Below are 56194 nucleotides of genomic sequence, written 5' to 3' on the forward strand. Positions count from 1 at the left end.
GCTCATCGTGGAGCGTCAGCCATAACAGTGCCAGGACCGCGTCATCGATTTTGTCCTCGTCGATCTCCATTCTGCTATGCTACCACGCGCGAGATCCCAAGTCCCGCGGCCCACCTCGGATGGATACGAAATAAGAGTTCGCACTGCTGAAAATGTTGACATGACGTCAACATAGCTGACCTCAACCGACATCCAGATCGGGCGGTATGTTGACATAAACGGCGACGATCTTGACGTGATGTAAAGATCAATCACCGCAATCTTCCCGTCCAAGGCGGTAAATGGTCGAACCGTCCTGTCAGCGATAGAGGTGGATTGGATATCCTGTTTGCGCGGCAACCCTACGCATCCCCATCAATGTAGCTTGATTTTTCTAGGACATCACTCCGGCGCGTCTGCTGGACTGAGTTCAGTCCAGACGCGACACTAGGTCCTCTGCGCGTAGGTGCGAGTAACGCTGGAGCATTCTTAGCTCTTTGTGTCCGGATACGGTCGCGACTTCGATCACGTTCCAACCCCGCTCAAGCAGTCGAGTGACGGCTTCATGTCTCAGATCGTGAAAGCGAAGGTCAGGGGAGCCAGCTCTGTCCCTGAGATGCTGCCAAGCTTGCTCGACAGCGCTCTTGGTGGTGTTGAAGACCCGATCACTGGTCGCAGTCTCCTTCAGCCCCTGAAGAACTGCAACAGCACGTGTCGACAATGGGATGTCCCTACTGTCACCGTTCTTGGTCAACGGCAGATGCGCAAGGCGTCGCTCCAGGTCGACGTTGTCCCACGTCAAACCCAGAAGCTCGCCCTGGCGCATGGCGGTCTCGAGCGCAAGAATGATCAGCGGGCCCATGAGAGGGTTACGTCCGGCGTCAGCAGCTTGCAGCAAGCGCTCTTCTTCTCCGGGCTGCAGTCTGCGATCGCGACCACGCGGTGGCTTCGGACGGCGGATCATCCGGCAGGGGTTCTCGGACAGGTGAACGCCCCACTCCTTGCGTGCGATGTCGATCGCATGCCCGAGAGAGTTGAGTTCGCGAATGACTGTTGCAGGTGAGGCAACGGCCAACCGCTCATCCCGATAGGTGGCGATGTGCTGTGGCGTCAGCGCGGCCAGCGTCCGGTGCGCAATGTCGCGCTTGAGCATCGCTTTGAGCCGATAGACCTCTGTTGAGGCCGAGCGCTTGTGTGGCGTGATCTCTTTAAGGTAGCGCTCGAACAAGTCTCGCACAGTCATCTGCTCAGCCAGGCGTGTGTCTGGCAGCGAGCCGCAGCGATCTAACTCAGCCTCCAGATTACGTGCCCACTTCTCGGCGTCGATTTTCGTGTCGAAGCTCTTGGCACGCGGGGGAATTCCTTTACGTCTGACCTGTGCCTGCCACCGCCCTCTGAGCCGTCTGATCGTTGCCATGAAGCGCCTCCTTGTTCTGTGCCTCATGATGCGTAGGACGCCCCCAGGAGGGTGCCAAGGAGCTTTCCCGGTCCGATGTGACCGGATTGTGCCGTGGCACTGAAAGGCGCTGTAGGGTGCCTTCCTGAGTCGCTGTGGAGCTTTGCAGGATCAACAGGTTAGATCACGCGAAACGAGCCCGACACGGCAGTCACATTGCCGGCTTCACGGGGCCAGCTTTTGTCGCTAGTCTGCTCCAGGGCGCGATTATTGGGGACGGGACATGGGTTTTGAAGTATCAGCAGACCTTATAGTTGCCAAAGCAAGTGACGCTGCCTTCGGGAGGCCGCTCGTAACCAACGTTCTTCGATCGCTGCTAGTTGAAGCAATTGTCGACACGGCTCTTTGCGGAGGTTGGCGCTGGTGTGCGTCAGACTATGCATCCTGCGATTTTGTGCATGACGACGGCACCAGGCTTGAGGTGAAGCAATCCGCGGCGCGTCAAAGCTGGACTGGAACGTCGATGAAGGGGAGCAAATCCGTTTTCGATATCGCGCCTAGGACGGGCTATTGGGAGGATGGCTCTCGATGGATCCCGCAGCCCGGTCGAAATGCTGACATCTATGTGCTGGCGTATCACCCAGTTGATGACGAACGCGCAGATCACCGCGATCCGGCGCAGTGGCTTTTCTACGTTATAGCGACTACCGCGCTGCCGGATCAGAAAACGGTATCATTAGGCCGCGTAGTCTCGCTTGCTGAACCACGTCGTTTTGACGGACTTGCGCAATCTGTTGAGGCGCTAAGAGAGAATTTTCGATCCGATGCCGGCGATAACGGATTTGCTCAGTTTTCGATCTACTGAAGCGACATCCATCGGACTCTGAACCGCAACAGGTTTGCCCGAGGCTTTTTCGTTTAAGTTATGCGGCCATGGCTGATGCGCGCTGTGTTCGTCGATGAACGAGATCATCGCTTGAATAGGCGGTCGAGCCGCAGCGTTCGAGTTCTGCTGCCAGATTGCGACCCCACGTAACCGCCCGGTTGCTACCGCCTGCCCGCCATCGTCGTGATGATCTATGACACGTGTTTAACGACGTCGTTTGGGACGTGTTTTAGACGGAGTTTGCGATGCGCGTCGAGATTCTTGGTGAGGAACGGCGGCGACGGTGGGGTGACGAAAAGAAGCTCGAAGTCGTCATGTCGGTTGGCCTGGATGGGTCGACGGTAACCGAGGTTGCGCAGCGGCACGATGTGACGCGGCAGCAGATTTATACTTGGCGGCGCGAGCTGAGGAAGAAGGGGCTTCTGTTGCCATCGGCAGGCCCTGTGTTTCTTCCCTTGGACATGTCCGTCGCGCAGGGCACGCCCGATACGAGCAAGGACGCCGAACGTCCTTCCAGGATGATCGAACTGCAACTATGCCGGGGGCGAAGCCTTCGCTTTGACAAAGACATCAATGCGGCCATCCTGACGCGTCTTATCCGGGCGGTGGAAGCGGCATGATCGGACCAGGCACGGGCGTTCGGGTGTACCTGGCTTGCGGGGTCACCGACATGAGGAAGGGGATAGAAGGCCTGGCTGCGCTTGCGCAGGATGTTTTGCGCCAGAAGCCGACAGGGGGTGCGGTCTTCGCCTTTCGTGGACGGCGTGGCGACCGTATGAAGCTTCTTTATTTTGATGGTCAGGGCTTCTGCCTGTACTACAAAATCTTGCAGAAGGGACGGTTTCCCTGGCCTTCGGCGGCCGAGGGGACGGCCCGATTGACGTCAGCGCAAATGGCGATGTTATGGGAGGGCATCGATTGGCGGCGCCCGACATGGGGCGCTCCTCCGGCACGTGTTGGTTGACTTTATCATACTGATTCCGCTTGTTTTTATGGATATTTGCCGTGACCTATGGTAATCAGGTTCATGGCAACCGCGACCCACAATCTTCCCGATGATCCGGCCTTCCTGAAGGCAATGATCGCCGCCTTGCAGGCGGAAAATGCGAAGATGTCAGCGACGTTGCAGGCCCATGACCAGTTGATCCAGTCACTGCGGTTGCGTATCGCCAGGTTGAAGAAACAGGTCTTCGGCAAGTCCTCAGAAAAGATTGAGCGCGAAATCCAGCAGCTGGAACTGGCGTTGGAGGATCTTTTGATCGCTGCAGCCGAGAGCAATGCCGGACCGATCAATGAGGCTGATCAGGCAGCGCCAGTCGCGGCTGTAGCAGACAGTTCTCAAAGAATAATGCGTCGCCGGCCGCGTGTATCGGAAAAGGCAACGCGCGAGCGCAGGGAACTCGACCCCGGCACCTGCTGCCCTGCGTGTGGCGGCGAATTGCGTCTCGTCGGCGAGGACGTCAGCGAAATCCTCGACATGATCGCCGCGCAGATGAAGGTTATCGAGGTCGCACGATTGAAGAAGTCCTGCCGTTGCTGCGAGAAGATGGTGCAGTTACCCGCGCCCAGCCGCCCGATCCCGGGCAGCATGGCGGGGGCCAGCATTCTGGCTTATATCCTGGTCTCGAAGTTTGACGACCATCTGCCTCTCTATCGTCTGAACGAGATCTTCGCCCGCATGGGTGCCGACATCCCCGACAGCACGCTGGTCGATTGGTGCGGTCGCGCCATGAAGGTGCTTCAGCCTTTGATCGAGCGCATCGAGCGCGCGATCATGACGAGTGACCTTCTCCATGCCGACGACACCCCGATCCGGGTGCTGGATCGCTCCATGCGGGACAAGGGTCTGGGCAAGGGCGTGAAAAAAGGCCGGATCTGGACGTATGTCCGTGATCAACGTCCCTGGGCGGGCGCTGCTCCACCGGGGGCGGTCTACTACTTCGCTCCCGACTGGAAGGAAGAACACGTCCACCGCCACCTCAGGCAGGCAAGTGGCATCCTTCAAGCTGACGGCTACAAAGGCTATGGCAAGCTATATGAGCCTGGAGCGGATGGAACGTCCCGCTTCCAGGAGGCGGCCTGCTGGGCGCATTGGCGACGTGACTTCCATGATATCTGGAGCTCGAACAAATCCGAGATCGCGCGTGAGGCCCTCGACCGTATCGGTGCGCTTTACGACATCGAACGCGACCTTACAGGCCAGCCTGCCGATGTCCGCCTTGCTACGCGTCAGAAGCACAGCAAATCAAAGGTCGAGGCATTCCGTGTCTGGGCTGAAGCGCAACTGACCCGCATTCCGGGCAAGAGCGATCTGGCGAAAGCCTTCCGATATGGCCTGAGCCGTTGGCCCTCATTCTGCTTGTTCCTGAAAGACGGCCGCGTCGCCATGGACAACAACGCCGCTGAGCGTGCCCTGCGCCCGATTGGAATCGGAAGAAAGAACTGGTTATTTGCCGGTGCCGACACCGGCGCCGAAACGATCGCCCGCGCCATGACGATCATTGAGACGGCCAAAATGAACGGCATTGATCCGCAGGCCTATCTGGCTGACGTGCTCGACCGCATCCATGATCACAAGATCAATCGCATCGACGAACTGCTTCCCTGGAATTGGTCCCCTATCACCGCTGCCGCCGAGGCCGCTTGATGGCTACCGTGACTCATGTGTTCAGTATCGACTACGTTGCCAACTTGCTTGATGAAGATAGGGAACTCCTTCTGGCGATCATCAGCAACGATGACAATCTGAGCTATGGAAGCATCATCAGCATCTATACCGGGCCCGATGAGGCATTAACTGCCTTAACCGACGATGGAATGGATGAACTAAGGCAAATGCTTGCCGATGCTCGTCGTACCGCCGACACATGGAGCGACTTCCTTCATGCCTTCATCGACGACGAGGAACTCATCGCTCGCATCAAAGCGAAATCTCCGCGGTAGCAACCGGGGCGTTACGACCCCACTTCTCAGCGTCGTTTTTCGTATCGAAGCTCTTGGCATGCGGGCGAACTCATTTACAACGCACTGGGCCGCCTCCCACCGCCTTCTGAGCCGTCTGACGTTGCCATGATGAAGCACCTCCTGTTTATGTGCCTCATGATGCGTAGGACGCCCCCGGGATGGCGCCAAGGAGCTTTCCCGGTCCGGTGTGACCAGATTGCGCCGCGGCGCTAAATAGCGCTCTAGGGTGCCATCCTGAGTCGCTGTGGCGCCTTACAGGATCAAAGGGTTAGACCAGAGGATACGTGCCGGAGAGTGCTGCCTTAGATAGGCAGCATTTCTAAAACGCCTTTGCCCTGCGGGGATGTGGAACAACTACTGGAGTAGCCTCCGCTTCTGTGACTCATATTCGTCTGCGGTGATAGCGCCATCTTCCTTGAGCTTCGATAGGCGCTCGAGCATCTCGACAGCGTCCCGAGTTAGTGAATTATGTGTCCGCGCCACCGAGGAATGGATCTCTTTTGTGCTGTAGGCAAATGCATCCTGACGTCGGAAACCATGCATCTCCTCCGGGGAGTGAGTTGTGTCAGTCCCTGCCTTGCAATACCAAATGAGGACACCGATCGCTCCCACCGGGAACATATAAGATAAAATCTGATGCCAGCCGCTTCGGTTTAAGTCGTGAAGCCGACGGCATGATAGTGCTATGGACGGAAGTAAAATACCCAGCGAGAAGATGCCTGACAACACTGCGGCATCAGCACCAAATGCGGCAGAGTCAATAATGGAGAGAACAATGTTTATCAAGAAGACGGCCAATATTGCGAACCAGAACTCGGATCTCGTCGCTCTACCTGAAAAATTCACATAGTTACTAAAGAACCTTGCAAAAGCCTCGGTAAAGCTCGCAGCAGTAGAAGGCGGTCCAAATCTGTTAGGGCCAATGGGAGCCGGCCTCAGGATGAAAAGCAACGGCAGTCCAAGCCAGACGATAACGATTAGCCAATGCCAAATTGAAAAGGATCCCATTTACTTCCCCCTTAGATATGCCCCTGACTCTATAGCTCGTCGTTATACTTCCTTAAAGTGCATTCTGCGGCGTGCTGTTGCGTCATATTTTTATCCGCTCCCACATGTAAGAATGCTCTTAAAGACGCAAGCGGGGAGCCGATGGGTAAGCAGCACTAAATACGTGCCTGAAGGTTCTTGATTACGTCTGCGCCTAGTTGCCGGGTGTTCTTGGGCTGCGAGTTCGAGTTCAAGAGGTCCACGCCGACCTCGGCAGCGATCTCGCGCAGCAGCGGTTTAGCCATTGGCTGAACCACCTCATCCATCAAGACGGTAATGGTTCCGTTCTCGTATTGCCGGACAAGCAGGTTCTTGTAGTGCGCCTCACTGATCACAGAGAGACTTTCAACTGGTCGAACCTCCCGGGGTTTGGAGGCAATCCTGTAGCGGAGGACATTTGGATTGTCCCCATAGTCCTTCAGATACTGTTCTGCTGAACAGTCGAGCAAGGTTTCCACGGATAGCCCGGCCTCATCGTCCACATTTACTCGCAGCACCATGATCCGATCAACGAGTGAAAAGGTTGAGGGATTGAAGGAGACATGATTGCTGGACGTGATCGTTTTCACGGAGATGCGCTCGTTCTCGGCACTGATCACGTCATAGCCTCGTTGCTTCGACTCGAGGGCCATTTGGCCGCGCGTGATCATAGCCGCATACAGTTCGCCAATTCGGCCCGTCAGATGGTTCAGCTCAGCCGGGGCCACACCCCAACTCAGTTCCTTTTCAAACCAAGACAGAGCTTCTGCCAGCGACTGGATGATCTGCGTCTGTGTCAGCGCCAAGGGTCGTCTCCCCGTCTTCCGCAGCCGAGCGTCATTGAGAAACGTATCCCAGCAGCGCCTCGCGGGGAAGTGGCGGGGTTGTGCCGCGTCAGCGTGTGCCTGATCACACGGGCGTCACAAGTCCTTGCCCCGTAAGTCATTGTAATATTGGATAAATTTATGGGAATCCGTGTTCGGAGGGCAGCACTCTATCCAGCTGAGCTACGGGTGCCTGTTCCAGCGCATCGCCGGAAGCCGAACTGCCGCCTTCATAGCCTAAGCCTCCCCATGCATCAATGGAGAATGTGCGTTTCTCCCAAGGCAGCGGTCACAGGTTCGAAGCCTGTCAGGTGCGCGCCGGGAATGTGCCGGGAGGGGCGGGGGTGTGGCTGCGATTTGCCGTTTCGGCTAGGTTAAACCTCAAAACGTCTAACGTCCTTGCCAATCTTTCGAAATGATATTCAGATGATCATCGGAGATTCGGAGGGGCAAATGGACGGTTTTTATGCCATCTACTATACTGGTGTAGCTGGCTTTGGTCACGCAGTTCTGGTGTTGAACAGTGGCGCCATCGCCGGAGCTGACGTAACGGGCAGCACCTATGATGGCCAGTATTCGGTGAATAATGGCGGTAGCGTTCATGCTGAAATTGTCTTAACGATTCCAGCTGGAACGACCCTTGTAACTGGACAAACGCTACCGAGCCCTTTCAGTCAGACAATCAAGGTAGATCTTTCTCCAGGATTTGCAAACGGCGAACCAGTGCCTATCCAAACTCCCCTTGGACCTGTGAACGGTATCTTCAAGAAGCTACGCGATCTGCCATGAATGAAGGAATCGATTGGTTCGCACTAGCTACAGCAGCGGCAGCGCTGGCGGGTCCTGTAGTTGCTGTTTGGATCACACGCATGTCGGACTCCCGTAAAGAAGTTCAAGCGCGCCGAATGGACATATTTCGAACACTGATGCGGACGCGCAAGATGCCTATTCACCAGGATCATGTTGGTGCGCTGAATTTGATCGAAGTTGAGTTTGCTGCGGATGACTCTGTAATCAAGGCCTGGAAGGAATATTTGCGCAACCTTAGTGACCGGCCCCCGGTGCAGGCCAATGAGTTAGTGCAAGCTGACTTTTTCAAGAGGCGCGAAACTTTGCTGACGAAGCTGATCTCAGAAATGGCCAAAGTCCTAAAGTTCAAAGTGGAACAGATGGACATTTTTGAAGGTAATTATATTCCCCAGGGTTGGCACGACGAAGACTGGGAACAGAAAATTGCAAGGAAGGGATTGATCGACGTCCTCAGTGGCAAACGACCTATTGTCATTCAGCCTTACTGTCCCTCGCAGGGTCAGGGCCCATACCCTCCAGCGCCGCGAGTGGACAACCCTTCGATCAACGCAGAAAGTAGCTAAGAAGATTATTTCACGCATGTTGTCACGGGAACCGGGCGGTCGCCCGCCCAAAAGATCTATGAAGCCTGTCGGGTGCGCGGGGATAGGCGTGCCGCGGCGTCTGTGTAACGCGCCAGATGCCAAGGAGCTCATGGCAGATGGGCAGCCGCCGCTGGGCGCCTCCAGTTCCATGTTCCAATCTTTCGGGCTCCCTCTGGTGCTGGTCGTGCAAAGGCTTTAGCGTCGGAGCTTCTCTTATCTTTCCATTGCCCAGAGACGATCATGACCGAGACTTCCCCATTCGCTCAATTCATTGCCCTTGTCGGCAAAGGCATCGTAGCCATTCGTCACTCTGGAGACGGTGCGCGAGCACCGGTCTACGGCACGGAGCCCCTCATTCCCGAGGCCAAGCCGCAGGGAAAAATCCCAACGTTGAAGATGCCGACAGCCAAGGGCTGGGAGGGCGAGCACAAGCCAACGGCGGCTGCAGGGCTAAAGGTGAATGCCTTCGCGCGTGGGCTGGCGCATCCACGCAATATGTATGTGCTGCCCAATGGAGATGTCCTTGTGGCTGAATCGATGGGGGAACGGGGAAGTCCGCGCACGTTCTTCGACCATGCCATGACGGCAACGATGCGGCGGGCCGGAGCTTCGGGGAACAGCCCTAATCGTGTGACGCTCCTGCGCGATGCAGATGGCGACGGGGTGGCCGAGGAACGTCACGCCTATATCGAGAATGTGCGCCAACCCTTCGGCATCGCGCTGGTCGGGGATACGCTATACGTCGGAGCCAGTGACGCGCTTCTGGCCTATCCCTACGAGCCGGGAGCAACCAGGATCACAAAGGCGCCCAGGAAACTGATGGATCTGAAGCCTGGCGGGCATTGGACGCGCAATCTCATCGCCAGCAAGGATGGCACCAAGCTTTACGTGGCGGTCGGGTCGCTGACCAATATTGCCGACCAGGGCATGGCCGTGGAAGAAAACCGCGCATGCATTCACGAATATGACCTCAGTTCGGGGCAGTCCCGCATTTTCGCCGGTGGCCTGCGTAATCCCGTGGGCATGGCCTGGGAGCCGGAGGACGGAAAACTCTGGACCGTCGTCAATGAGCGGGACGGACTGGGCGATGAGACACCACCTGACTATCTGACCTCGGTTGTTGATGGTGGTTTCTATGGCTGGCCCTATTGCTACTGGGATCGGGTGGTCGACGATCGGGTGCCGCAGGATTTCTCAAAAGTGGCCTCAGCGTTGCAGCCTGACTATGCGCTGGGTGGGCATACGGCCTCGCTTGGTCTTTGCTGGTTGCCTGAAGGCACGTTGCCCGGATTTCCAGCCGGCATGGCGATCGGCCAGCATGGGTCGTGGAACCGCTCCAAGCTCTCGGGTTACAAGCTGGTCTTCGTCGCCTTCGAGCAGGGTAAGCCCGTGGGTATGCCACGGGACATGCTCACTGATTTTCTGTCGCCGGACGAGAAGTATTCCTATGGCCGACCCGTCGGCGTGGCACTGGCTGCCGACGGCGCGGTGCTGTTGGCAGACGATGTGGGTGACATCATCTGGCGCGTTACCGGCGCCTGATTGCCCCAGTGGGATGTGGCAGAGGAAACTCTGCCGCTTCTCATTCAGGAGCCAGCTGGCGGTGTCCCGTCATCGGCTCTGCCTCCCATGCCCATACCCATGCCCATCCCCATACCGCCGCCACCGGCACCGCCTCCACCCGCGCCGCCCTGGCGGCCGCCACCGCCCTGCTGACCACCACCTCTGCCTCGTCCGCCAGAGCTGCCCGGTCGGGTCGGACCTTGCATGGGGATCTCGAGGTCAGCCGGAATGGGCGTGAGATCCAGGGCCTCGCGGATGAAATTGCGCAACGACACCACGAGCTCATGGGTATGGATATGATTGCCTGCCACGAGGTCCCGCGCGGCTTTCTCGGCCAGCCGGACCTGCTCGTCAGTTCCGAGCAGGATGATGTCGGAGAGCGCTGCTTCCACCGCGTCGCGCACCTGGCGAACGCGCTCGAACATCTCGTCGCTCATGGTACGCGGCGCGACCGCCTCCCCACCCTGCTCGGCCGCCAGCTTTTCCGCCGCCCGAATGTCGCGCAGATGGCGCGGGTCAACCGACAGTCTTCCGGTAAACGAGCCGCCCAGCACTTTATAGGCTGCTATCAAGGTCTTAAGACGTTCGTTGATCTGCCGGTTCTGCCGCTGCTGACGCTGCTGGATCGTGGTCATCATGACCAGGCGGATCCCGATGCCCACCAGTGCAAAAAGGGCGATGCCGACCAGGGTGGACAGGACACTCTCCCAGGAACTGAAATCGAAACCGCGCACATTGCCCTCCTGTGAATGGCTTTAGACTGCCACGTGAGGCAGGGCTGCGCAAAGCAAGATCGGGATCGTTCATCCTGCAATTCCGGGGATGGATCAGCTTCCCTCAGCAAAGCCGCGATGTGATGCGCACCAAGGCGGCCTCAGGTGCAGGAATTTGATCGCCGCATTGAACTTTCGCTACCATGTGTTCGTTTCCCTCAATATTAAACGGACGAGAGATGATGACGCTATTATCCGCGCATAAGGCGGGGAAAATTCTATGAGCGGCCTGCTTGCCCTCCTGGACGATGTCGCGGCGATCGCCAAGATTGCATCAGCTTCAATCGATGACATATCCGCAAATGCCGTCAAGGCAGGCAGCAAGACTCTCGGTGTTCTGATCGATGATGCCGCGGTTACACCCAACTACGTGGTCGGGATAACCGCTGCACGCGAGCTGCCGATGATCGGCAAGATCGCGTTGGGCAGTCTCAGGAACAAGGCGATCCTTATCCCTGTGTTGCTCGCGCTCGACTACTTCTTTCCGGTGGCAATTACCGTGCTTCTGATGATTGGCGGCGCCTATCTCTGTTTCGAAGGCGCGGAGAAGATCTGGCACAAGCTTCTGCCCGGAGGGGAGCATCACGAAGACAATCCGCATGCCGAGAAGGAGCCAACCTCCCTCGAAGAGGCGCGTGTTGCAGGGGCAATCAAGACAGATCTGATCCTGTCGGCCGAGATCATGACGCTCGCCCTTTCGATGATTGAATCCAGTTCCATCTGGACCGAGCTTGCCACGCTGATCCTGGTCGGCATCATGATCACGTTTCTGGTTTATGGCGTCGTCGGGATCATCGTGAAACTGGATGACATTGGCGTGCTCATGGCGCGCAAGGGGCGACTGCAGACAACACGGTTTCTTGGCCGACTGGTGGTTCGCGGGGTGCCGAAGCTTCTCCTCGCGCTGACCGTCATCGGGACCGCAGCAATGCTGTGGGTGGGTGGCAACATCTTCATACATGGCCTCCATGAACTCGGCGTGCACCAGCCATCGGAGTGGATCTCCGAGACCGCTTCACACATCGCGCAAAGCGTGTCGGCAAGTTTCGAGGCGGCACTCAACTGGTCTGCAGTGGCCTTTGCTGACGGCATATTCGGGTTTGTACTTGGGTCATTCATCATGGTTTGCATGACCAGGATTGCACAACCACTCTGGAATGCTGCCAGAGGCGAAACAGGAGCAAAAGCCTGAGCTTCCCATGCATCAGGTTATGGCGGAGATTGCATCGTGCTGTTAGAAGCCCGCGAGCAACATCTTGAGAAAGGGCCGCAAATGATCATCCAGCCAACCGCTTCTTTTAAAGAAAACCTGAGCCGGCTCCCGTCGATTGAAGATGTAGCCCGCATCGAGCTTATCGATGCTGACGGTACGGTTGTCGGTTCGATCGAGAACCAGCCCGGCAAGCAGGGCTCGCTGGCGATTTATCAGTATCTCCATCAGGTTTTTGGGACATTGGATGCCGAGGCAGCCGAGCACGGGCTTGCCGTCTTTGCTGAGCTTACGGAAGAAGCAAGGAACCATTCGGGATCGCATCCGAACATCGACCGCCTGCTTGAGATCGCCGGCGGTGCGGCGCCTCTCAGTATTCAAGTTATTGCTGTTTGATCACTTCGCTCAAGAAGTGAGTATTGTTGTCAATTTGCTACGATGTTCAGTAATCCTGTCGAGCTTCTGTTCGACAGGATTGCATTGACACTACCGTTCATGGATTAACTAGCTGCATGAGATGCAGCATGGCGGGGCGAATTGATCCAATCAGATTGGCCACTCGGATCGGGCCGGAAGCTGTGCGTCCATAGCCAACGGAGAGCATAGCCTGAAGGACCGGTCGGAATAATGTTCAGAAAACTGCGTGACAAGACACGGCCTCTGCGCCGTCGGCTTAAACTTGGCGTTGCCACGTATCGGGCCAGAAACAAGCGTAGCTCTCTGATTTGCCCCGTCATCGGTGTGACGGGCAGTTCAGGCAAGTCAACGACGACCAATCTGCTGCGGCATGTACTTGCCGGTCAGGGGAAGGTAGAGGCGCTCTGCATCGAAAATACCCTTACTCCTCTTGCGCGATTTATGGCTGCGCTGCCGCTCCGCAGCGATTTCGTCCTTGCCGAGCTGGGCGCTTCTCAGTCAGGTGACATCCTGTCGATGTCAACGCTCCTTCGACCTACTGTGGCTGTCATCACGAAGGTCGGGATTGAACACTATTCTTCCTTCCGCTCGAGAGAGGGCGTCGCCGAAGAAAAGGGCAGTCTGGTGTCCGTTCTTCCAGAGAACGGTCTCGCAATATTGAATGCCGATGATCCCTATGTGGCCGCAATGTCCGAGCGGACAAAGGCGCGCGCTGTCACGTTTGGGTGGTCAGAGGGCGCAGATTACCAGGTTCTGGAGACGCGGGACGGTTTCCCGAAGCAGCTGGAAGTCACCATCCGCTGCAAACAGGGTGTGTTTGAGGTTGCCACACCATTTCTTGACAGCACGTTCTGGCTTGCGACGGCTGCCGCCTTCGCCTGTGCCGTGGAGCTTGGGATGGAGCCCGCTCGTGTGGCAGAGCTCATCGGCAGCGCACAGCCCATATGGAACCGTCTGCAGACTTTGAAGATCCCGAAGGGGCCGATCTTCTTGCTGGACACGGTCAAGGCTCCGGCGGAAAGCATCGAAGGCGCATTGGCTGCATTGGGCAAGGCTTCCGCCAAGCGCAAAACCGTGATCCTTGGCACCATCTCGGACTATAAGGGTGACTCACGCAAGCCATACCGTGCGGCATACCGCTTGAGCCGGGAGCTGGCGGATCGCGTCATCTTTGTTGGCGATCATTCGCACAGATCAGGAGCAACGGAAGAAGATATAGAGCGGGGAATTTTCGCAAGTTTTGTGGAGCCACGGGCTGCGACGGAATATATCCGTCAGACCGCCCAACCAGACGAACTCATCCTGATCAAAGGGTCCGCGACACAGCACCTTGAACGCATTGCATTCGACTGGGGCCAGAACGTGCAATGCTGGGACCCCAGGTGCGGAAAGACCATCGATTGCCGGACATGCGGCCTTGTCGAATTTCCAAGGCATCTTCACAAGCGGAAGAGATGGTCTTCCCGCTGGACGGCCCGGTACAGGTCCTGGCTGGGAGGGACCCAATAGATCAGGCGTGCTCTCCTGCGGTGAATAGAAATGTCATGCCTGCAGCGCGAAATCATGTAGACATTGGCAAAGGGCTATCCAGTTGTGGGCGGACACTGTGAGATCGGGACAAGGAACACCGGGTGAGGTTTTTGCGGCGTTTCTAAAGCTCGGGGTGACCAGCTTCGGTGGTCCCATTGCGCATCTTGGCTACTATCGCGACGAGCTGGTTGTCCGGCGCAAGTGGTTGAGCGAAAGCGCTTATGGCGATCTCGTGGCGCTCTGCCAGTTTCTCCCCGGCCCGGCCTCCAGCCAGGTCGGTTTTGCATTGGGAATGATGCGCGCGGGCTGGCTTGGGGCGCTGGCGGCCTTCGTCGCCTTCACCCTGCCTTCAGCACTGCTGATGGTGATCTTCGCTCTGGTGGCCGTCAATCTTTCCGGACCTGTCGCCATGGGCGTCCTGCATGGTCTGAAGATCGTCGCCGTGGCCGTTGTTGCGCAGGCGGTCATGGGGATGGCAAAAAACCTCTGTCCGGACAAGGAGCGAGCCGCAATTGCGGTGAGTGCGGTCGCCGTGCTCGCCGTGCTGCCGACAGCCTTCGGCATGGTGGGCGCCATCATGCTTGGGGCAGTGTTGGGACTGTTGCTCGGTCGTGGAAGCGGTAATACGAGCGGCGGCGCCATCTTCAGTGTCGTTTCTCGCCCGATTGCCATAGCGGCTCTCGGTTGCTGGCTAGGGCTGCTGGTTGTTCTCCCATTGATTGCCGGTCAGAGTGCGGGTCTGTCCCTGTTCGATGGCTTCTACCGCGCTGGCTCGCTGGTCTTCGGCGGAGGGCATGTCGTGCTGCCGCTGCTGCAGGCCGAGACGGTGGAGCAGGGCTGGGTGACGGAACATCAGTTTCTGGCAGGTTATGGTGCGGCGCAGGCGCTTCCCGGCCCGCTCTTCACCTTCGCTGCCTATCTCGGCGCGGTCAAATCAGGCGAGCCGAACGGCATCTTTGGCGCAGTTCTGGCGCTCGCCGCGATCTTCGCCCCAGGCTACCTGGTTCTGGTCGGCACATTGCCTTTCTGGGATCGCTTCCGAACGATGGCGCGTGCGCAATCGCTCATGCAGGGAGCAAATGCCGCCGTCGTCGGCATTCTTGGCGCCGCCCTCTACTCCCCTGTGTTCACCGGCGGAATCCATGATCTGAAGGATCTGGCACTGGGACTTCTGTGCTTCGTCCTGCTTACGGCATGGATGAAGCCGCCGTGGATGGTGGTCATTGTTGCGGCTCTGGGCGGCATCCTGCTCGAGGTTGCTTAACCCGGACGACGCTCGACAGATCGAGGCGAGCCTTGCTAACGATGGCCAAGGAGAGCCTTCATGTGGATGATTCCCACCTACTTTTTGGCCGCGTTCGCGGAGATTAGCGGATGCTTCGCCTTCTGGGCGTGGCTGCGGCTGAACCATTCGCCGCTCTGGCTGCTGCCAGGCATGGCCTGCCTGGCGCTGTTCGCCTGGGCTCTCACGCGCATCGATGCCGACTTTGCCGGACGTGCCTACGCGGCTTACGGAGGTATCTACATCCTGTCCTCATTGATCTGGATGTGGGCCTTTGAAGGGTCGCGGCCGGATCGCTGGGACGTCGTCGGCGCCATGATCTGCGTTGTTGGAGCCATGGTGATCATCTATGGACCACGCGGTGCTCACTGAAGGGGAGGAAAAGATGGCTGGTCGTATCGCAGTGAAGATCCCGAAAGATCACATCGGAGGAAACTTCGAGTGGGAGGAAAAGCCCGGGTGTTGCGACCTGATGACTGCGGCCATCGAGACATCGAAGTTTGTCTTTGTGTCCAATGTCATGGTCGCGGGGCAGAATTCCTTCTACATGCAACCGGTCTGTGCAGACGGAGAACTGGCCGACGAAGGCGGGTTTCCGATCTACTACTGCCCTTGGTGCGGCCATCAGCTCGATGGCAAGAAGAAGCGCTGACCTGTCACTAGAACAGTTCAGACTTTCAGGGAAACCGATTCCCGCTTTTCCCGGAACCGCTCTAAGTGATCTTCGCCTTGACGAAGACATCGTAGCGCGTGGTCTTGCCGAGTATCTGATGCGATGGCTTGCGAATGCCCTGCATCGGTTCGGCTCGCAATGGCCACTTCAGCACCACGCGGTTTTCGGCGGTCTCCATCGCCACTTGCATCAGCTTTTCGGCGTCGGGATCGGTGCCGACGATCTCACGAACCTGGCGCATCTGCTTCTTGACCAGCGCGGTTGATCCCCGTGGCGGATGCATGGGATCGACGTATACCACATGCGGCTTCAGCTCGGGCAGAAGCTCGCAGGAGTCACCGTGAAGCAGCGTCATGCGCGCGACGGTTTCGGCGAAGAGCCCGCCTTCGGCTGCTGCGCGCGTCAGACCGTCCGCCAGAAGGTCGTGCATCTGCTTCGAGCGCTCGATCAAGGTGACCTTTGCGCCCAGCGAGGCCAGCAGGAACGCGTCGCGTCCGAGGCCGGCTGTCGCATCGACGATGTTGAGCGCCATGCCCGGTTTCAGCCCAACGGCTCTCGCCAGGGAATGACCCTGACCCTCGCTGCGGCGGACCCGATAGCCGAAGGCGCCATTGACGAAATCAACGATCAGGTCGTTTTCTAGCGTCATCTCGTTCTCAAAAAGGGCAGGGGACGATGAACTTTGCAGCTCGCCCGTCCGGATAGCGGAAGCTCAGTTCCTCGGCGTGGAGCAAAAGGCGGTCGGCGGCATGCAGTGCCGGTCCCTCCGCATAGAACTCGTCGCCTAGGATAACATGCCCGATCGCCTTCATATGCACGCGCAACTGGTGGGTGCGTCCTGTCAGCGGAAAGAGGCGCAGCCGCGTGGTGTTTTCACCATATTCGAGCACGTGCCAGCGCGTTTGCGCCGGCTTGCCATGTCCATGATCGACGCGGTGGCGGGGCTTGTTGTCGGGATCGATGGCCAGAGGAAGGTCGATCAACCCTTCGCCATCAGACACCTTTCCCCAGACAACTGCGACATAGGATTTCTCGGTGGTCCGCGCCTCGAACTGAGCCGCGATCTTTGCATGAGCCTTGCGGTTCAGCGACATGAGAACCAAACCGGACGTATCCTTGTCCAGACGGTTGATCATCTGGGCCTGCGGAAATTGCTCTTGAACCCTGGTCGCCAGGCTGTCCCGCAGGGCAGGGTGACGACCGGGTACGGAGAGCAGCCCGCTGGGTTTGTCCAGCACCAGAAAATCCTCGTCACGATGGACAATCGAGACGTAAGGATCAAGCGGTGGATGGTAGACCGGAAACTCGGATAAGGCGTCGCTCATGTCGCTCCCCATACATCGTTTGCCTGGCGCGGGGAAGTGTCAGGGGTCTTACCGGAGCTTCCTGCTGGCGACACAAAAAGCGGCCGGACGTGGTCCAGCCGCTTTCGAGATCCCGTTTGGGAAAGGATTAGCTCAGCGCGTGCAGGGCCGCGCGTGAGGGCGTGGCGAAGACGCGGGAGCCCGGCTGGAAGAGGCCGGATTCGCCTGGGTTGGGTGAATCCACCAGCCATTCGCCGACGCCGTCCACTTCGATCAGGTATTCCGCAATGTTGCCAAGGAACATTGCGCGCTTGACGGTTGCGGGGAAGTCGCCACCCTGATCCGAGAGTGCAATGGCCTCTGGCCGCAGGACAACGGTCAGCTGGTCGCCGGCATTCGCCTGATTGACGTAGGGAACTGGTACGCCGGCGACGTCGATTGTCTGACCGTCGCGGACGGTGGCGTTCAGGAAGTTCGCCTTGCCGATGAACTCTGCAACGAAGCGGGTTGCCGGATGGGCATAGACTTCGCGCGGGGTGCCGATCTGCTCGATCACACCGCTGTTCATGACCACTATGCGGTCGGAGATGCTCATCGCCTCGATCTGGTCGTGTGTCACGTAGAGCGTCGTGATGCCAAGGCGCTGCTGCAGCTCACGGATCTCGACGCGCATCTGGTCGCGCAGCTTGGCGTCGAGGTTCGACAGCGGTTCGTCGAAGAGCAGGACGCGCGGTTCCATGATGATGGCGCGGGCAAGCGCCACGCGCTGCTGCTGGCCGCCCGACAGCTGGTTCGGCGAACGCGTTGCCATATGGGTCAGGCCGCTGATTGCAAGCACGCGATCGGCGCGCTTCTTGATCTCGTCGGCAGAAAGCTTCTTCAGGCGCAGGCCGAAGACGACGTTCTCGTAGACCGAGAGATGCGGGAAGATAGCGTAGGACTGGAACACCATCGCCGCGTCGCGGCGGTTCGGCGCGACCTCGTTCATGCGGCGGTCGCCGAACAGGATGTCGCCGGAGGTGGGTTCCTCGAAGCCCGCAACCATGCGCAGGAGGGTAGTCTTGCCGCAGCCCGAAGGACCAAGCAGGGTGACGAGTTCGCCAGGCTTGACCTCGAGATTGGCGCTGCGGACGGCGAAAACGCTCTGGCCGGGAGAGTCCGGGCTGTCGAAACGCTTGACGAGGTTACGGATGTGTACGGCTTCAGCCATTAGAATCTCACCATATTCATGTGCCGGGTCATGCGGACAACGATGGCGTTGATGATGATGATGGCGACCAGCACAAGCGCGATCACCACTACGGAATAAGCGGCAGCGACGCCAAGGCGGCCCGAGCCGACCTGGTTCAGGATCTGCACCGTCATCAGGTTCCAGTTCGCCGAGACGAGGAAGATCGCAGCGCTGATCGCCGTCATGGCACGCACGAACGCATAGACCAGAGCGGAGAAGAAGGCCGGAGCGATCAGCGGCAGCGTAACCTTGCGGAAGGTCGTCAACGCGCTGGCGCCAAGGTTCTGGGCGGCTTCTTCGATGGACGGATCGATCTGGCGCAGCACCGCGATGCCCGACTGGATGCCCACCGGAACGTAGCGGAAGACAAAGCAGAGGACGAGGATCGTCAGCGTGCCCGTGAGAATGAGCGGCTGCTGATTGAAGGCAAGCACGTAGCCGATGCCGACGACGGTTCCCGGAACGGCGAAGGAGAGGATCGAGCCGAACTCCAGAGCGCTCTTGCCCGGGAAGGTTCGCCGTACGACCAGAAACGCCACCAGCATGCCGAAGATACCGCTGATCGGGGTCGTGATGATGGCGATGAGCAGCGTGTCCTTCACCGTGTCAAAGCCAACGTTGAAGACATAGGCGAAGTGGTTCAGCGTCGGGGTGTAGTTGAAGCCCCAGACCTGGGTGAACGCACCGACGAAGATGACGCCATAGAACAGGATCACGATTGCCGAGAAGAGCAGCACAAGGCCGTAGAGGAACGACTTGACCGGTCCGCTCACGACCTTCGAGGTGGAGGCGGTCGGCTTGCCGGTGACGGTCACATACTGACGCTTGGCGATCCAGTAGCGCTGGATGGCGAAGGCCGTGATTGACGGCAGAAGCAGGATGACCGAGAGCATCGCGCCACGGGGCAGGTTGAAGGAGCCGGTGATCTCCAGATAGGCCTGCGGGGCGAGCATCGGGAAGGCAGCGCCAGCCAGAACCAGCGGATTGCCGAAGTCGGCCATGGATTCGATGAAGACGACCAGGAAGGCGCTGGCGACACCCGGCAGGGAAAGCGGGAAGGTTACTTTCCGGAAGACCTGCCAGCGGGAAGCGCCGATGTTGAGCGCTGCGTCCTCAAGCGTCGGGCTGATCGAGGCGAGAACGCCGCGCAGCGAAAGATAGGCGATGGGCGCAAAGGTGAAGATCTGCGACCAGACAACGCCATGGAAACCGTAGATGCTGAAGTCCATCAGGCCCAGCAGCTGGCGGGTGATAAGCCCGTTGTTTCCGAACAGGAAAACGATCGACACCGCCGAAACGAACGGCGGTGAGATGATCGGCACGATCATCAGATAGTGCAGCAGGCGCTTACCCGGCACGTCGAGCCGGGTCAGCACGAAGGCTGCAATATAGCCGATGATCACGCCGATAAAGCCGACCAGGGCTCCGACGGAAAGGCTGTTCCACAGCGCATTCCGATAGAGCCGCCGCTCACCGATGAGCGCGTAATTGGCCAATGTCCATTGGCTGCGGTCCTGAAGGCTGGCCAGGAAGACCATGGCCAGCGGATAGACGACGAAGATCAGGATCGCAGCGAAAATGACCACGACCAGCGCGAGCAGGATGGGGTCACGCGCTAAAACGCGGATCTGTGAGCGAGCGGTGGCAAACACGGGATACTACCGATGTTATTTACTGGCCTAGGACCTCATCAACCCAACGGTCAACAAGACGCTGGCGGTTGTCTGAAGCGAAAGAAGGATCGTAGGAAACGAGCTTGATGTCTTTAAGCGTAGGAATACCTTCGCCAGCGCTTACATCCGAACGGATCGGAAGGAAATAGGTCTTGGCTGCGGCAAGTTGCTCCTGACCTTCGGCGGAAGTCATCCAGTCGACAAGCTTCTTGGCGTCGTCGAGGTTGTTTGCGCCCTTGAGGATCGACATGGCGGCGACCTCATAGCCCACGCCTTCCGACGGGAACACGACCTTGACGGGGAAGCCTTCGTCCACAAGCTTCAGGAAGCCCGGAGAGAACTGGAGAGCGATCGGCGTTTCGCCAACACCCAATGCGCCGGACGGTGCGGTACCGCTCTGCGTGTAGGTCTGGATGTTCGGGTTCAGAGCCTTCATGTATTCAAAGGCTGCGTCCTCGCCCCAGAGCTGGGTGAGTGTGAGGATCACGGCATAGGCAGTGCCCGAAGACTGGGGCGACGGCATCTGGATGAGGCCCTTGTAGGCTTCATTCTTCAGGTCTTCCCAGGAGGCAGGCACCGGTGCGCCACGGCTTTCCAGCAGGTCCGTGCGGACGCCGAGAGCCAGCGGGTTGGTGTAGATCGCGTGCCAGTTGCCGTTGGCATCCTTGAATTCGTCGGTCAGGTCGCCAGCGTTTGCGGAGACGTAGGGCTCAACGAGACCGCGTTCAGCGGCAAGGATGTGGTTCTCGCTCGGTGCGCCGAACCACACGTCGGCCTGCGGGCGGTTGGCTTCCGCTTCGATACGCGACATGGCCGGGCCGGAAGACAGGAAGACCATGTCCACCTTGACCCCGGTGGATTCGGTGAAGGCCTTGAGGATAGCCGAGGCATTCTCTTCATCAACACTGGTATAAACGGTAAGCGCCTGTGCGGAGCCGACCATCATGAGCATGCCGGTCACGGCGGCAAGAAGTTTCGTTTTCATCGTTCCCTCCGAATACGCGGCATAAGTGCCGCATTTTTCGTGATCCATAAGCTATTCCAGCGGGATAGGCGCGGTCAACGAAATCACTCCCGAGGCAAGAAGACGAAGCTGAACGGTTATGGAGCCTCCGATTTCTCGGTAGATCTAGCGCTGCAGGGGTTTCAATGCCTTGAAAGCTGCGGTTTCGCGGCACTCATCTCCGTCCATGGCGCGCGAAATAGCTCGCTTGTTGACCGGGCCATGAGGGAGCGTGTTCTCAACAACAATTATGACGCATGTAGTTAGCGCGATATGCTTTCCAGAGCAGAGACGCGACCTAAGTGATGCAGAGACAAGGGCGGGTGCAGCCGCGTGTTCAAGGGAGAGAAGGATGGAGAGGGTCACCGGAAGCTGTCTGTGCGGTGCTGTTCGGCTCGAGGCCCAGGGGCAGCCCTATCGCGTCGGCGTCTGTCATTGCTTCGACTGCCGCAAGCATCATGGAGCGCTTTTTCATGCGTCTGCGATATTTTCTGCGGAGGCGGTGACGGTTCAAGGTGAGACGCGAGATTACGAGGGCAGGTATTTCTGCCCGCGCTGCGGGTCTTCAGTGTTCGGGCGATCGGACGACGAGGTGGAGGTCAATCTGGGTGCTCTCGATGAGATCGATCAGTTTGTACCGACCTACGAACTCTGGACCATCCGCCGCGAGTCATGGCTGCCGGAGTTTCCGCACATGAAGCGTTATGAACGTGATCGCACGGGCGAGAGCAGGTACGAAGGGGGCGTCTGACGCGCCACACTTGCCTGTCAGGCTGGAGAATCTTATATGAGAGTCGGGGTGGACGACCACTCCCCAACAATTCCCACGAATTGCATTTGGATGACCAATCCGGGACGACCCGGCTTCAAAAAGGAGGCCGAGGCGTGGCCTGGTTGATACTGTTTGTTGCTGGCTTGCTTGAGGTTATCTGGGCCTTTTCGATGAAAAAGTCGGAAGGGTTCTCGCTGCTTTGGCCGAGCGTGATCACGATTGTCGCCATGGCAGGCAGCGTCTGGCTGCTTGCCATCTCGATGAAGAGCATTCCGCTCGGAACTGCCTACACGATCTGGACCGGCATAGGCGCTGTCGGTGCGTTTCTCGTCGGCATCGCCGTGCTGGGCGAGGCCGCGTCGCCAATGCGCTGGCTTGCGGCCGCTCTGATCGTCTCCGGCCTCATTCTCATGAAGATGTCCAGCACGAGCTGAGTGAGTGGATTGACTTCGTACCGTTCATTGGCAATTGTACCGTCACATAACAGGGGTGCTCCTAGCGGGGCTGAGATGCGCGGGTACGCGCGAACTCTTCAGAGCTGATCCGGATAATGCCGGCGGAGCGAGGCAGTGATGACTTTTCGGCACAGTAGTGCACACGCGTCCAACACGGTTTGGACTTCCTCATCAAAGCAGACTGGGTGCAGCCGTTCCGCCTGATCCGTCGGGAGACTGACATCGCGTGTCGCGAGCTGGCCGCCAGGCGGCTCAATCCCGACACACGACCTCCATTCACTTTGCTGCAGGAAGTTTGTGTTGTTGCGTTCCAATGCCCTCGCCATTCTCGTCATGCTGGCACTGCTTCTTCTTTGGGAAGCCTATTGCCGGATGAGCGGGGTCACGCCGCTGGTCCTGCCGGCACCGAGCGACGTCTTACGAAGTCTCTATCTGAACGCGCATGAGATCTCCGGACATGCACTTGCCACCATCGGTGTAGCAGCGCTGGGGTTCAGCATGTCCGTCACCTTTGCTTTCCTGACCTCGATCGCGCTCCACTTCACGCCAACGCTGGAGCGGGCGTTCATCCCCGTCTTTGTGGTGAGCCAGACGATCCCGCTGGTGGCGCTCGCTCCACTGATGATCCTCTGGTTCGGCTTCGGTGTGCTGCCGAAGATGCTGCTGGTCATCCTCGTGACGTTCTTCCCGATCCTGCTCAGTCTGCTTTCCGGTTATCGACAGGCGCCGAGGGACTTCCTTGATCTCATGGCTTCCATGGGGGCAGGGCGGCTGCAGCGTTTTCGCCGGGTGACCCTGCCTTCGGCGAGGCCGGCGTTCTTCGCTGGGCTGCGGATCTCGGCCACCTACGCGATCGTCGCCACCATCTTCGCGGAATATGCGGGAGCCCGGTCGGGGATCGGCATCTACATCCTGCAGGCCAAGAACAATTTTCGCGCGGATCTCGTGCTGTCAGCTGTGGTCGTGTCAGCCGTGCTGACGCTGGCGCTGCTGGGTTTCCTGCGGCTCATCGAATGGTGGACTGATCCTGAAACGCGGAGGCGGCGTCATGCTCCGGCTTGAGGATCTCGAAGTCCGCGTGGCAGATACGCTGCTGCTCGGACCGATCTCGCTCGAATTGCGCGAGAACCAAGTCACCTGCCTCATCGGCCCGTCCGGCTGCGGCAAGACCTCGGTCATCAAGTGGATGGCGGGCATCCTGCCGCCCGAAATGAAGGCCAGTGGTACGCTGACGCTCGATGGCACGCCGGTTGAGAGGCACGACCGGTTTCTCTCCTATCAGCCGCAGAGCGATGCGCTGTTTCCGTGGCTCACCATTGGCGAGAACGTCTGCCTCGGGCTCGAAGTTGCGGGCATGTCGCGCGGGGAAGCCTGGGCGAAGGCCGCACCGCTATTCGAGCCATTCGGGCTCAAGGGCACGGAGCATCTTTTCCCGCGACAGCTTTCAGGCGGCATGCGCCAGCGGGCGGCGTTCCTGCGCACCATCGTGCAGGACAGCCGCTACATCCTGCTCGATGAACCTTTTTCGGCGCTCGATGCCGTCACGAAAATCCGCATGCAGGAATGGCTGGTGTCGCGGCTGGAGGCCGATCCCCGCGGCGTCCTGATGGTGACGCACGACCTGCATGAGGCAAGCAGGATTGCCGACAGGCTGCTCGTCATGAGCTCGCGCCCAGGCCGCATCATGGCCGACCTGCCCATCAACCTTCCACGCGGCCAGCGCAGCGAGACCGCACTGGCCGACCTGCGAGAACACTTGAAAACATTGCTACTGGAGGACGAAACATGATCCGGACCCTGTTGATGTCAGCCCTGCTGCTGGTGCCGTTGGCGGCCAGCGCGCAGGACAAGCCGGAAGAAGCGAAGGACCTGCAGAAGGTCAGCGTCGCGCTGGACTGGATGCTCAACACCAATCACGTGGGCATTATCGTTGCGCGGGATAAAGGCTTCTATGCCGAGAATGGTCTGGACGTGGAGGTGCTGCCCTATTCGGACACGAACTCGGCGGCGTTGCTGGCTTCCGGCTCGACTGAATTTGGGTATGTGGCAACGCTGGCCTACCTCAGCGCGCGGGCTTCTTCGCCTGATCTGACAGCGCTCTGGGTGACCATGCAGCACGAGACGGGACGGCTGGTCTATAATTCCGATAATGAAGCCATCAAGCGTCCGGCGGACCTCTCGGGCAAGACCTATGCCGGGTTCGGAAGCAATTGGGAAAAGGCGCTGATCAGCACAATGATCCGCACCGATGGTGGTGAGCCGGTATGGGATACCGTGACGCTGAACACCGGCGCTTACGAGGCGCTGGCGGTCGGCCGCGTTGACTTCACGCTTGAAGTGGCGACCTGGGAAGGTGTGAACGGCGAGCTTCTTGGGCGCAAGCAGAGCTGGTTCAACTATGCTGACTATGGCGTGCCGGACCAGCAGAACGGCTATATCGCCACGACGACGAAGATGCTGAACGAGCAGCCAGACACCGTCAAAGCTTTCATGCAGGCGACACTCAAGGGCTATGAATTCGCCGCCGACAACCCGGCAGAGGCTGCCGAAATCATGCTCGCGGCCGGGGACTTCCCGAACCCCGAGCTGGTGCGCGGTTCGCTGAAGCTAATTTCCGAGGGCAAGTTCCTGCGCGACGGCGACACGCCGGTCGGCAAGATCGACCCGGCACGATTTGCGGGCATGGTGAAATTCCTAGCAGAGAACGAGGTACTCAAGGACAAGGACGGGAACGTTCTCAAGGATCCGGGCGACGTCAGTTCCTGGTACAACGAGGACTGGCGCAAGGAATGATCTTCAATCTGGTCGTTTTTGGCCATGGCAGTCATGAGGCTGCCTGGCGAAGCCCGGAGGCGCAGGCGACTGCGCCGCTGGACCTTAGCCACTGGACAGCGTGCGCGAAGCTTGCCGAGGCGGCGGGCTTCGACGGGCTGTTCCTGGGCGACATTCTTTGCCTGCAGGATCATCCGGAGGTCCACCCATCCGAGGCGCTCGATCCGCTGATGGTGCTTGCTGCGGTAGCAGGCGTAACCGAGCGGTTGACGCTCATCGGCACGGCGTCGGCGAGCTTCAACCATCCGTTTCATCTCGCCCGGCGAATTCTGAGCCTGCATCATCTCACCAGGGGACGTGCCGGCTGGAACATCGTTACCTCGTCCTATGCGCAGGAAGCGGCCAATTTCGGCTGGCCGAAGATGCCGGAGACGCCAGAACGATACGCTCATGCGGAAGATGTCGTCAACGCCGTCAAGGCGCTGTGGGACAGCTGGGATGGCGTGACGCGCGTCGCGGACAAGGAAAGCGGGCGGTGGCTGAACCAGGCGCCGCAGACGGTCAAGCGGGAAGGGCGGTTTGGTGCAATCAACGGTGCGCTGAACCTGTCGCCGGAGCCGTGGAGCCGACCGGTGCTGGCGCAGGCGGGGTCATCGCCGGAGGGGCTCGCCTTCGCCGCCCGTCATGCGGATCAGGTGTTCACCGTGCAATCGGATATCGGGCAGGCCAGGGCGTTCCGTGAGCGGTTGCATAAGCTGGCTGTTGAGGCTGGGCGAAATCCGCAGGACATCAAGGTGCTTCCGGGGCTGGTGCCGTTCATCGGTGAGACCAGGGAGGATGCGGAAGCGCAGCTGATGGCTCTCTCAGCCCACAATTTCATGGAGCATCTGGTCACCAAGCTTGAGCGCTTTACCGGGCTCGATCTGAGCGGCGCCGATCTTGACGCTCCGCTGAAGGCTTCAGCAAAGGACCTTCCGCGGAACAGTTTCAGCAATTCCCGCGCGAGGCTGCTTCTGGAGGTGGCGGAGCGAGAAGGGCTGACCCTGCGGCAGCTGGCCGTCCGCTTCGCCGCTGGGCGGGGTCATCTTCTGTTTGTCGGAACGGCCGAAGAGCTCGGCCGCGTGATGCGGGATTGGATCGAGGCCGGTGCCTGCGACGGCTTCAATGTCATGCCGCCGCAATTGCCAGTTGATCTCTCGTGCCTCAAGGAACAGTTCGAGGCGCTGCGAAAGTAGCGCCTACCGGTGACCCGGAAGGCGCGGCAGCAGGATCGTCAGCAGGCCGAGCAGCGGCATGTAAGAGCAGATGTCATAGACGAAGTCGATGCCTTGCCGGTCTGCGAAATAGCCGAGGCCAGCTGCAGCGATGCCGCCGAAGCCAAAGGCAAAGCCGAAGAACAGGCCGCCAATCATGCCGACGCGTCCCGGCACCAGTTCCTGCGCGAAGACCACGATGGCCGAAAAGGCCGAGGAGAAGATGAAGCCGATCACCACCACCAGGACCGCCGTCCAGAACAGGTTTGTGTAGGGCAACAGGAGCGCGAAGGGAATAACGCCAAGGACCGAGAACCAGATGACGACGCGCGCGCCGTAACGGTCGCCGATCGGACCGCCGAGGAAGACACCCGCAGCGGAAGCCGCGAGGAACAGGAACAGCAGAAGCTGCGCTTCCTGAACATCCACGCCGAACTTCTCGATCGTGTAGAAGGTGAAATAGCTGGAGATGCTCGCCAGATAAGCGTTCTTCGTCGCCGTCAGAAGTACCAGCACGAGGAGCGTCATCAGCACGGTGCTACGCGGCAGCGGCAGCGTGCGGTTCACCTGGCGGTGGGCCGGGTTGCTGCGCCGGTGACGGCTGTACCAGATGCCGACCCAGGTCAGCAGGCCGAAACCAGCAAGCGCCACGATCGAGAACCAGCCAAGGCTTTCCTGTCCGCGCGGAATGACAATGAAGGCAGCGAGCAGCGGGCCGATCGCCGATCCGGCATTGCCGCCCACCTGGAACACCGACTGAGCAAAACCATGGCGTCCGCCCGAGGCGACGCGGGCAACGCGCGAGGCTTCCGGATGGAAGATTGCCGAGCCCACGCCGATGAGGCCAGCGCCGAGGACCAGAACCGGAAAACTGTGCGCGAAAGCAAGCGTGATCAGGCCCACAAAGGTCGAGAGCATCGCCGATGGCAGCGAATAGGGCATGGGCCAACGGTCGGTGACAGTGCCGACCACCGGCTGCAGGAGTGACGCGGTCACCTGAAAGGCGAAGGTCAGAAGGCCGATCTGCACGAAATCGAGCGCATAGCTTTCCTTCAGCAGCGGATAGATGGAGGTCAGCAGCGACTGCATGATGTCGTTCAGCATGTGGCAGACGCTAGTCGCCGCAATGATTGAAACGACCGCCTGCTGCGGTCTGCTCACGCTGTCGGTGATCGTGGCCATGGGTTGCCTGTAGGTAGGGGATACTTTTGGGCTATCCCTTACACTGTTCTTTGTCGCCCTGCATCATAGTTTAGATGTATAATGACGGGGATCCTCGACCATATCTATCGGCCGCGCTCTGCAATGGCCGTGCCTGCGGCCCAGCCCGACGACCATGCCCACTGGAAATTGTAGCCGCCAAGCCAGCCGGTTACGTCCACCACCTCGCCAATGAAGAAGAGGCCTTTAACGGCCTTCGATTCCATGGTGCGGGAGTCGAGGCCATCCGTATCCACACCGCCGAGGGTTACTTCCGCTGTCCGGTACCCCTCAGAGCCGATAGGGTAGACCTCCCAGCCCTGCAGAATGGAGGCGATTTCGCCAAGCTTGCGATCGCTCGTTTCGCCCATGGCGCCCGTCCACTTGTGCAGCTCGGCCAGGTAGGATGCGAGGCGCTTCGGCAGGATTTCGCCGATTGCAGTGGCGATGCTCCGCTTGCCGTGGGTACGCTTCGACGCGCAGAGCGCTCCTGCGATATCGGTGCCCGGCAGGAAGGTGACGCGGATCGGTTGCGTCTCGCGCCAATAGGAAGAAATCTGCAGAATGGCGGGACCGGAGAGACCGCGATGGGTGAAGAGCAGCGCTTCCTCAAAGCTCGTCTTGCCACAGGAAATGCGCGCGGGTGCGGAGACGCCGGCGATCTCGCGGAAGCCCGCGAGCATGTCCTCGCCGAAGGTCAGCGGCACCAGCGCCGGTCGGGTCTCCGTGACGGCGACGCCAAACTGGCTCGCGAGCTGATAGCCTAGTCCCGACGCACCCATCTTGGGAATGGACTTGCCGCCCGTGGCGACAACCAGATTGCGGCACTGAATTCTTGCCGCGCCATCGCCTTCAAGCACGACAGAGAAGCCGCTGCCGTTCTGCTGGACCTCGGCCACACGGGTGTTGAGACGCATCTCTGAGCCGTGGCGCGCCATTTCGTCCAGAAGCATCTGGATGATGTCCTTCGCGGAATTATCGCAAAAGAGCTGGCCCAGCGTCTTCTCGTGGTAGGAGATGCCGTATTTTTCGACCAGCGTGATGAAGTCGTGCTGGGTGTAGCGGCCGAGCGCGGACTTGGCGAAATGCGGGTTCTTCGACAGGAAGTTGCGCGCTGACGTTCCGATGTTGGTGAAGTTGCAGCGCCCGCCGCCGGAGATGCGGATCTTTTCTCCGGGGGACTTTGCGTGATCAACGATGAGAACGCGTCCGCCTCTGGCCGCTGCATGGCTGGCGCACATCATTCCGGCTGCGCCTGCGCCGAGGATCAGGGTGTCGAAGGTCTCGTTTAGCATGGAGAACGGCTACCGTTTCAGCTGCTCAGAACTGGCGTTGAAGGGAATAGCCAAAGCCATCCATCCACTTTCGTGCCGCTATAGGATAGTACGGGGTCGCAGACAACATGAGCGCGTCGGGCGCGGCGTTATGCCTGCAGAGCTGGCTCCGCGACCGGCAGTGTCAAGTGCGCTTCCAGCATGAGGTTCTTCAGGAAGTCGGAGATCGCCAGAGCCCAGGGCTCTGCCTTGTGCTCGATGCGAACCGCAACTTCGACCATTCGGGTATCCGTGTAGCCGATGATCTTCTGCATGACGAGTTCGCCACGCAGATACTCGTCCCGGATCGATCCCATGGAAACTATCGAGGTTCCGAGCCCCCGGCAGAGCAGGGAACGCCACACGGCGATGGATTCCACATGGCGTTCCGAGTCCAGTTTCAGGCCAGATGACCGAGCGGCCTGCTGGGCAACGCGCCAGGAGGCGCTGTTCTGGCCGTAGAAGACCAAAGGCGAGGCTAGCACTTCCTTCACGGTGATCGTAGGAGCACCACTTGAGATCTCCGGCGCGCAGACGAAATAGAACTCGTCCTCGAGCAGAGGCGTTACATGCACCTCGGAATGCCTGGGAAGGTTCCATCCAATCATGCAATCGAGTTCGCTGCGTTCCAGTCGCTGTTCCAGCTCGTGCGTCCAGCCTTCCACGAGTCTCAGGTTCGGGGTCCCCAGCCAGGTAGCGGCCCCTTCCAGCGCTTCAACCCCGATAAGGCGGGAAAAGGCCGGAGGTGCGCCAAGGCGGATCTCACGCACCGCAGGGTCTTTGCGGATAAATGTCTTCTCCATGGTCGCGACAAGATCAAGAATTTGTGATGCCAGCGGGAGAAGGTCTTTACCGACCGGTGTGGGGACGATTCCACGTGAGTGACGGGTCAAGAGCGGCGTACCCACCAGATCTTCAAGAAGGCGAATCTGCAGACTGATGGCCGTGGGCGTTACGTGCAACAGTTCCGCAGCACGGGTAATACTCCCCGCTCCGGTTACTGCCGTAAAATACTCCAGCTGCTTTATTGATATGCCCATACCCCATTAAGGGCATGGTTTTTGTTTGATGCAAGTTTTTCTTCAGGCTCCCTGTAGAATTTTAAGATGGACAGTAGTGTGTACGAGCCATAGCGTCCTGATGAAAGTTTCGAAGGTTCCTCCGCTCCCTACATCGAGGTGGAAATTAGATAACTTATTTTGGCACCTTATCTCGTTAAGTAAAAATACTTACTCCTAAAGGCTATCGGTACACGGGTTTCGCCTGTGTGTTTGCGTGCGACTGTATAGTCTAGCGGATGCTTTTCTTGAGGTGGCTGACGTTGGCGAAAGCCGACGGGATGGAAGTTGTCTGATTAATTGAGGCGGCGGTGGTGTCGGCTACGACCCAGGAGGGGGTCGGATTTCCAAGGAGGAGAGCATGAGAAAGAAAGACAAGGAAAGACGTCTCGAGGAGGAGGCCAAGAAGGCCTTGAGCCGCCGCGAGTTCTTCAAGGCGGGTGCTGCTGCAGGCGTTAGCGCAGCAGCATTGGGCGGATCGGTGGCCGTTGCCTCTGCAGACCATTCCGAAGAGGCGTGGGACTATGAGTATGACGTCGTGATCTGCGGTGGTGGCTGCGCAGGCATCACCGCTGCCATCCGCGCACGTGATTCCGGCGCGTCGGTGCTCGTCGTCGACCAGAACTACGATCTCGGCGGCCGTATGTTGCACTCGGGCTCGTTCCTGTCGCTTGGTGGTGGTGATCCCATCCAGAAGCGCGACATGGCTGGCGAGGCCGATGCGGAAGGCTTCATCACGGTTCCGCCGGTTGAGGATCCAGCCGAGCTCGATGACAGTGTCGAGTTGCTCTTCACCGACGTTACGGATTGGTCCGTTGTCGACGGCAAGGCACAGTCGCCCTACCGCTACAACGAGCGCGAGATGATGCGCGCATGGGCGGAAAACTGCCCGCCAACCCGCCAGTTTCTGATGGACAACTACGTCCGGTTTACCCGTGTCAGCGGCACACACGGCGGCGGCGGTCTGAGCCGTGCCCGCGCGCCGTACTGCTTCCTGATGCTCGGTGACAAGACCGACATCAAGGCTGGCACCATCACGCGCGAAGACGCAGGTGTCGCCGACTTTGAACGCACCAGCCCGTTTGCTCCGGTGCAGATGGAAGACGCAACGCAGTTTGTCGGGCCAGACGCCGTTCGCAACGGTGTGGCACTTGCTCGCCCGCTGGAGTTCTCGGCCCGTGAAAAGGGCGTGCACTTCATGCTGCACCGCGCCTTCATCGACCTCATCCGCGAGAAGCCGTTCGAGGGTCGCGTCACCGGTATAACTGCAGAGTACCGGCCGCGCGTGCATCCGAAATCCGGTGAACGTCTGGAAAGCTTCTGGCAGCTCGGCAATATCGATGAACGTCGTCCAAACCTCCGCATCCGTGCCCGCAAGGCCGTTATTCTTGCATCCGGCGGTCATGCGGGTAATCCGGAAGTCCGTAGCATGTTCTATCCGGCCATGCGCGACCCAGCGTTCCCGACCTCCGGTAGTGCCTTGCAGGGTCCCGGCGGCCAGGATGCGACTGCACTGAAGGCTGCGCTGAAGATCGGCGCCAACCTCGCTGGCATGCAGCAGAACCTGTCCTACCCGACCACCTACCATATCGCGACGACGCTGGGTACTCGCGACGCCTATACGAACATGATGCCGGGCCATCCGACGTTTGTGTTCCGCGGCTCCGCAGGCGTCAACGTCGGTAACGCCGGGTTCGAGGAGTTCATTGCTGTCAACCAGGTCGGCAAGCGCTTCTTCAACGAAGTGCGCCTGCCGAAGCGTCCGGCCGGCAACCGCTATCCGGGCGATGGCGCTGCTCCGGGACGCGGGCTGGAGCACAAGCCGCTCGACTGGCGCAACTGCTCGGCCGAGTGGATCCGCCAGAGCTACAACTACGATCACGGCCTTGATGCGGCTCTCGCAATGAACGAAGGCTCGCGCGCACCGAACTACTACTCGGGGCCGATCTGGGCGATCTTCGACGAGGACGCCATTGAGCGGACGGGCTGGGAGCTTCGTTTCCCCTACGTCAATGAAGAGAACGGCTATTTCTTCAAGGCGGAGTCAATCGAGGATCTGGCTGCAAAGATCTACGCGCGCCATCCTTATCAGCGCGTGCCGCTCGCTTATCTTGGCAAGACGATCGAGACGTGGAACGGCTATGTCGCGGCCGGTGCGGATCCGGAATTCGAGCGCGAGAAGGACGCGCCGATGTACGCGATCTCCAAGCCGCCGTTCTATGCGCTGTCTATCATGGTCATCTGGCACGACAGCTACGGTGGTCTGCGTTGTAACGGCCGTCAGCAGGTCATCGACATGGAGGGCAAGCCGATCCCGGGCCTCTATGCTGGTGGCGAAGCTGTCGGTGGCTTCAACAAGCATGGTCTGGGCAAGGGGCATGTTCAGGGCTTCATAGCCGGTACGCATGCCGCCCAGGAGGGCTAAGTGACTGGCCGGCCGGCAGGGCATCCTGCTGGCCGGTTTCATTTCGGCATATGAGTGAAGAAGACCATGGAAACTGAAGATCAAGAAGTTGAGGTCGGTCCGCATCTTGTCGTCACCGCGAGCCCGGAGCAGGTCGAACCATTCGGCGAGATCATCCTGACCGCCCGCCTTGAAACCCCCGAACCCATGGATGTGGAGGGGGAGGTTGTATTCTACGACGCTAGCGGCGCAGAAGCCGGCCGGGCAGCACTTGCAGGTCGCTACGCCCCTGAACCCCTGACGGCGAAGCTGGAGCGTATGGCTCCCTCAGAACCCGGGTCGCAGACCTGGACCGCGCGCCTTGAAAGCGATGATTGTGATTGCGAGGAAGCGGAGTTCACCGTCACCATCGCCCCGCACCCGATCAGCGTCACGGTCTGGGACATTCCCTCGGCGATCGAGCAGGGCATCACATTCCCGATGACCATCGGGCTCAAGTGCCCTTGCGGTTGTGAGGTAAAGGGATGGTCGTTCCGGCTGCTGAATGGCGAGGGTCAGGAAATCGCGGCCGGCACGGTAGGCGACGAGCCATGGCCCGGTACCACGTCGCTCTTCTATACCTGCATCGATCTCGATGCGCCTTCCGTGGAGGGTCACCACGAATGGGCTGTCGTGGCGCTTCCGTCGGAGGAAGCAGAGGTCCCGCATGCCGAGCGCAAGCTGGCGGTGCACCTGAACGTTACGCGGGCACCGGAAGTGACGCTTCGCATCGAGGCTTTCGACGCGGCAACCAACGCGCCCGTGCCGAAAGCCAAGGTCGTCGTGCATCCCTATCGCGGATGGACCAACGAAGAGGGCGTCGCCGAAGTGCGGCTGCCGAAGGGCGCTTATACGGTCTTCGTGTCCAGAGCTCCGTATTTTGCCTTCAAGAGCAATGGCGAGATTACCGAAGACATGACTCTGAGAGCGGAGATGTTCGAGGACCGGGAATACTCTGTGAGCGAGCTGTGGGCATAGCGATGCGGGAGCAAAGCTGCCCTACACCGACGGGGAAAAAGAACATGAAAACGATATTGAACGCGATGCTCGCGGCGGTAGGGATGATCTGCATCTCACAGGCACCGGCATCCGCACAGGGTGCCGACGCTTCGCTCATGGAGCAGGGCCAAAAGCTCTTCAACCATAACTGTGCGATCTGTCACGGAAATGATGGCCGGCCGAAGGCCAACGAATTTCCAAGTCTCGCCAGTTCGTCCAGCCTGGAGGATGTTGAGACGATTGTCACCAATATCCACCAGGGGGTGGCGATCATGCCTCCCTTCCCATGGTTCAGCGATGAGGAGGTTGCTGCGCTGGCGAGCTACGTGCGAAACTCGTTTGGAAATTCATATGGCCAGGTCAGCGCGAGCGATGTGGCAGGCATCCGGGGCAACCTGGAGCCGGGCGGTGCCGTGCGGTCGATCTGGGATGGCGTTTACACCGAAGAGCAGGCAAAGCAAGGGCAGACGGTCTACAACGGCGCCTGCGGGCTCTGCCATGGGCGCCGCCTCGACGGTGTTCCGGAAGACAGGGACATGCTGCCCGGACCACCGCTTGCCCGGGCCAAGTTCCTGCGCAACTGGGACGGCCGCTCACTCGGCGCGCTCTATTCCTACACGCGCTGGACCATGCCGAAGAGCAATCCCGGCTTTGCGAGCGAAGAAGACTATGCGGCCATGCTGGCTCATATGCTGAAACTCACCGGAGCTCCGGCCGGCGATACGCCACTGTCGACGGATCCACTGGAGACTGGCCTTATCCGCATAGGCCCGAAGCCGTGACGCGGAGTGTGGGGCTTGATGTGAGACAGGGTTCCGGTTCGCGTTGAGCCGGAACGCATTGAAGGGAGCGTTCAGCGGACGCTTCGGTCATGTGGGTCACAACTGCAGGGTGGAGGAGGTTGGTAACGCGATGACGATAGTTGGAGCCACCCATCCCGTGTCAGGAAGGCTAGATCATTTCAGTGTTTCACAGAAACGCTGTGATGATCTAAGCCATTGTCTTAACGCAATTACGGACGGAAAACCGGTTCCCACTTTTGCTGAAATTGCTCCAGTCCTGGCGGGACTCTTTCTCCCATTCCTGTTTGCAGCCCCTGCTTTCGCGCAGCAGGGAGCAGCGCCGGAAGGCGCCGCGGGGGAACTGCGCTGCATGGTGAACGGCTATGATGTCGTTCTCATCAACGACAGTGCGGAAAACCTTCCCGCTGGAACCGTCATTAGCTGGTCTGTGCCGCGGGTGCGCGTCGGCGCGGACTATACTCTCACGCGTCCTCTTCCACCTTCCCAGTCGCAATTCCTGGTGGCCGTGATGGGCTCGAATTATACAAGCCCACGCGTGCCGTGCGTGGTAGAAGCCCGCAAGCCGTAGCAGGTATCGGGTTTATCGTTTACTTGCGGTTCCGGACGAAAACCGGTGCGCACCTTCCCTGGAACCGCTCAGCTCCCGATGTGGCTCACGCCCTTCTTTGCAGCGAGCTTCACCTGCTTCTGGCGTTCGCGGTAGCGGGCGCGGTCTTCCGGCGTGCGCTCGTCATAGCAGGCGGCACAGGAAACACCTTCTTCGTAGTACTGGTGCAGCTTGTCCTCGGCGTGGATGGGACGGCGGCAGGCACGGCAGAGTTCGACGTCGCTTTCCGTGAGGCCATGGCCGACAGCGACGCGCTCGTCGAAGACAAAGCATTCGCCTTCCCAGAGGCTCTTTTCGCGGGGCATTTCCTCAAGATACTTCAGGATGCCGCCCTTAAGATGGAAGACGTCATCGAGGCCAAGGCCCTTCACGTAAGCAGTGGCCTTTTCGCAGCGGATGCCGCCGGTGCAGAACATCGCGATCTTCTTGCCCTCAAGCTTCTCGCGGTTCTCTTCCACCCACTTCGGAAATTCCCGGAAAGTCTTGGTGTTTGGGTTTTCGGCGCGCTGGAAGGTGCCGATCGCGACCTCATAGTCGTTCCGCGTGTCGATGACGATCGTCTCTTCGTCTGAGATCAGATCGTTCCACTCGGTTGGCGAGAGATAGGTACCCACCGTCTTCAGCGGATCGACATCCTCGACGCCCATGGTCACGATCTCCCGCTTCAGGCGGACCTTCATGCGATGGAAGGGCATGGCGCTGGCGTAGGAGTATTTCAGTTCCGGGTCTGCCAGCTCGGGGATTGATTCAATATAGCGGACCAGTTCGGCAATGGCCTGAGCGGAGCCCGCGACGGTACCGTTGATGCCTTCGGCGGCGAGGAGCAGCGTTCCCTTGATCCCATTGCTGGTGCAGAGATCGAACAGTGGCTGCTGCAATTCCTGGTACTGCGGCAGGCGGGCGAAGCGATAGAGCGCCGCGACAGTGAACGGCAGATTGCTGGTTTGCGCCTTACTTTGCATGCGTGGCCTCGAACGTCGAAAACCCCGGGTCGGTCACTCCGCAACTGCGGTGGAACGGCTCGCCTTCGACAGGCACCAGGGCTTCTGAATGGAACTCTTGAGTGGACCAAGCGGCGCGTGCGCGCCTGCTTTCCCATGTTGGTGATGCTCTAATCCCGTCAGCCCTCAAGATCAAGCTTGCGGAGAAAGCGCAATGCCGCAGGAAATTTCACGCTGCGGTGGAACATCAGGCAATGGCTGAGGTTTCCCCCTTAAGCCTTGCGCCGAGCCTGACTCCTCCCCGGCTTGGTCAAGAAAGCCGCTTCGGTGCCACGCCGAAGCGGCTTTTTGCAGGCTTGGTTTCTGCATTACCCATCAGGCGGTTGAAAGTCTTTGCAGGCAAAGGCGACATCCTTTGGTCTATGAATAGCCCATGAGCTGGCTTGCCGGTGCCCAGGTCTGGAGATTGACGGTTCCGGTAGAAAATGGTCAAAGCCACGGGAATCTTGTTTCGGGAGAGACGCATGACTGAACGCGTTGCGATCAACGGGCTGCAGGTAGCCAAGTCGCTTTATGATTTTGCAAATAATGAGGCCCTGCCCGGCACGGGTGTGGATGCCGAGACGTTCTGGCTGAAGCTTTCCGAGATCGTGCATGCGCTTGCTCCGAAGAACCGCGAGCTTCTGCAGGTTCGAGATGATCTGCAGGCAAAGATCGATGCGTGGCACAAGGAAAACGGCGCGCCGACTGATCTGGCCGCCTACGAGACCTTCCTGCGCGAGATCGGCTACCTTCGCGAAGAAGGTCCGGAATTCCAGGTCAGCACGACCGACGTGGACGCCGAGATCGCCGACGTCGCCGGACCGCAGCTCGTCGTGCCGGTCATGAACGCGCGCTATGCACTGAACGCTGCCAACGCCCGCTGGGGCTCGCTCTACGACGCGCTCTACGGCACGGATGCGATTCCCGAGGCTGACGGCGCGGAGAAGGGCGCGGGCTACAACCCGAAGCGTGGCACAAAGGTTATTGCCTGGGCGCGCAACTTCCTCGACCAGAGCGCACCGCTTGAAGGCGCAAGCTGGTCGGATATCTCCGGCCTTTCCGTCGAGGGTGGCAAGCTCGCCATCAAGACCGACAACGGCACTGTCGCGCTCAAGGATGCTGGCCAGTTTGCCGGATTTAACGGCGATGCCGCTGCTCCGACCGAAGTGTTCCTGAAGAAGAACAACCTGCACGTCCGTGTAGTCGTGAAGGCTGACCACCCGATCGGCCGCGATGACAAGGCGCACATCGCCGATGTGGTTGTTGAGTCCGCGATCACCACGATCATGGACTGCGAGGATTCCGTTGCCGCGGTTGACGCCGAGGACAAGGTTCTCGCCTATGGCAACTGGCTCGGCCTGATGAAGGGCGACCTGGTCGACACGTTCGAGAAGGGCGGCAAGACGGTCACCCGCAAGCTCTCGGACGACGTGACGTTCACGGCAGCTGACGGCTCTTCCGCGTCCCTAACCGGCCGCTCGCTGATGCTCATCCGCAACGTCGGTCACCTGATGACTAACCCGGCGATCCTCGATCGCGACGGCAACGAGGTTCCGGAAGGAATCATGGATGCGATGTTCACGGCGGCGATCGCGCTGCATGACATCGGTCCGAACGGCCGCCGCAAGAACAGCCGCGCCGGCTCCATGTATGTGGTGAAGCCGAAGATGCATGGCCCGGACGAGGTAGCGTTCGCCGTCGAGCTGTTCAGCCGCGTGGAAGACGCGCTCGGCATGAAGCCCAACACGATGAAGATGGGCATCATGGACGAGGAGCGCCGCACGACGGTCAACCTCAAGGAGTGCATCCGCGCAGCGCGTGAGCGCGTGGTGTTCATCAACACCGGCTTCCTCGACCGTACCGGCGACGAGATCCATACCTCGATGGAAGCTGGCCCGATGATCCGCAAGGGCGACATGAAGCAGGCTGCCTGGATCTCGGCTTACGAGAGCTGGAACGTCGATATCGGTCTCGAATGCGGCCTCTCCGGCCATGCGCAGATCGGCAAGGGCATGTGGGCCATGCCGGACCTGATGGCGGCAATGCTGGAGCAGAAGATCGGCCATCCGAAGGCCGGCGCGAACACTGCCTGGGTTCCTTCGCCCACGGCTGCAACGCTGCATTCGACGCACTACCACGCGGTCGACGTGAAGGCCGTGCAGGCCGAGATCAAGTCGCGTCCGCGCGCCAAGCTCGCCGACATTCTGTCGATCCCGGTTGCGACGCGTCCGAACTGGTCGCCGGAAGAGATCAAGGCTGAGCTCGACAACAATGCGCAGGGCATCCTGGGCTATGTCGTCCGCTGGATCGACCAGGGCGTTGGCTGCTCCAAGGTGCCGGACATCAACGACGTCGGCCTGATGGAAGACCGCGCGACGTTGCGCATCTCCTCGCAGCACATCGCCAACTGGCTGCACCACGGCGTGGTGACGGAAGACCAGGTGATGGAGACGATGAAGCGCATGGCCGCTGTCGTCGACCGGCAGAACGCGGGCGACCCGCTCTACCAGCCGATGGCGCCGAACTTCGATGCGTCGATTGCCTTCCAGGCCGCCTGCGATCTCGTGTTCAAGGGTCGGGAGCAGCCGAACGGCTACACCGAGCCGGTCCTGCATCGTCGCCGCCTCGAGAAAAAGGCGGAGGCAATGGCGTCCTGATGACGCCTTTGCCATCACTCTGTCGCAAGGCGGAGCAATAATCAGGTCATGATTCTCGTGATCGACACTTCGGCCGCGCTCTGCGCGGCCTGCGTTTTTGACCCCGACTCCGGCCAGGAACTCGGCAGGTCGGTGCTCGACCTTGGCAAGGGCCATGCCGAGCACATGATCGCCGTCATTGATGACGCGCTGGCAGAAGCCAAACTTGGCTATTCCAACCTCAGCAAGATCGCGGTTTCCGTCGGCCCGGGCTCCTTCACCGGTGTGCGCGTCGGTGTCGCGGCAGCGAGGGGGCTGGCGCTGGCGCTCAAGGTGCCAGCCGTTGGCGTTACGACTTCGGAGGCTCTTGGCGCGGAAACGCGGGCCGCATGGCCGGCTCGCAAGGTGCTGGTGGTCACCAAGGCTGGTGATCGCGCCGCGCTCGCCCTGTTTGATGAAGCTGGGAACACCATTGAAGCCCCGCGCCTGGCAACCTTCGATGAGGCCGCGGAGCTTGCCAGGGCGGTGAGCCCCGTTCTTGCCGGTGATATGGTTCCGGAAGTGTTAGCAAGGATTTTAGCGGGCTTCGATCTCGGGCCTCAGCGGGCGACAGCCGATATCCGCTATTTTGCGGAGATCGCTGCCAGACGATTGTCTGATGGCACAATGCCAAAACCGCTGTATCTTCGTCCTGCAGACGCCAAGCCGAACTTGAATTTCGCATTGCCTGTGAAGGGGGGGTGATGTCGTTCTCATTCACGCCGTTCTGGCGGCGTAACTACTTCGTCCGGACAGTTGAGCTGGAGGATTGCGAAGCGCTCGCCTCCCTCCATGAAGAGGGCTTTGTCCGGCCGTGGAGCAGCGGAGAGTTCGAGTCGCTTCTGCGGCAGGATACGGTTTTCGGCTATGCCGTGGTGGAAGAGGGCGTACCCTCCGGACCACTCTGCGGCTTCGTGCTTGCGCGTCATGCAGCGGGCGAGGCGGAGATCCTGACGATCGTCGTTCCCCGGAAACTGCGCGCGCGTGGCCTTGGGCATCAGCTCATGGATTCCGTGCTGCGGCACCTCCATGCAGAGCGCGTCGAAAGCCTGTTTCTGGAAGTGGACGAGACGAATGCCCCGGCGCTGGCCCTCTACCGGCGGCTCGGATTTGAGGAGGTCGGTTGCCGGCCCGCCTATTACAGCAATCCCGGATCTCCTCCCACGAACGCTCTGGTCATGCGGCGGGATCGTCAGGCTTAGAGAAACATATGCTCAGAACGATCCGCGTTGCCGGCAAGATTGCTCTGATCGCCAGTTACACGGCGCCGATGATGCTGGCCCAGAGCGTGGCGCTGCGCACGGGCTGGTGGAGCGATCGCAGGCTGCCGCAGCTGTGGCACCGAATGACGCTGAAGATCATGCGGATACGCGTCCGGGCAAACGGTTCGGCTGCACGCGGCCAGCCCGTGCTGCTCGCCTCCAATCACGTGTCATGGACGGACATCCTGGTGCTGGGATCCATCACGGGCGTACATTTCGTGGCGAAGTCGGAAGTGCGTAACTGGCCGGTGATGGGACAGTTCGCGCGGCTGCAGAGGTCCGTTTTCGTCGAGCGAGAGCGCAAGCGCGCTTCATCGGAACAGGCAAAGGAGATTGCGACGCGTCTTTCCGATGGCGATCCGATGGTGCTGTTTGCCGAAGGGACCACAGGTGACGGCAATCGGGTGCTTCCGTTCAAGAGCACGCTGTTTGGTGCGGCCAAGCTTGCGATGAACGAGACCGGCAAGTCCGTTCTGGTCCAGCCGGTTGCGATCGCCTACGTGGCGCGCAGAGGGCTGAAGCTCAACCGCAGCGAACGCACCGAAGTTGCCTGGATTGGAGACGCCGATTTCGTTCCGCATCTCCTCGAGATCCTCAAGCGCGGCCATATCGACGTCGAGGTTGTCTTCGGCGAGCCGATCGAGTTCTCGTCGGATGGTGATCGCAAGGAGATTGCCCGCCTTGCCGAACGACAGGTACGGGCGATGCTTTCCACGACGCTTCGCCGGGAAAAGTGAGGGGGTTGGGTCCTCCACCGCAATGCTCAGGCTAAAATTGCGTTGGTTTTGTCGCATCGCCTAAGCGTCAAACATTTCCATTCGGCTGCAAAATGCTTTAGTTAGGCCCCCATGGAACAGAATATCGCGCGCGACGAAAAATTGACCAACGTTGTTTCTCCGCTGCAGGACGCCCCTGCCCAGGCTGCCACGAAGAAGGTCTTCATGAAGACCTACGGCTGCCAGATGAATGTCTATGACTCACAGCGCATGACTGATGCACTGGCGTCGGACGGCTATGGTTTGACCGAGAATATGGAAGAGGCGGACCTTGTTCTGCTCAATACCTGCCATATCCGGGAGAAGGCCGCGGAGAAGGTCTATTCTGAGCTCGGCCGTATCCGCAAACTCAAGGAAGAGAAGGCGTCAGTCGGTCAGGAACTGCTGATCGGCGTCACCGGCTGCGTTGCGCAGGCGGAAGGTCGTGAGATCCTCCGGCGGGCGCCTTCGGTCGACCTCGTCGTCGGGCCACAGACCTATCACCGGCTGCCTTCCGTCGTGAAGCGGGCGAAGTCCGGCGAGAAGGTTGTCGAGACGGAATACGCGATCGAGGACAAGTTCGAGCACCTGCCGCAGCCCGCGAAAGCCATCGTGCGCAATCGCGGCGTGACCGCGTTCCTCACGGTTCAGGAAGGTTGCGACAAGTTCTGCACTTTCTGTGTGGTGCCCTATACGCGCGGTTCCGAGGTGTCGCGCCCGGTAAACCAGATCCTGACGGAAGCGCAGCGGCTGGCGGAATCCGGCGTGCGCGAGGTCACTCTGCTTGGCCAGAACGTGAATGCCTGGCACGGTGAGGGGCCGGACGGCAAGGAATGGGGCCTGGGTGAGCTTCTGTTCCGCTTGGCGGAAGTGCCGGGACTCTCCCGCCTTCGCTACACGACCAGCCATCCGCGCGATATGTCGGAGTCGCTGATCGCAGCACATCGCGACCTGCCGCAACTGATGCCTTACCTGCACCTGCCCGTGCAGTCCGGTTCCGACCGGATCCTGAAGACGATGAACCGCAAGCACACGGCAGCAGACTACCTGCGCCTGATCGATCGCATTCGGGGAGCGCGGCCTGATATTGCCATGTCCGGCGACTTCATCGTTGGTTTCCCCGGCGAGACCGACCAGGACTTCGAGGACACCATGCGCATCATCCGCGAGGTGAACTACGCGCAGGCCTTCTCGTTCAAGTATTCGCCGCGTCCCGGAACGCCGGGTGCCGGCATGAGCAATCACGTGGAAGAGCATGTGAAGGACGAGCGGCTGCAGCGTTTGCAGGCACTGCTCAACGAGCAGCAGGCGGCCTTCGCGCAGAGCCGCGCAGGTTTGGAAATGGACGTGCTGATCGAAAAGCCCGGCCGAGACGCAGGCCAGATCGTCGGCCGTTCGCCTTGGCTCCAGCCTGTGATCATGAATGCGGAACTTGGTGACATCGGGGACATTGTTAGAGTACGAATAAGCAAGGCGGGCTCGCACAGTCTCTTTGCGGACTCTGAGATCCCGGTAACCGCTTGAGGGAGGAGCTCGTTTGAGCAGCCGCACGGACTTGAGTAACATTGCTTCCGGCGCATCTGACATGACTCATGTCGTTCTGACCTTCGACAACAACAAGGATGCCGGCACTCTCTACGGCCCCTTTGATGAAAATCTGGCCAGGGTTGAGCAGAAGCTTGGAGTGAGCATTCACTCCAAGGGCAACCAGTTGTCGATCAAGGGCGAGCACACCGCTGCAGAGTTGGCGCGGAGGGCGCTCGACTATCTCTATGGGCTGGTGAAGGGCGGTACAGCGCTGACGGCTTCCGATGTCGATGGCGCAGTCCGGCTCGTGCAGGCTTCGGAGGATCAGCTCAGCCTCCCCACGCTTGAGACCAAGGGCAAGCTATCGGCTGCCCAGATCTCCACGCGCAAGCGCACGATCTACGCCCGTTCCGGCAATCAGGATGCCTATATCCGCGCGCTGGAGCGCTCGGAACTGGTGTTCGGCATCGGTCCGGCAGGTACAGGCAAGACCTTCCTCGCGGTCGCCTATGCGGCCATGCTGTTGGAGCGTGGCATGGTGGATCGCATCGTGCTTTCCCGCCCCGCGGTGGAAGCTGGCGAACGTCTCGGCTTCCTGCCGGGTGATATGCGTGAGAAGGTCGATCCCTATCTCCGCCCGCTCTATGATGCACTTTATGAAATGATGCCTGCCGACAAGGTAGAGCGCGCCCTTGCTGCCGACGTCATCGAGGTGGCGCCGCTCGCCTTCATGCGCGGACGGACGCTCGCCAATTCCGTCGTCATTCTGGACGAAGCGCAGAATACGACGCCGATGCAGATGAAGATGTTCCTCACGCGTCTCGGCGAGAACGGCCGCATGATCGTCACGGGCGATCCGAGCCAGATCGATCTTCCGCCGAACACCAAGTCCGGCCTGGTCGAGGCTTTGGGCATTCTGACCGATGTGCCAGGTATCGTTACCGTAAAGTTCAATGAAAAAGACGTGGTAAGACATCCTTTGGTTGCGGCAATCGTCGAGGCTTATGATAGGAAGGATCGCAACAGCGTCCGACCAACAGACAAAAATGCCTGAAGACAATACTGACGACACCAGCAAGTTGGACATAGAGATCTCTGTCGAAGGCGGCGATTGGGCCTCCGAGGATGAGCTTTACGCACTAGCGTCGCGCGCCATTCATGCTGCGATGTCCGAGGTGACGGACATCGAGGAGGGCCAGACGGTCAGCCTGTTGTTCACCGATGACGAGTCAATCCGGGATTTGAACGCGCGGTTTCGCGACAAGGACAAGCCTACGAATGTGCTTTCCTTCCCCGGTCCCGAAGGCAGCCAGATGCCCGGGATTCCGCCACATTTCGGGGATATTGCGCTTGCCTACGAGACGATCGCGCGCGAAGCGGAAGCCGAGGGCAAGAGCTTCGAACATCACCTTACCCATCTGATTGTGCATGGGTTTTTGCACCTCGCGGGCTATGACCACATAGAGCCGGAAGAGGCCGAGGAGATGGAGGACCTCGAGAGAATAATCCTCCGGGGGCTTGCGATAAGTGATCCTTACGACTAACTTTGGCTGGTCAACCAACTGAAAGACAATGACAGAAAGTTCTTCCATTGCTGTTGCAACCGCGTCTGGCGGTGAAGCAACAACACCCTCCGACGGAGAGGGGCAGAGTCGACCGAGGCGCGTTTCCGACGACGACGTCCCACGACCGTCCTTGTTGCAGAAGATTGGCGAACTGCTCGGCTTGAAGCGCAGCCAGTCAGGATCTGATCTGGTCCGCAGCATCGCCAATGACATGCATGGCGAAGTGACGCCTGCCGAGCAGGCGATGTTCCAAAACATCCTTCACCTCCGGCAGGTTCGTGTCGAGGACGTGATGGTTCCGCGGGCCGAAATCGAGGCCGTGGAAATGTCCACGACCCTCGGCGAGCTGATCAACGTGTTCGAGCGTTGCGCCCATTCGCGCATGCCCGTCTATGTGGAGTCGCTCGATGACCCGCGCGGCATGGTGCACATCCAGGACGTACTGGCGCATATCAGCCGTGCCGCCCGTCCGGTCAGCAATGGCCAGGCGGATGCATCCGGCGAGCCGGTGCTTGAGCTTCATAACATCGACCTGAGCAAGACCATTGGCGAACTGGAGCTGATGCGTCCGTTGCTGTTCGTTCCGCCCTCCATGCTGGCGGCCGATCTCATGGCGCGGATGCAGGCAAGCCGCATCCAGATGGCGCTGGTGATCGACGAATACGGCGGCACGGACGGTCTCGTCTCGCTGGAAGATATTGTCGAGATGGTGGTCGGTGACATCGAAGACGAGCACGACGAGGAAGAGCCCCGCATCGAGCAGATCAGCGAAGGCGTCTTCGTGGTGGATGCGCGCGCCGAGATCGATGAGGTGGCTGCTGCCATCGGCGGCGACTTCCGCGGGGGCGAGCATTCCGAAGAGGTCGACACCATTGGCGGCATGATCTTCAACACGCTCGGCAGGGTTCCGACCCGCGGCGAGGTGGTTGCAGCGGTGCCCGGCTATGAATTCCACATCCTTGATGCCGACCCGCGGCGTGTGAAGCGCGTGCGCATCGTGCAGGGCCGTGCAGTCGATCGCCGCCGCCGTCTGCCCAAGGCAGCTAGCCACGCAGCCGGCATCAGCAGCGGCGACGGCGCATAGGGCCGTTGCGCTTTCAAGATATCTGCAATCAATGACTGGATCGTTTCAGTGTCTTCCGGGCACTGAAACGATCAAAGTTTCGGTTGTCCGCAAGCAGGGCCAACGCCCGTTCCCATTCTTCTAACCGCCTCGCTAGCGCTCATGTGCCCTGCTCCCTGAAGCTACATCAGCCTGGCTAATGCTAATGCTAAGTATTGCTGAAGATGAATATGGTTGCACAACTTTAGGTGCAGCAAAGTTAATCTAGATTAGTAAAGAGACTATGCGTCTTGTTGACGGTATGCTAGGATCCGACGCAACCTTGGAGAGCAATAGATCATGGTTCTTCTATTTGAGGTTACGCTAACGCGTTGAGAGACAAGACGTCGCGTAGCGATCTGACGACCGGTCGATAATATTTCATTGCAAAATGCGGTTTGCCTGCCATGGTTATCTTGAAATTGCCTTCGGGTCAGTTTCTTGTCATTGATTAACAGCATGCGCAATTTCTTGAGGACCTGCCCAGACACAGCCTGAGGACCATCGTTTGATCCAGAGCATCTCGCAAACGAAAGTCCTGACTGATTTTATGGTAAAGGATAAATGAAGAAGAAGAATCCAAATCCGATCGATGTCCATGTTGGAAGCAGAATTAGGCTTCGTAGAAACATGCTCGGCCTTAGTCAGGAACGTTTGGGCGAGAGCCTGGGAATCACATTCCAGCAGATCCAGAAGTATGAAAAGGGCACGAACCGCGTGGGCGCCAGCCGCCTGCAGGCCATAGCGTCGATCCTGAGCACGCCCGTTTCCTTCTTCTTTGAAGGCGCACCTGAAGAAGACGATGAGGGTGGCGTTGGCAAGCTCGCGGAAGATTCCACGCCCTACGTTGCCGATTTCCTGAGCAGTTCGGAAGGCATCCAGCTCAATCGTGCGTTTGTGAAGATCTCTGATCCCAAGATTCGCCGCAAAGTTCTGGAACTCGTGAAAGCCCTGGCTGCGGAGCCGTCAGTGACCGAATGATCGTCGAAAGGAGAATGTTTCTCCTCCCTTCGAGTGTTTGAACTGACTTTCTCTTGACCGGGTGAGGATGCTTTGGATAACAAATCCAGAGCTCAATATCGGCTGCGTTTTTTTCTCAGAGGGGTTAGCCCGTGGCACGCAGGAACTATCTTTTCACCAGTGAGTCTGTTTCCGAAGGTCATCCGGACAAGGTCTGTGACCGCATCTCGGATGAGATCGTGGATCTCGTCTATCGGGAAGCCAAGAAGGAGGGGATGGACCTCTGGAAGGTCCGGGTTGCCTGCGAGACGCTGGCGACCACCAACCGCGTCGTGATCGCGGGTGAAGTGCGTGTGCCCGACAGCCTCCTGAAGAAGGACAAGGACGGGAAAGTGGTCCAGGACAGCCAGGGCCACCCGGTCATCAACCCTTCGAAGTTCCGTGCCGCCGCACGCAAGGCCATTCGCTCTATCGGCTACGAGCAGGCCGGCTTCCACTGGAAGACCGCACGCATCGACGTGCTCCTGCATGGCCAGTCGCCGGACATCGGACAGGGCGTCGACAGTGCTGCCGACCGTCAGGGCGAAGAGGGTGCTGGCGATCAGGGCATCATGTTCGGCTACGCCTGCCGTGAGACTCCGGAGCTGATGCCTGCGCCGATCTACTACGCGCACCTGATCCTCCAGCTTCTGTCGGAAGCCCGCAAGAAGGGTGTTGGCGAGGTTGCCAAGCTGGGTCCGGACGCGAAGAGCCAGGTCACCGTTCGCTACATCGACGGCAAGCCGGTTGAGGCGACGGAAATCGTGCTTTCCACCCAGCATCTGGATGAGAGCTGGGACAGCGCCAAGGTCCGCGAAGTCGTGGAGCCGTTTATCCGCGAAGCTCTGTCGAGCGGCGGATTGCGGATCGCCGACAATTGCCGCTGGTACATCAATCCGACGGGCAAGTTCGTGATTGGCGGACCAGACGGTGACGCAGGCCTCACGGGCCGCAAGATCATCGTTGACACCTACGGCGGTGCTGCACCGCACGGTGGCGGCGCGTTCTCCGGCAAGGACACCACCAAGGTCGACCGTTCGGCAGCCTATGCCGCCCGATATATCGCCAAGAACGTGGTTGCCGCAGGGCTGGCGGATCGCTGCACGATCCAGCTTTCCTACGCGATCGGCGTGGCGCAGCCGCTGTCGATCTATGTCGATCTGCATGGCACCGGCACGGTTTCGGAAGAAGTTGTGGAGATGGCAATCCGTCAGGTGATGGACCTGTCGCCGACCGGCATCCGCCGTCAGCTCGATCTCAACAAGGCGATCTATGCCAAGACTGCCGCTTACGGACATTTCGGCCGTAAGCCTGGTCGGGATGGGTCGTTCTCGTGGGAGCGGCTCGATCTGGTGAAAGAGCTGAGACAGGCCACGGCCAAAGTAGCATAACACTCAAGAGTACATTTCTATGGGCGAAAGCCACCCTGAAAGGTCCACCGAGGCCTTTTTCGGCCGCCGTCGCGGTAAGCGACTGCGGCCTCTTCAACATGACGCACTGAATTCGGTTCTGCCGCAGCTCAAGATCGATCTTGAAAGCAGTCCGCCCGCGAACCTGGCTGAGCTTTTCTCCCAGCCGGTCAAAGAGACCTGGCTGGAGATCGGTTTCGGGGGTGGCGAGCACCTGGTTTCGCATCTTGAGCGCAAGCCCGAGACCGGGTTTATAGGCGTTGAGCCCTTCGTGAATGGAATGGCCAAGCTGACCAGCGCCCTGGAGGACCGGGTGCCGGCCAATCTGCGCCTCCATGATGACGACGCAACGCAGCTCCTGGATTGGCTACCTGAAGCCAGCCTGGATGGGATCGATCTGTTCTATCCGGACCCATGGACGAAGAAGCGCCACTGGAAGCGCCGGTTCGTCAATGAGACGAATCTCGATCGGTTCGCGCGCGTGTTGAAGCCCGGCGGTACATTCCGCTTTGCTTCGGATATCGATACGTATGTGAACTGGACGCTGCTCCACTGCAGAAATCATGACGCCTTCGACTGGAAGGCGGAATCGGTGGAGAGCTGGAGACGGCCGTATGAGTACTGGCCGGGAACGCGATACGAGGCCAAGGCCTTGCGTGAGGGCAGGACGCCTGCCTATCTGACGTTCATACGTCGGTAAATTCAGCAGGAAAATGGGAGGCAATCTCCCGCACAAGGGCCATATGGCCCTTGTGGGTGGAAATTGCCGCCTTAGAAGCGCTTGATTTCGCGGAAGCGCATCGGGTCGATGCCGAGCTGAGCCAGATCGCGGGCGCGCGGGCTGCGGTGTTCGCGAACGGCGTTCGAAACGGCGATGGCGCTTGCTACGGTGTCAAGGAAGTTGCTGATGGTTCTGCGCGTGCTCATGGATGTTCACTCCTCTTTGGTGCGCTGCACAATTCTCGTAGCCCTCATATAGGGGCGGTCAGGCGGAGTTAGGAGTCGGCTTTTGGCAACGCACCTATGCAATTGTGCAACGCACAAAATCGGTCCATAGGCGAGGGCGGGCTGGAAAAGCGCAGAGCAAGCTTGAAAGAACTGGTGGCTTCCGTTATATAGATCGCAAATTCTTGGTCGTTATGGCGAAGAGTGGGTCCGTCCGGTCCCGCTCTTTTTTGTTGGCCGAACGTGCAACGAGGTATCCAGCGGCATGCAGGATGATCGCATTATAAGCGAAACGGGTTCTGAAGCCCGAGTGGCGGCCATCGTCGCCCCAGTGATTGACGCAATTGGCTACAGGCTTGTCCGCGTTAAGTTGTTGAATCAGGACGGCATCACGCTGCAGATCATGGCCGAGCGGCCGGATGGCACGATGACCGTGGATGATTGCGAGCAGGTAAGCCTTGCGGTTTCGCCGGCGCTCGATGTCGATGATCCGATCGATAGCGCCTACCAGCTGGAGATTTCCTCGCCGGGGATCGATCGCCCGCTGGTGAGGCGCGAAGATTTTGCCAATGCCGTTGGTCAGCTTGCCCGTATCGAGACCGCCGTATCGGTTGCCGGACGCAAGCGCTTCCGCGGCACGATCGTCGCTGCCGATGAAGAAGGCATTCAGTTTGAACGCGACAAGGTTGACGAAGGGGACGAAGCAGTTGTTTCTATCCCCTACAATACGATGGCTGCCGCGAAGCTCATTCTCACGGACGCCCTCATCCAGCAGGCCCTGAAGAAGGACAAGCAGGATCGGCGCGATCGCAAGTCCGATGATGAGGACGGCGACGAAGCGGACGACGTGACGGAACACTAGGGAATTCGTGCAGTTGCTCGGGGAGATAGGTTTTCTCGGAGCTGCTCTAACACAAGCTTTTACGTGCAGGGCTGGCGGGCAGCCGGCCTACCCTTAAGGGAGAAATTGAAATGGCAATCAGCGCAAACAGACTGGAGCTTCTTCAAATCGCAGAAGCGGTCGCTCGCGAAAAGTCCATCGACAAGTCGATCGTGCTGCACGCGATGGCTGATGCGATCCAGAAGGCAGCGCGTTCGCGCTATGGCCAGGAGACGAACATCCGCGCCGACATCAACCCGCAGTCGGGCGAGATGAAGCTGCAGCGTCTGATGGAAGTCGTTGACGTCGTCGAAGAACCTGCCCGTCAGATCTCCCTTGATTATGCTCGTACCCGCAACCCGGATGCGCAGGTTGGCGACTTCATCGCCGAGCAGCTCCCGCCCATGGATTTCGGCCGCATCGCAGCCCAGTCTGCCAAGCAGGTCATCGTCCAGAAGGTGCGTGAAGCAGAGCGCGACCGCCAGTACGACGAGTTCAAGGATCGTATCGGCGAGATCGTCAACGGCACCGTCAAGCGCGTCGAGTACGGCAATGTGATCGTTGATCTCGGTCGCGGTGAAGGCATCATCCGCCGTGACGAGCTCATCCCCCGCGAGATCTTCAAGTATGGTGATCGCGTCCGCGCCTATGTCTACGACGTGCGCCGCGAGCAGCGTGGTCCGCAGATCTTCCTGTCGCGTACCCATCCGCAGTTCATGGCGAAGCTCTTCACCATGGAAGTGCCGGAAATCTACGACGGCATCATCGAGATCAAGTCGGTTGCCCGCGACCCCGGTTCGCGCGCCAAGATCGCCGTGATCAGCCATGACTCGTCGATCGACCCGGTCGGCGCCTGCGTCGGTATGCGCGGTAGCCGTGTTCAGGCCGTCGTCGCCGAGCTACAGGGCGAGAAGATCGACATCATCCCGTGGAACGAAAATCCGGCGAACTTCATCGTCAATGCGCTTCAACCTGCCGAAGTCTCGAAGGTTGTTCTCGATGAGGATGCCGAGCGTATTGAAGTTGTGGTCCCGGATGACCAACTATCACTGGCGATTGGCCGTCGCGGCCAGAACGTGCGCCTGGCTTCGCAGATCACCGGCTGGGACATTGACATCCTGACCGAGGAAGAAGAGTCGCAGCGTCGCCAGAAGGAATTCGTTGAGCGCTCGGCGCTGTTCATGGAATCCCTCGACGTGGACGAGATGGTGGGCCAGGTGCTGGCTTCCGAAGGCTTCAGCAGCATCGAAGAAGTTGCCTATGTCGAGCCGACGGAAATTGCCTCGATCGACGGCTTCGATGAGGACACCGCTACCGAGATCCAGACCCGCGCCCGTGAATACCTCGAGCGCCTGGAAGCCGAGCAGGACAAGCGCCGCATCGAGCTTGGCGTTGAAGACGAACTTCGCGAAATCCCCGGCATGACGACCGCCATGATGGTTGCCGTCGGTGAGGATGGCGTGAAGACCGTCGAGGATTTCGCCGGTTATGCTGCGGATGATCTCGTCGGCTGGAAGGAACGCAAGGAAGGTGAGACGAAGTTCACCCAGGGCGTTCTGTCCAACTTCGACATCTCCCGCGCCGAAGCCGAGCAGATGATCGTTTTCGCCCGCGTCAAGGCAGGCTGGATTTCCGAAGAGGAAGCAGCAGCCGAGGCAGAGGATGAATTGGAAGCCGATGTAGCCGAGGAGGATGCAGAAGCAGTTTCTGCATCTTCGGAAGGCTAGGGGAATGTTTAGGGCAGCTTTAGGTCTTGCGAAATCAGATGAACGATCGCACATGTATAGTGACGCGAGAGACGCGCAATCCGGACGAGATGATCCGGTTTGTGGCCGCGCCTGATGGTACGATCGTTCCCGATCTGAGGCACAAGCTGCCCGGGCGTGGCTGTTGGGTCGTTGCCGAGAAGCCCCTGGTTGAGAAAGCTGCGGCCCGTAACATTTTCGCGAAAGCGCTAAAGGCGCCTGTTGTGGTTCCCACGGATCTGGCCGACATGGTCGATTCTCTCATGGTAACCTCAACTTTGGGCACGCTTGGTCTTGCGCGAAAGGCCGGAGCCGTGGCATTGGGTGCTACAAAAGTGGAAGCTGCCGTGCGCAGCGGTAAAGCTATCGCTGTTGTTCATGCGATTGACGCATCGCCCGACGGAATCCGGAAAATTCTTGCCGCGAGGAACGCGGTGGCCCATGCCAGCGGACACGGGGTGCCGGCATTCAGACTCTTTTCTGAGAATGAAATGAGTTTGGCTTTAGGGGCAACAAATGTGATACATGCTGCTTTGTTCGGCCAGGGGGCCGGCGAGGCAGCGCTGAAACGCATGAGAATGCTTGCCGCATATCGGGGCGAAGTTTCCGATAAATTGGCGTCGGCCGCGGCGGGAGCCGCAGAGGATATGGAATGACTGATAGTAAAACCGGTGAAGACAAGACGCTCGGCGTCAATCCGAAGAAAACACTGACGCTCAAGCGCCCGGAGCAGGGAACTGTGCGGCAGAGTTTTTCGCATGGACGCACGAAGAACGTCGTCGTCGAAACCAAGAAGCGCAAATTTGCACGGCCAGACGGAAGTCCCGAGCCAACGGTGACGCCTGCGCCCGCGCCAAAGCCGCGCCCAGCTGCAGCAGCTCCGCAGCAGCAACAGTCCCAGCCGTCGCCACGCCGTGAGCAGCCGCGTCCACAGGGTCGCCCTGGTGGCATGGTTCTGAACGAGCTCTCGAAGAGCGAAATGGATGCGCGTCGCCGCGCTCTGCAGGACTCCAAGGTTCGCGAGGCTGAAGAGCAGCGCCGCAGGATTGCGCTTGAAGCACAGCGCAAGGCCGAAGAGGAAGAGCGCCGTCGTCGCGAGGCTGAAGAGTCCGCCCGCCGTCAGGCTGAGGAAGAAGCCCGTCTGAAGGCTGAGGCTGAGGCTCGCGCCAAGGCTGAAGCAGAAGCTGCGCGCCGCGCGGCCGCAGCTGCTTCCGCACCTGCACCGCAGGGCGAGCAGAGCCGCCCGGCAGCGCCTGCTGGTGAACGCCGCCCGTACCGTCAGGACGGTGGCCGTCCGCAGCGTGCCGATGGTCCGCGCCAGCCGCGTTCCGATGCTCCGCAGCGCCCGGCTCCGATCAACGTTCCTGGCCGTATGCCGCCGGAAGACTCCACGGGCCTCGCAAAGCCTGTTGGTCACAAGGCTGTTGTCGTCAAGAAGCCCGTCAAGGACGATGACGATGTCGGCGCAAAGCGCGGTCCGGCAAAGGTGGAAGCACCTGCCCGTCCTGTTAAGAAGGCTGAAGACGATCGTCGTCGTGGCAAGCTGACGCTCAACACCGCCCTGTCTTCTGACGAGGAAGGCCGCAGCCGCTCGCTCTCCGCGATGCGCCGCCGCCAGGAGAAGTTCAAGCGTTCGCAGCAGCAGGAACAGCGCGAGAAGATCGTGCGTGAAGTCGTGCTGCCCGAGACCATCACGGTTCAGGAGCTCGCCCAGCGTATGGCCGAGCGCGCAGTGGACGTCGTCAAGTACTTCATGAAGCAGGGCCAGATCATCAAGCCCGGTGACGTGATTGATGCCGATACTGCTGAGCTGGTTGCGGTCGAGTTCGGTCACACGGTCAAGCGTGTTGCTGAATCCGACGTCGAAGAGGGCATGTTCAACATCGAGGACAGCGAAGAGACGCTGGTTTCGCGCCCACCGGTCGTCACGATCATGGGTCACGTCGACCACGGCAAGACCTCGCTGCTCGACGCCCTGCGTCATGCAAACGTAGCCGCTGGCGAAGCCGGTGGTATCACCCAGCACATTGGTGCGTATCAGGTTGAACAGAACGGTCAGCTGATCACCTTCATCGATACCCCGGGTCACGCCGCCTTTACGGCAATGCGTGCACGCGGTGCCCAGGCAACCGACATCGCCATCCTGGTGGTCGCTGCCGATGACAGCGTGATGCCGCAGACGATCGAGTCCATCAACCACGCCAAGGCTGCTGGTGTGCCGATCATCGTTGCGATCAACAAGATCGACAAGCCGCAGGCTGATCCGCAGAAGGTTCGCACCGCTCTGCTCCAGCACGAGGTCTTCGTGGAATCCATGGGCGGTGACGTCCTGGACGTCGAGGTTTCGGCGATCAAGAAGATCAACCTGGACAAGCTGCTCGAAGCCATTCTGCTGCAGTCGGAAATCCTTGAACTCAAGGCCAATCCGAACCGTACCGCTGAAGGCGTCGTCATCGAGGCGAAGCTTGATCGTGGCCGGGGCCCTGTTGCCACCGTTCTGGTGCAGAAGGGTACGTTGCATCCTGGCGACATCATCGTCGCCGGCAGCGAGTGGGGCCGTGTCCGCGCACTGGTCGATGACCGTGGCGCACAGATCAAGGCTGCCGGTCCTTCGTTCCCGGTCGAAATTCTCGGCCTTCAGGGTACGCCGCAGGCCGGTGACAGGTTTGCCGTGGTGGATACCGAAGCCCGCGCTCGCGAGATTTCGGAATACCGTAGCCGCAAGGCACGCGAAAAGGCCGTTGCCCGCCAGGCTGGCCAGCGCGGCTCGCTCGAGCAGATGATGTCGCAGCTTCAGTCGAGCGGCCTCAAGGAGTTCCCGCTCATTATCAAGGGCGACGTGCAGGGTTCGATCGAAGCCATCGTGGCAGCGCTCGACAAGCTTGGCACCGACGAAGTTCGTGCTCGCATCGTCCATGTAGGAGCTGGTGCAATCACCGAAAGCGACGTGTCGCTGGCGGAGACGTCAGGCGGTGTGATCCTCGGCTTCAACGTTCGTGCCAACAAGCAGGCACGTGACTTCGCCGAGCGTCAGGGCATCGAGATCCGCTACTACAATATCATCTATGACCTCATCGATGATATCAAAGCGGCCATGTCGGGCCTCCTGTCGCCGGAGCGTCGCGAGACCTTCCTCGGTAATGCCGAGATCCTCGAGGTGTTCAACATCACCAAGGTCGGCAAAGTGGCAGGCTGCCGCGTTACCGAAGGCAAGGTGGAGCGTGGCGCCGGTGTTCGCCTTATCCGCGACAACGTCGTCATCCACGAAGGCAAGCTCAAGACGCTCAAGCGCTTCAAGGACGAAGTGTCCGAAGTCCAGATGGGTCAGGAATGCGGTATGGCCTTCGAGAATTACGAAGACATCCGCGCAGGCGACACCATCGAGGCGTTCCGCGTCGAGCACATTACCCGTACCCTTTAATGAGAAAGCCACCACCGCAGACGCGGTGGTGGTCTTCTTTCGGGTTCGCGATTGGCATTTTGCAGGGATCGCCCAGTCCAGGCTGGCGATCCACTGGCATTGAAATCAAGAAGAAACGCTATGTCCAACGGTCCTTCACAGCGCCAGCTTCGAGTCGGCGAACAGGCGCGTCATGCTCTTGCTCAGGTACTGCAGCGCGATGAACTGCAGGAACCAGCTCTGGACGGCGTAGTGGTATCCATCTCCGAAGTCCGCATGTCGCCCGATCTCAAGATCGCTACAGCCTACATATCGCCGATTGGCGGGGACAAGGACATCATTGTCGCTGCCTTGAACCGCCATGCACGCTTTCTGCGGGGCAGGGCTGCTGCGTATCTGAAGCAGCTCAAATACATGCCGGAATTCAGGTTCCGCATCGATACAAGCTTCGACAATTTTGCCAAGATCGATCGCTTGCTGCGATCGCCGGAAGTCACGCGTGACCTCCGTCATGTTGATGACGAGGGTACGGAGGAGTAGTTACTCCTGTCCATTTTGCCTTCCGGTGAGTTGCCTGGCCGCGTGATGAGCGCGGCGCGCTGCATTCATCCGGAAGGTTTTTGCATTACGAATGAAAGAGACCTTTGATGGCGCGAAGAGGAAACAAAAAAGGCAGGCCCGTTTCTGGATGGATCGTTCTCGATAAGCCCTATCGAATGGGTTCGACGGACGCTGTCGCCAAGATCAAGTGGCTCTTCGGCGCCCAGAAGGCTGGGCATGCCGGAACGCTGGACCCGCTGGCGTCGGGCCTGCTGCCGATCGCGCTTGGCGATGCAACCAAGACCGTGCCCTATGTCATGGATGGCGCCAAGGTCTACCGCTTCACGATCACCTGGGGTGAGGAGCGGACGACGGACGATCTGGAAGGTGCGGTGGTCAAGACCTCCGACAATCGCCCGACGCGCGAGCAGATCGAGGCAGTCCTGCCGAACTATACCGGCGTCATCATGCAGGTTCCGCCCACCTATTCAGCTATCAAGATCGCCGGCGAGCGCGCCTACGACCTCGCCCGTGAGGGTGCTGAGGTCGAGATTGCGGCGCGTGAAGTCGAGATCCTGCGTCTCGATATCGTCGAGATCCCGAATGCTGACAGCGTCGTGATGGAAGTGGAGTGCGGCAAGGGCACCTATGTCCGCTCGCTTGCACGTGACATAGGCCGGGATCTTGGCTGCTACGGCTATATCTCGGATCTGCGCCGGACGGAGGTTTATCCGTTCGCGGAAGCGAACCTCGTTCCGCTGGATACCCTGCTGGCTCTGGCGGAGGAGCATCCCGAGCCTGTTGACCGGTTCGCCGCGCTGGACCAGTTCCTGCTGGGTACTGAATCCGCGATGGAAGGCATTCCCGAAGTTGCGCTTCATGAAGATGCAGCCCAGCGCGTGCGCCTCGGAAATCCGGTGATCGTGCGTGGCCGGGATGCGCCGGTCGAGGCTCCGGAGGCCTGGGCCAGTGCACGCGGCCGCCTGCTTGCCATCGGTGTGATCGAGCAGGGCATGTTCAAACCCAAGCGGGTATTCGGCGCCTGATTGCATACGGTCCGGGAGTTGAGGTTTCGGCGGCTCGCCCCAATGGGGCGGGCCGTCTTTGCTTGGTGAGATCGGTTCTCAGTTGATGCCGGGTGTGGAACCCAAAGCGCAGGCAGGTGCAAGAATGTAACCCGCCTCCGTGCACTGGTTGAAGCATTTGGAAAAATCTGCATCGAAAATGCAGGCCGATGCAGCGCCGACCGAACAGAAGGTTGCAAGGGCTAAGACCGAAGAAATAAGAAACGTCCTCATATTAGTCTCCAATATATCATCAATAAAAGATGGTCATCCAAAGATGATCATCTTGATAACGCCTAATCCCTTTAAGACATTACGTAAAGTTAAGTTTTATTAACCTAATAGTAAACTGTAATGTCTGCTCCAAATGGACGTGCGCGGGGCCTGAGCCGACAAAGGAGGATCTTTTGTCGTTTAGCCGGCGTCGGTTGCAACGCTTTCGCCCTTCCTGCATTAATGGGGCTGGCCGGATACGAGAGCGAATGCAGAAGACACGGGCGGATGAACATGGCGGTAGTTCCCACGCAGGGAACGGTTTGG

General features: G+C 59.5%; 56 protein-coding genes, 2 pseudogenes and 1 riboswitch. Of the genes and pseudogenes, 42 read left to right on the forward strand and 16 right to left on the reverse strand.

What is annotated here, in order from left to right:
- Window positions 1–70 (reverse strand): annotated as a pseudogene (locus IEX27_RS21705) (DUF6429 family protein); the annotation flags it as partial.
- A 339-nt stretch (window positions 71–409) separates the two neighbouring features.
- Window positions 410–1396: an integrase gene (locus tag IEX27_RS14310; protein ID WP_188721763.1), complete on the reverse strand. Its 987-nt coding sequence runs from the start codon at window positions 1394–1396 to the stop codon at window positions 410–412.
- A gap of 262 nt (window positions 1397–1658) precedes the next feature.
- On the opposite strand from IEX27_RS14310, the gene IEX27_RS14315 reads away from it, so the two are divergent.
- The 5 genes from IEX27_RS14315 to IEX27_RS14335 all read left to right on the forward strand — a co-directional run bounded on the left by IEX27_RS14315 (window position 1659) and on the right by IEX27_RS14335 (window position 5204).
- A complete protein-coding gene (locus IEX27_RS14315) occupies window positions 1659–2240 on the forward strand; it encodes a hypothetical protein (protein ID WP_188721764.1) in 582 nt (193 codons plus the stop codon).
- Window positions 2241–2506: 266 nt separating this feature from the next.
- Window positions 2507–2881 (forward strand): IS66-like element accessory protein TnpA, encoded by a 375-nt coding sequence (gene tnpA, locus IEX27_RS14320; RefSeq protein ID WP_188721765.1) that lies wholly within the window; start codon window positions 2507–2509, stop codon window positions 2879–2881.
- Window positions 2878–3225: an IS66 family insertion sequence element accessory protein TnpB gene (tnpB, locus tag IEX27_RS14325; RefSeq protein WP_188721766.1), complete on the forward strand. Its 348-nt coding sequence runs from the start codon at window positions 2878–2880 to the stop codon at window positions 3223–3225. Before tnpA ends, tnpB begins: the two co-directional genes overlap by 4 nt.
- 63 nt (window positions 3226–3288) lie before the next feature.
- Window positions 3289–4908, forward strand: coding sequence for an IS66 family transposase (tnpC, locus tag IEX27_RS14330; protein ID WP_188721767.1), 1620 nt, complete (start codon window positions 3289–3291; stop codon window positions 4906–4908).
- On the forward strand, window positions 4908–5204 hold the full coding sequence (locus IEX27_RS14335) for a hypothetical protein (RefSeq protein WP_188721768.1): 297 nt from the start codon (window positions 4908–4910) through the stop codon (window positions 5202–5204). Before tnpC ends, IEX27_RS14335 begins: the two co-directional genes overlap by 1 nt.
- Window positions 5205–5579: 375 nt before the next feature.
- Here IEX27_RS14335 and IEX27_RS14340 read toward each other — a convergent pair whose 3' ends face one another.
- The gene (locus IEX27_RS14340; RefSeq protein WP_188721769.1) at window positions 5580–6233 is read right to left on the reverse strand and encodes a DUF805 domain-containing protein; all 654 of its coding nucleotides are present in this window, start codon (window positions 6231–6233) and stop codon (window positions 5580–5582) included.
- A 155-nt stretch (window positions 6234–6388) separates the two neighbouring features.
- A complete protein-coding gene (locus IEX27_RS14345; RefSeq protein ID WP_188721770.1) occupies window positions 6389–7057 on the reverse strand; it encodes a DUF6998 domain-containing protein in 669 nt (222 codons plus the stop codon).
- A 471-nt stretch (window positions 7058–7528) separates the two neighbouring features.
- On the opposite strand from IEX27_RS14345, the gene IEX27_RS14350 reads away from it, so the two are divergent.
- The 3 genes from IEX27_RS14350 to IEX27_RS14360 all read left to right on the forward strand — a co-directional run bounded on the left by IEX27_RS14350 (window position 7529) and on the right by IEX27_RS14360 (window position 10011).
- On the forward strand, window positions 7529–7864 hold the full coding sequence (locus IEX27_RS14350) for a hypothetical protein (protein WP_188721771.1): 336 nt from the start codon (window positions 7529–7531) through the stop codon (window positions 7862–7864).
- On the forward strand, window positions 7861–8448 hold the full coding sequence (locus IEX27_RS14355) for a DUF6680 family protein (protein ID WP_188721772.1): 588 nt from the start codon (window positions 7861–7863) through the stop codon (window positions 8446–8448). Before IEX27_RS14350 ends, IEX27_RS14355 begins: the two co-directional genes overlap by 4 nt.
- 261 nt (window positions 8449–8709) lie before the next feature.
- On the forward strand, window positions 8710–10011 hold the full coding sequence (locus IEX27_RS14360) for a PQQ-dependent sugar dehydrogenase (RefSeq protein WP_188721773.1): 1302 nt from the start codon (window positions 8710–8712) through the stop codon (window positions 10009–10011).
- 44 nt (window positions 10012–10055) lie between these two features.
- Here IEX27_RS14360 and IEX27_RS14365 read toward each other — a convergent pair whose 3' ends face one another.
- On the reverse strand, window positions 10056–10766 hold the full coding sequence (locus IEX27_RS14365; RefSeq protein WP_188721774.1) for a hypothetical protein: 711 nt from the start codon (window positions 10764–10766) through the stop codon (window positions 10056–10058).
- Between the two features lie 259 nt (window positions 10767–11025).
- Between IEX27_RS14365 and IEX27_RS14370 the strand changes: the two genes are divergently transcribed.
- The 6 genes from IEX27_RS14370 (at window position 11026) to IEX27_RS14395 (ending at window position 15896) form a co-directional block, all read left to right on the forward strand.
- Window positions 11026–11997, forward strand: coding sequence for a DUF808 domain-containing protein (locus tag IEX27_RS14370; protein ID WP_188721775.1), 972 nt, complete (start codon window positions 11026–11028; stop codon window positions 11995–11997).
- A gap of 36 nt (window positions 11998–12033) precedes the next feature.
- Window positions 12034–12411 (forward strand): DUF2322 family protein, encoded by a 378-nt coding sequence (locus tag IEX27_RS14375; protein WP_244630380.1) that lies wholly within the window; start codon window positions 12034–12036, stop codon window positions 12409–12411.
- 231 nt (window positions 12412–12642) lie between these two features.
- Entirely contained in the window at window positions 12643–13941 is a 1299-nt protein-coding gene (locus IEX27_RS14380; protein WP_188721776.1) for a Mur ligase family protein, read from the forward strand.
- Window positions 13942–14038: 97 nt separating this feature from the next.
- Window positions 14039–15226 carry a chromate efflux transporter gene (chrA, locus tag IEX27_RS14385; RefSeq protein WP_188721777.1) on the forward strand — a complete coding sequence of 396 codons (1188 nt, stop codon included), beginning with the start codon at window positions 14039–14041 and terminating at the stop codon, window positions 15224–15226.
- A 60-nt stretch (window positions 15227–15286) separates the two neighbouring features.
- Window positions 15287–15616: a YnfA family protein gene (locus tag IEX27_RS14390; RefSeq protein ID WP_188721778.1), complete on the forward strand. Its 330-nt coding sequence runs from the start codon at window positions 15287–15289 to the stop codon at window positions 15614–15616.
- A gap of 13 nt (window positions 15617–15629) precedes the next feature.
- Window positions 15630–15896, forward strand: coding sequence for a hypothetical protein (locus IEX27_RS14395; RefSeq protein WP_188721779.1), 267 nt, complete (start codon window positions 15630–15632; stop codon window positions 15894–15896).
- Between the two features lie 61 nt (window positions 15897–15957).
- Here the strand turns inward: IEX27_RS14395 and IEX27_RS14400 are convergent, their stop codons facing one another.
- The 5 genes from IEX27_RS14400 to IEX27_RS14420 all read right to left on the reverse strand — a co-directional run bounded on the left by IEX27_RS14400 (window position 15958) and on the right by IEX27_RS14420 (window position 21110).
- Entirely contained in the window at window positions 15958–16566 is a 609-nt protein-coding gene (locus IEX27_RS14400; protein ID WP_188721780.1) for a class I SAM-dependent methyltransferase, read from the reverse strand.
- 7 nt (window positions 16567–16573) lie between these two features.
- The gene (locus IEX27_RS14405) at window positions 16574–17242 is read right to left on the reverse strand and encodes a pseudouridine synthase (RefSeq protein WP_188721781.1); all 669 of its coding nucleotides are present in this window, start codon (window positions 17240–17242) and stop codon (window positions 16574–16576) included.
- A gap of 127 nt (window positions 17243–17369) precedes the next feature.
- Complete coding sequence (locus IEX27_RS14410) at window positions 17370–18431, reverse strand: ABC transporter ATP-binding protein (RefSeq protein WP_188721782.1); 1062 nt, start codon at window positions 18429–18431, stop codon at window positions 17370–17372.
- Window positions 18431–20104 (reverse strand): ABC transporter permease, encoded by a 1674-nt coding sequence (locus IEX27_RS14415; RefSeq protein WP_188721783.1) that lies wholly within the window; start codon window positions 20102–20104, stop codon window positions 18431–18433. The genes IEX27_RS14410 and IEX27_RS14415 overlap by 1 nt, the downstream gene beginning before the upstream one ends.
- A gap of 19 nt (window positions 20105–20123) precedes the next feature.
- Entirely contained in the window at window positions 20124–21110 is a 987-nt protein-coding gene (locus tag IEX27_RS14420) for an ABC transporter substrate-binding protein (protein WP_188721784.1), read from the reverse strand.
- A 370-nt stretch (window positions 21111–21480) separates the two neighbouring features.
- Here IEX27_RS14420 and IEX27_RS14425 point away from each other — a divergent pair, with 370 nt between their 5' ends.
- From IEX27_RS14425 to IEX27_RS14450, 6 genes are all read left to right on the forward strand, one after another.
- Window positions 21481–21879: a GFA family protein gene (locus tag IEX27_RS14425; RefSeq protein WP_188721785.1), complete on the forward strand. Its 399-nt coding sequence runs from the start codon at window positions 21481–21483 to the stop codon at window positions 21877–21879.
- Between the two features lie 134 nt (window positions 21880–22013).
- Window positions 22014–22334: a DMT family transporter gene (locus IEX27_RS14430; RefSeq protein ID WP_188721786.1), complete on the forward strand. Its 321-nt coding sequence runs from the start codon at window positions 22014–22016 to the stop codon at window positions 22332–22334.
- A 41-nt stretch (window positions 22335–22375) separates the two neighbouring features.
- Window positions 22376–22482: riboswitch (TPP riboswitch) on the forward strand.
- A gap of 173 nt (window positions 22483–22655) precedes the next feature.
- The gene (locus IEX27_RS14435) at window positions 22656–23417 is read left to right on the forward strand and encodes an ABC transporter permease (protein WP_210315543.1); all 762 of its coding nucleotides are present in this window, start codon (window positions 22656–22658) and stop codon (window positions 23415–23417) included.
- Window positions 23404–24144, forward strand: coding sequence for an ABC transporter ATP-binding protein (locus IEX27_RS14440; protein ID WP_188721787.1), 741 nt, complete (start codon window positions 23404–23406; stop codon window positions 24142–24144). The genes IEX27_RS14435 and IEX27_RS14440 overlap by 14 nt, the downstream gene beginning before the upstream one ends.
- The gene (locus tag IEX27_RS14445) at window positions 24141–25148 is read left to right on the forward strand and encodes an ABC transporter substrate-binding protein (RefSeq protein WP_188721788.1); all 1008 of its coding nucleotides are present in this window, start codon (window positions 24141–24143) and stop codon (window positions 25146–25148) included. The genes IEX27_RS14440 and IEX27_RS14445 overlap by 4 nt, the downstream gene beginning before the upstream one ends.
- Window positions 25145–26362 (forward strand): NtaA/DmoA family FMN-dependent monooxygenase, encoded by a 1218-nt coding sequence (locus IEX27_RS14450; protein WP_188721789.1) that lies wholly within the window; start codon window positions 25145–25147, stop codon window positions 26360–26362. The genes IEX27_RS14445 and IEX27_RS14450 overlap by 4 nt, the downstream gene beginning before the upstream one ends.
- 3 nt (window positions 26363–26365) lie before the next feature.
- Here the strand turns inward: IEX27_RS14450 and IEX27_RS14455 are convergent, their stop codons facing one another.
- The 4 genes and pseudogenes from IEX27_RS14455 to IEX27_RS21670 form a co-directional block, all read right to left on the reverse strand.
- Complete coding sequence (locus IEX27_RS14455; RefSeq protein ID WP_188721790.1) at window positions 26366–27562, reverse strand: MFS transporter; 1197 nt, start codon at window positions 27560–27562, stop codon at window positions 26366–26368.
- 104 nt (window positions 27563–27666) lie between these two features.
- A complete protein-coding gene (locus IEX27_RS14460) occupies window positions 27667–28875 on the reverse strand; it encodes a BaiN/RdsA family NAD(P)/FAD-dependent oxidoreductase (RefSeq protein WP_188721791.1) in 1209 nt (402 codons plus the stop codon).
- Between the two features lie 128 nt (window positions 28876–29003).
- Window positions 29004–29696: a substrate-binding domain-containing protein gene (locus tag IEX27_RS14465; protein ID WP_244630381.1), complete on the reverse strand. Its 693-nt coding sequence runs from the start codon at window positions 29694–29696 to the stop codon at window positions 29004–29006.
- Window positions 29697–29756: 60 nt separating this feature from the next.
- A pseudogene (locus IEX27_RS21670) lies at window positions 29757–29933 on the reverse strand (helix-turn-helix domain-containing protein); the annotation flags it as partial.
- Between the two features lie 379 nt (window positions 29934–30312).
- Between IEX27_RS21670 and IEX27_RS14470 the strand changes: the two are divergent.
- The 4 genes from IEX27_RS14470 (at window position 30313) to IEX27_RS14485 (ending at window position 34764) form a co-directional block, all read left to right on the forward strand.
- A complete protein-coding gene (locus tag IEX27_RS14470) occupies window positions 30313–32376 on the forward strand; it encodes an FAD-dependent oxidoreductase (protein ID WP_188721793.1) in 2064 nt (687 codons plus the stop codon).
- Window positions 32377–32442: 66 nt separating this feature from the next.
- Entirely contained in the window at window positions 32443–33372 is a 930-nt protein-coding gene (locus IEX27_RS14475) for a YbhB/YbcL family Raf kinase inhibitor-like protein (protein ID WP_188721794.1), read from the forward strand.
- A 44-nt stretch (window positions 33373–33416) separates the two neighbouring features.
- On the forward strand, window positions 33417–34175 hold the full coding sequence (locus tag IEX27_RS14480; protein WP_188721795.1) for a cytochrome c: 759 nt from the start codon (window positions 33417–33419) through the stop codon (window positions 34173–34175).
- Window positions 34176–34305: 130 nt separating this feature from the next.
- A complete protein-coding gene (locus IEX27_RS14485; protein ID WP_188721796.1) occupies window positions 34306–34764 on the forward strand; it encodes a hypothetical protein in 459 nt (152 codons plus the stop codon).
- Between the two features lie 68 nt (window positions 34765–34832).
- On the opposite strand, the gene trhO is transcribed toward IEX27_RS14485, so the two are convergent.
- Window positions 34833–35765, reverse strand: coding sequence for an oxygen-dependent tRNA uridine(34) hydroxylase TrhO (gene trhO / locus IEX27_RS14490; protein WP_188721797.1), 933 nt, complete (start codon window positions 35763–35765; stop codon window positions 34833–34835).
- 101 nt (window positions 35766–35866) lie between these two features.
- Between trhO and IEX27_RS14495 the strand changes: the two genes are divergently transcribed.
- The 12 genes from IEX27_RS14495 (at window position 35867) to trmB (ending at window position 47780) form a co-directional block, all read left to right on the forward strand.
- The gene (locus IEX27_RS14495) at window positions 35867–36181 is read left to right on the forward strand and encodes a hypothetical protein (protein ID WP_188721798.1); all 315 of its coding nucleotides are present in this window, start codon (window positions 35867–35869) and stop codon (window positions 36179–36181) included.
- 87 nt (window positions 36182–36268) lie between these two features.
- Window positions 36269–38443 (forward strand): malate synthase G, encoded by a 2175-nt coding sequence (locus tag IEX27_RS14500; RefSeq protein ID WP_188721799.1) that lies wholly within the window; start codon window positions 36269–36271, stop codon window positions 38441–38443.
- Between the two features lie 48 nt (window positions 38444–38491).
- Window positions 38492–39166 (forward strand): tRNA (adenosine(37)-N6)-threonylcarbamoyltransferase complex dimerization subunit type 1 TsaB, encoded by a 675-nt coding sequence (gene tsaB / locus IEX27_RS14505; protein WP_188721800.1) that lies wholly within the window; start codon window positions 38492–38494, stop codon window positions 39164–39166.
- The gene (locus IEX27_RS14510) at window positions 39166–39663 is read left to right on the forward strand and encodes a GNAT family N-acetyltransferase (protein WP_188721801.1); all 498 of its coding nucleotides are present in this window, start codon (window positions 39166–39168) and stop codon (window positions 39661–39663) included. Before tsaB ends, IEX27_RS14510 begins: the two co-directional genes overlap by 1 nt.
- Before the next feature lie 8 nt (window positions 39664–39671).
- A complete protein-coding gene (olsA, locus tag IEX27_RS14515) occupies window positions 39672–40460 on the forward strand; it encodes a lyso-ornithine lipid O-acyltransferase (protein ID WP_188721802.1) in 789 nt (262 codons plus the stop codon).
- A gap of 111 nt (window positions 40461–40571) precedes the next feature.
- Complete coding sequence (miaB, locus tag IEX27_RS14520) at window positions 40572–42002, forward strand: tRNA (N6-isopentenyl adenosine(37)-C2)-methylthiotransferase MiaB (RefSeq protein WP_188721803.1); 1431 nt, start codon at window positions 40572–40574, stop codon at window positions 42000–42002.
- Window positions 42003–42063: 61 nt separating this feature from the next.
- Window positions 42064–43059 (forward strand): PhoH family protein, encoded by a 996-nt coding sequence (locus tag IEX27_RS14525; RefSeq protein ID WP_188721804.1) that lies wholly within the window; start codon window positions 42064–42066, stop codon window positions 43057–43059.
- Complete coding sequence (gene ybeY, locus IEX27_RS14530; RefSeq protein WP_188721805.1) at window positions 43052–43549, forward strand: rRNA maturation RNase YbeY; 498 nt, start codon at window positions 43052–43054, stop codon at window positions 43547–43549. The genes IEX27_RS14525 and ybeY overlap by 8 nt, the downstream gene beginning before the upstream one ends.
- Window positions 43550–43577: 28 nt before the next feature.
- Window positions 43578–44654 carry a hemolysin family protein gene (locus IEX27_RS14535; RefSeq protein ID WP_188721806.1) on the forward strand — a complete coding sequence of 359 codons (1077 nt, stop codon included), beginning with the start codon at window positions 43578–43580 and terminating at the stop codon, window positions 44652–44654.
- Between the two features lie 582 nt (window positions 44655–45236).
- Window positions 45237–45653: a helix-turn-helix domain-containing protein gene (locus IEX27_RS14540; protein WP_188721807.1), complete on the forward strand. Its 417-nt coding sequence runs from the start codon at window positions 45237–45239 to the stop codon at window positions 45651–45653.
- 131 nt (window positions 45654–45784) lie between these two features.
- On the forward strand, window positions 45785–47062 hold the full coding sequence (gene metK / locus IEX27_RS14545) for a methionine adenosyltransferase (RefSeq protein ID WP_188721808.1): 1278 nt from the start codon (window positions 45785–45787) through the stop codon (window positions 47060–47062).
- A 19-nt stretch (window positions 47063–47081) separates the two neighbouring features.
- Window positions 47082–47780 (forward strand): tRNA (guanine(46)-N(7))-methyltransferase TrmB, encoded by a 699-nt coding sequence (trmB, locus tag IEX27_RS14550; RefSeq protein WP_188721809.1) that lies wholly within the window; start codon window positions 47082–47084, stop codon window positions 47778–47780.
- Between the two features lie 71 nt (window positions 47781–47851).
- On the opposite strand, the gene IEX27_RS14555 is transcribed toward trmB, so the two are convergent.
- Complete coding sequence (locus tag IEX27_RS14555; protein ID WP_188721810.1) at window positions 47852–48007, reverse strand: hypothetical protein; 156 nt, start codon at window positions 48005–48007, stop codon at window positions 47852–47854.
- 283 nt (window positions 48008–48290) lie between these two features.
- Here IEX27_RS14555 and rimP point away from each other — a divergent pair, with 283 nt between their 5' ends.
- The 6 genes from rimP to truB all read left to right on the forward strand — a co-directional run bounded on the left by rimP (window position 48291) and on the right by truB (window position 55636).
- Window positions 48291–48887: a ribosome maturation factor RimP gene (gene rimP, locus IEX27_RS14560; protein WP_188721811.1), complete on the forward strand. Its 597-nt coding sequence runs from the start codon at window positions 48291–48293 to the stop codon at window positions 48885–48887.
- Between the two features lie 110 nt (window positions 48888–48997).
- Complete coding sequence (gene nusA, locus IEX27_RS14565) at window positions 48998–50632, forward strand: transcription termination factor NusA (protein WP_188721812.1); 1635 nt, start codon at window positions 48998–49000, stop codon at window positions 50630–50632.
- Window positions 50633–50670: 38 nt separating this feature from the next.
- Entirely contained in the window at window positions 50671–51306 is a 636-nt protein-coding gene (locus tag IEX27_RS14570; protein WP_188721813.1) for an RNA-binding protein, read from the forward strand.
- Complete coding sequence (gene infB / locus IEX27_RS14575) at window positions 51303–54071, forward strand: translation initiation factor IF-2 (RefSeq protein WP_188721814.1); 2769 nt, start codon at window positions 51303–51305, stop codon at window positions 54069–54071. The genes IEX27_RS14570 and infB overlap by 4 nt, the downstream gene beginning before the upstream one ends.
- 99 nt (window positions 54072–54170) lie before the next feature.
- Window positions 54171–54590: a 30S ribosome-binding factor RbfA gene (gene rbfA / locus IEX27_RS14580; RefSeq protein ID WP_280516491.1), complete on the forward strand. Its 420-nt coding sequence runs from the start codon at window positions 54171–54173 to the stop codon at window positions 54588–54590.
- Window positions 54591–54697: 107 nt separating this feature from the next.
- Window positions 54698–55636 carry a tRNA pseudouridine(55) synthase TruB gene (gene truB / locus IEX27_RS14585; RefSeq protein WP_188721816.1) on the forward strand — a complete coding sequence of 313 codons (939 nt, stop codon included), beginning with the start codon at window positions 54698–54700 and terminating at the stop codon, window positions 55634–55636.
- Window positions 55637–56194: the final 558 nt, after the last annotated feature.

Source organism: Nitratireductor aestuarii, assembly GCF_014641695.1.
Classification (GTDB): Bacteria; Pseudomonadota; Alphaproteobacteria; order Rhizobiales; family Rhizobiaceae; genus Chelativorans; species Chelativorans aestuarii.

What these genes read in the sequence shown, in the direction of transcription:
- IEX27_RS14310 (WP_188721763.1), bottom strand. Translation starts at nt 1,396, where the DNA reads ATGGCAACGATCAGACGGCTCAGAGGGCGGTGGCAGGCACAGGTCAGA.
- IEX27_RS14315 (WP_188721764.1), top strand. Translation starts at nt 1,659, where the DNA reads ATGGGTTTTGAAGTATCAGCAGACCTTATAGTTGCCAAAGCAAGTGAC.
- tnpA (WP_188721765.1), top strand. Translation starts at nt 2,507, where the DNA reads ATGCGCGTCGAGATTCTTGGTGAGGAACGGCGGCGACGGTGGGGTGAC.
- tnpB (WP_188721766.1), top strand. Translation starts at nt 2,878, where the DNA reads ATGATCGGACCAGGCACGGGCGTTCGGGTGTACCTGGCTTGCGGGGTC.
- tnpC (WP_188721767.1), top strand. Translation starts at nt 3,289, where the DNA reads ATGGCAACCGCGACCCACAATCTTCCCGATGATCCGGCCTTCCTGAAG.
- IEX27_RS14335 (WP_188721768.1), top strand. Translation starts at nt 4,908, where the DNA reads ATGGCTACCGTGACTCATGTGTTCAGTATCGACTACGTTGCCAACTTG.
- IEX27_RS14340 (WP_188721769.1), bottom strand. Translation starts at nt 6,233, where the DNA reads ATGGGATCCTTTTCAATTTGGCATTGGCTAATCGTTATCGTCTGGCTT.
- IEX27_RS14350 (WP_188721771.1), top strand. Translation starts at nt 7,529, where the DNA reads ATGGACGGTTTTTATGCCATCTACTATACTGGTGTAGCTGGCTTTGGT.
- IEX27_RS14355 (WP_188721772.1), top strand. Translation starts at nt 7,861, where the DNA reads ATGAATGAAGGAATCGATTGGTTCGCACTAGCTACAGCAGCGGCAGCG.
- IEX27_RS14360 (WP_188721773.1), top strand. Translation starts at nt 8,710, where the DNA reads ATGACCGAGACTTCCCCATTCGCTCAATTCATTGCCCTTGTCGGCAAA.
- IEX27_RS14370 (WP_188721775.1), top strand. Translation starts at nt 11,026, where the DNA reads ATGAGCGGCCTGCTTGCCCTCCTGGACGATGTCGCGGCGATCGCCAAG.
- IEX27_RS14380 (WP_188721776.1), top strand. Translation starts at nt 12,643, where the DNA reads ATGTTCAGAAAACTGCGTGACAAGACACGGCCTCTGCGCCGTCGGCTT.
- IEX27_RS14390 (WP_188721778.1), top strand. Translation starts at nt 15,287, where the DNA reads ATGTGGATGATTCCCACCTACTTTTTGGCCGCGTTCGCGGAGATTAGC.
- IEX27_RS14395 (WP_188721779.1), top strand. Translation starts at nt 15,630, where the DNA reads ATGGCTGGTCGTATCGCAGTGAAGATCCCGAAAGATCACATCGGAGGA.
- IEX27_RS14400 (WP_188721780.1), bottom strand. Translation starts at nt 16,566, where the DNA reads ATGACGCTAGAAAACGACCTGATCGTTGATTTCGTCAATGGCGCCTTC.
- IEX27_RS14405 (WP_188721781.1), bottom strand. Translation starts at nt 17,242, where the DNA reads ATGAGCGACGCCTTATCCGAGTTTCCGGTCTACCATCCACCGCTTGAT.
- IEX27_RS14410 (WP_188721782.1), bottom strand. Translation starts at nt 18,431, where the DNA reads ATGGCTGAAGCCGTACACATCCGTAACCTCGTCAAGCGTTTCGACAGC.
- IEX27_RS14420 (WP_188721784.1), bottom strand. Translation starts at nt 21,110, where the DNA reads ATGAAAACGAAACTTCTTGCCGCCGTGACCGGCATGCTCATGATGGTC.
- IEX27_RS14425 (WP_188721785.1), top strand. Translation starts at nt 21,481, where the DNA reads ATGGAGAGGGTCACCGGAAGCTGTCTGTGCGGTGCTGTTCGGCTCGAG.
- IEX27_RS14440 (WP_188721787.1), top strand. Translation starts at nt 23,404, where the DNA reads ATGCTCCGGCTTGAGGATCTCGAAGTCCGCGTGGCAGATACGCTGCTG.
- IEX27_RS14445 (WP_188721788.1), top strand. Translation starts at nt 24,141, where the DNA reads ATGATCCGGACCCTGTTGATGTCAGCCCTGCTGCTGGTGCCGTTGGCG.
- IEX27_RS14450 (WP_188721789.1), top strand. Translation starts at nt 25,145, where the DNA reads ATGATCTTCAATCTGGTCGTTTTTGGCCATGGCAGTCATGAGGCTGCC.
- IEX27_RS14455 (WP_188721790.1), bottom strand. Translation starts at nt 27,562, where the DNA reads ATGGCCACGATCACCGACAGCGTGAGCAGACCGCAGCAGGCGGTCGTT.
- IEX27_RS14460 (WP_188721791.1), bottom strand. Translation starts at nt 28,875, where the DNA reads ATGCTAAACGAGACCTTCGACACCCTGATCCTCGGCGCAGGCGCAGCC.
- IEX27_RS14465 (WP_244630381.1), bottom strand. Translation starts at nt 29,696, where the DNA reads ATGGAGAAGACATTTATCCGCAAAGACCCTGCGGTGCGTGAGATCCGC.
- IEX27_RS14470 (WP_188721793.1), top strand. Translation starts at nt 30,313, where the DNA reads ATGAGAAAGAAAGACAAGGAAAGACGTCTCGAGGAGGAGGCCAAGAAG.
- IEX27_RS14475 (WP_188721794.1), top strand. Translation starts at nt 32,443, where the DNA reads ATGGAAACTGAAGATCAAGAAGTTGAGGTCGGTCCGCATCTTGTCGTC.
- IEX27_RS14480 (WP_188721795.1), top strand. Translation starts at nt 33,417, where the DNA reads ATGAAAACGATATTGAACGCGATGCTCGCGGCGGTAGGGATGATCTGC.
- IEX27_RS14485 (WP_188721796.1), top strand. Translation starts at nt 34,306, where the DNA reads ATGACGATAGTTGGAGCCACCCATCCCGTGTCAGGAAGGCTAGATCAT.
- trhO (WP_188721797.1), bottom strand. Translation starts at nt 35,765, where the DNA reads ATGCAAAGTAAGGCGCAAACCAGCAATCTGCCGTTCACTGTCGCGGCG.
- IEX27_RS14500 (WP_188721799.1), top strand. Translation starts at nt 36,269, where the DNA reads ATGACTGAACGCGTTGCGATCAACGGGCTGCAGGTAGCCAAGTCGCTT.
- tsaB (WP_188721800.1), top strand. Translation starts at nt 38,492, where the DNA reads ATGATTCTCGTGATCGACACTTCGGCCGCGCTCTGCGCGGCCTGCGTT.
- IEX27_RS14510 (WP_188721801.1), top strand. Translation starts at nt 39,166, where the DNA reads ATGTCGTTCTCATTCACGCCGTTCTGGCGGCGTAACTACTTCGTCCGG.
- olsA (WP_188721802.1), top strand. Translation starts at nt 39,672, where the DNA reads ATGCTCAGAACGATCCGCGTTGCCGGCAAGATTGCTCTGATCGCCAGT.
- miaB (WP_188721803.1), top strand. Translation starts at nt 40,572, where the DNA reads ATGGAACAGAATATCGCGCGCGACGAAAAATTGACCAACGTTGTTTCT.
- IEX27_RS14525 (WP_188721804.1), top strand. Translation starts at nt 42,064, where the DNA reads ATGACTCATGTCGTTCTGACCTTCGACAACAACAAGGATGCCGGCACT.
- ybeY (WP_188721805.1), top strand. Translation starts at nt 43,052, where the DNA reads ATGCCTGAAGACAATACTGACGACACCAGCAAGTTGGACATAGAGATC.
- IEX27_RS14535 (WP_188721806.1), top strand. Translation starts at nt 43,578, where the DNA reads ATGACAGAAAGTTCTTCCATTGCTGTTGCAACCGCGTCTGGCGGTGAA.
- IEX27_RS14540 (WP_188721807.1), top strand. Translation starts at nt 45,237, where the DNA reads ATGAAGAAGAAGAATCCAAATCCGATCGATGTCCATGTTGGAAGCAGA.
- trmB (WP_188721809.1), top strand. Translation starts at nt 47,082, where the DNA reads ATGGGCGAAAGCCACCCTGAAAGGTCCACCGAGGCCTTTTTCGGCCGC.
- IEX27_RS14555 (WP_188721810.1), bottom strand. Translation starts at nt 48,007, where the DNA reads ATGAGCACGCGCAGAACCATCAGCAACTTCCTTGACACCGTAGCAAGC.
- rimP (WP_188721811.1), top strand. Translation starts at nt 48,291, where the DNA reads ATGCAGGATGATCGCATTATAAGCGAAACGGGTTCTGAAGCCCGAGTG.
- nusA (WP_188721812.1), top strand. Translation starts at nt 48,998, where the DNA reads ATGGCAATCAGCGCAAACAGACTGGAGCTTCTTCAAATCGCAGAAGCG.
- IEX27_RS14570 (WP_188721813.1), top strand. Translation starts at nt 50,671, where the DNA reads ATGAACGATCGCACATGTATAGTGACGCGAGAGACGCGCAATCCGGAC.
- infB (WP_188721814.1), top strand. Translation starts at nt 51,303, where the DNA reads ATGACTGATAGTAAAACCGGTGAAGACAAGACGCTCGGCGTCAATCCG.
- truB (WP_188721816.1), top strand. Translation starts at nt 54,698, where the DNA reads ATGGCGCGAAGAGGAAACAAAAAAGGCAGGCCCGTTTCTGGATGGATC.